The sequence below is a fragment of the Xanthomonas sp. SI genome, from assembly GCF_014236855.1.
Lineage (GTDB): Bacteria > Pseudomonadota > Gammaproteobacteria > Xanthomonadales > Xanthomonadaceae > Xanthomonas_A.
This window is the reverse complement of record NZ_CP051261.1, coordinates 3,950,542-4,004,845: the sequence shown is the minus strand read 5'-3', so window position 1 is coordinate 4,004,845 and position 54,304 is coordinate 3,950,542. Positions and strand designations below refer to the sequence as shown.

General features: G+C 66.5%; 60 protein-coding genes and 5 tRNA genes (2 of these 65 running past the window's edge). 52 read left to right on the top strand and 13 right to left on the bottom strand.

Going from position 1 to position 54,304, the window contains the following annotated elements; genetic code table 11:
• Positions 1-504: the 5' portion of an RNA polymerase sigma factor gene (locus tag HEP75_RS16925; RefSeq protein ID WP_255423809.1), read on the bottom strand. Its footprint begins 9 nt before the window's first position; the window shows 504 of its 513 coding nt (coding positions 1-504); the start codon lies at positions 502-504; the stop codon falls past the left edge of the window.
• A 238-nt stretch (positions 505-742) separates the two neighbouring features.
• Here HEP75_RS16925 and HEP75_RS16920 point away from each other — a divergent pair, with 238 nt between their 5' ends.
• Together HEP75_RS16920 and HEP75_RS16915 are read left to right on the top strand one after the other, a co-directional pair.
• Entirely contained in the window at positions 743-1,042 is a 300-nt protein-coding gene (locus HEP75_RS16920) for an NAD(P) transhydrogenase subunit alpha (RefSeq protein ID WP_185813769.1), read from the top strand.
• Entirely contained in the window at positions 1,039-2,493 is a 1,455-nt protein-coding gene (locus HEP75_RS16915; protein WP_185824273.1) for an NAD(P)(+) transhydrogenase (Re/Si-specific) subunit beta, read from the top strand. The genes HEP75_RS16920 and HEP75_RS16915 overlap by 4 nt, the downstream gene beginning before the upstream one ends.
• Positions 2,494-2,597: 104 nt before the next feature.
• Here HEP75_RS16915 and HEP75_RS16910 read toward each other — a convergent pair whose 3' ends face one another.
• Positions 2,598-3,017 carry a hypothetical protein gene (locus tag HEP75_RS16910; protein ID WP_185813767.1) on the bottom strand — a complete coding sequence of 140 codons (420 nt, stop codon included), beginning with the start codon at positions 3,015-3,017 and terminating at the stop codon, positions 2,598-2,600.
• Between the two features lie 106 nt (positions 3,018-3,123).
• On the opposite strand from HEP75_RS16910, the gene sufT reads away from it, so the two are divergent.
• From sufT to HEP75_RS16895, 3 genes are all read left to right on the top strand, one after another.
• On the top strand, positions 3,124-3,675 hold the full coding sequence (sufT, locus tag HEP75_RS16905; protein ID WP_185820882.1) for a putative Fe-S cluster assembly protein SufT: 552 nt from the start codon (positions 3,124-3,126) through the stop codon (positions 3,673-3,675).
• A gap of 99 nt (positions 3,676-3,774) precedes the next feature.
• A complete protein-coding gene (locus HEP75_RS16900; protein ID WP_185824272.1) occupies positions 3,775-4,875 on the top strand; it encodes a branched-chain amino acid aminotransferase in 1,101 nt (366 codons plus the stop codon).
• Positions 4,876-5,458: 583 nt separating this feature from the next.
• Positions 5,459-7,222: a S8 family peptidase gene (locus HEP75_RS16895; RefSeq protein ID WP_185824271.1), complete on the top strand. Its 1,764-nt coding sequence runs from the start codon at positions 5,459-5,461 to the stop codon at positions 7,220-7,222.
• Between the two features lie 318 nt (positions 7,223-7,540).
• On the opposite strand, the gene ybaK is transcribed toward HEP75_RS16895, so the two are convergent.
• The 4 genes from ybaK to wrbA all read right to left on the bottom strand — a co-directional run bounded on the left by ybaK (position 7,541) and on the right by wrbA (position 9,547).
• Positions 7,541-8,014: a Cys-tRNA(Pro) deacylase gene (gene ybaK, locus HEP75_RS16890; protein ID WP_185824270.1), complete on the bottom strand. Its 474-nt coding sequence runs from the start codon at positions 8,012-8,014 to the stop codon at positions 7,541-7,543.
• 6 nt (positions 8,015-8,020) lie between these two features.
• A complete protein-coding gene (locus HEP75_RS16885; RefSeq protein ID WP_185813762.1) occupies positions 8,021-8,506 on the bottom strand; it encodes an asparaginase domain-containing protein in 486 nt (161 codons plus the stop codon).
• A gap of 79 nt (positions 8,507-8,585) precedes the next feature.
• Complete coding sequence (locus HEP75_RS16880) at positions 8,586-8,954, bottom strand: DUF2069 domain-containing protein (protein ID WP_064539501.1); 369 nt, start codon at positions 8,952-8,954, stop codon at positions 8,586-8,588.
• Positions 8,951-9,547 carry an NAD(P)H:quinone oxidoreductase gene (wrbA, locus tag HEP75_RS16875; RefSeq protein WP_003472251.1) on the bottom strand — a complete coding sequence of 199 codons (597 nt, stop codon included), beginning with the start codon at positions 9,545-9,547 and terminating at the stop codon, positions 8,951-8,953. The genes HEP75_RS16880 and wrbA overlap by 4 nt, the downstream gene beginning before the upstream one ends.
• 80 nt (positions 9,548-9,627) lie before the next feature.
• Here wrbA and HEP75_RS16870 point away from each other — a divergent pair, with 80 nt between their 5' ends.
• The 3 genes from HEP75_RS16870 to HEP75_RS16860 are packed head-to-tail and all read left to right on the top strand — an operon-like array spanning position 9,628 to position 11,800.
• Positions 9,628-10,902, top strand: coding sequence for a YihY family inner membrane protein (locus tag HEP75_RS16870; protein ID WP_185824269.1), 1,275 nt, complete (start codon positions 9,628-9,630; stop codon positions 10,900-10,902).
• A gap of 38 nt (positions 10,903-10,940) precedes the next feature.
• Positions 10,941-11,534 (top strand): TlpA disulfide reductase family protein, encoded by a 594-nt coding sequence (locus HEP75_RS16865; RefSeq protein WP_255424110.1) that lies wholly within the window; start codon positions 10,941-10,943, stop codon positions 11,532-11,534.
• Positions 11,534-11,800 (top strand): acylphosphatase, encoded by a 267-nt coding sequence (locus HEP75_RS16860; RefSeq protein ID WP_185824268.1) that lies wholly within the window; start codon positions 11,534-11,536, stop codon positions 11,798-11,800. The genes HEP75_RS16865 and HEP75_RS16860 overlap by 1 nt, the downstream gene beginning before the upstream one ends.
• A gap of 255 nt (positions 11,801-12,055) precedes the next feature.
• Here HEP75_RS16860 and ppk2 read toward each other — a convergent pair whose 3' ends face one another.
• The 7 genes from ppk2 to hemA all read right to left on the bottom strand — a co-directional run bounded on the left by ppk2 (position 12,056) and on the right by hemA (position 18,779).
• A complete protein-coding gene (gene ppk2 / locus HEP75_RS16855) occupies positions 12,056-12,826 on the bottom strand; it encodes a polyphosphate kinase 2 (protein ID WP_185813758.1) in 771 nt (256 codons plus the stop codon).
• Entirely contained in the window at positions 12,823-13,161 is a 339-nt protein-coding gene (locus HEP75_RS16850) for a helix-turn-helix domain-containing protein (RefSeq protein WP_009607246.1), read from the bottom strand. The genes ppk2 and HEP75_RS16850 overlap by 4 nt, the downstream gene beginning before the upstream one ends.
• A gap of 13 nt (positions 13,162-13,174) precedes the next feature.
• Positions 13,175-13,693: a molybdenum cofactor biosynthesis protein B gene (gene moaB / locus HEP75_RS16845; RefSeq protein ID WP_053841088.1), complete on the bottom strand. Its 519-nt coding sequence runs from the start codon at positions 13,691-13,693 to the stop codon at positions 13,175-13,177.
• Positions 13,694-13,791: 98 nt separating this feature from the next.
• Positions 13,792-14,418, bottom strand: coding sequence for an antibiotic biosynthesis monooxygenase (locus tag HEP75_RS16840; protein WP_185824267.1), 627 nt, complete (start codon positions 14,416-14,418; stop codon positions 13,792-13,794).
• Positions 14,419-14,673: 255 nt separating this feature from the next.
• Positions 14,674-16,383, bottom strand: coding sequence for a tetratricopeptide repeat protein (locus HEP75_RS16835; RefSeq protein WP_185824266.1), 1,710 nt, complete (start codon positions 16,381-16,383; stop codon positions 14,674-14,676).
• Positions 16,384-16,432: 49 nt separating this feature from the next.
• Complete coding sequence (gene prfA / locus HEP75_RS16830) at positions 16,433-17,518, bottom strand: peptide chain release factor 1 (RefSeq protein ID WP_185824265.1); 1,086 nt, start codon at positions 17,516-17,518, stop codon at positions 16,433-16,435.
• Entirely contained in the window at positions 17,496-18,779 is a 1,284-nt protein-coding gene (hemA, locus tag HEP75_RS16825; protein WP_185813754.1) for a glutamyl-tRNA reductase, read from the bottom strand. Before hemA ends, prfA begins: the two co-directional genes overlap by 23 nt.
• Before the next feature lie 66 nt (positions 18,780-18,845).
• Between hemA and HEP75_RS16820 the strand changes: the two genes are divergently transcribed.
• The 44 genes from HEP75_RS16820 to rpsE form a co-directional block, all read left to right on the top strand.
• The gene (locus tag HEP75_RS16820) at positions 18,846-20,543 is read left to right on the top strand and encodes a tetratricopeptide repeat protein (protein ID WP_185824264.1); all 1,698 of its coding nucleotides are present in this window, start codon (positions 18,846-18,848) and stop codon (positions 20,541-20,543) included.
• The gene (lolB, locus tag HEP75_RS16815) at positions 20,540-21,193 is read left to right on the top strand and encodes a lipoprotein insertase outer membrane protein LolB (protein WP_185824263.1); all 654 of its coding nucleotides are present in this window, start codon (positions 20,540-20,542) and stop codon (positions 21,191-21,193) included. Before HEP75_RS16820 ends, lolB begins: the two co-directional genes overlap by 4 nt.
• A complete protein-coding gene (ispE, locus tag HEP75_RS16810) occupies positions 21,190-22,053 on the top strand; it encodes a 4-(cytidine 5'-diphospho)-2-C-methyl-D-erythritol kinase (protein WP_185824262.1) in 864 nt (287 codons plus the stop codon). Before lolB ends, ispE begins: the two co-directional genes overlap by 4 nt.
• A gap of 14 nt (positions 22,054-22,067) precedes the next feature.
• Positions 22,068-22,144 (top strand) — tRNA-Gln (locus HEP75_RS16805).
• Positions 22,145-22,284: 140 nt separating this feature from the next.
• Entirely contained in the window at positions 22,285-23,244 is a 960-nt protein-coding gene (locus HEP75_RS16800; protein ID WP_185813750.1) for a ribose-phosphate diphosphokinase, read from the top strand.
• Positions 23,245-23,411: 167 nt separating this feature from the next.
• On the top strand, positions 23,412-24,059 hold the full coding sequence (locus tag HEP75_RS16795) for a 50S ribosomal protein L25/general stress protein Ctc (protein WP_185820870.1): 648 nt from the start codon (positions 23,412-23,414) through the stop codon (positions 24,057-24,059).
• A gap of 54 nt (positions 24,060-24,113) precedes the next feature.
• The gene (gene pth, locus HEP75_RS16790) at positions 24,114-24,698 is read left to right on the top strand and encodes an aminoacyl-tRNA hydrolase (protein ID WP_185824261.1); all 585 of its coding nucleotides are present in this window, start codon (positions 24,114-24,116) and stop codon (positions 24,696-24,698) included.
• A 74-nt stretch (positions 24,699-24,772) separates the two neighbouring features.
• Positions 24,773-25,864, top strand: coding sequence for a redox-regulated ATPase YchF (gene ychF / locus HEP75_RS16785; RefSeq protein ID WP_185824260.1), 1,092 nt, complete (start codon positions 24,773-24,775; stop codon positions 25,862-25,864).
• 168 nt (positions 25,865-26,032) lie between these two features.
• Positions 26,033-26,118: transfer RNA gene (locus HEP75_RS16780), tRNA-Tyr, on the top strand.
• Between the two features lie 32 nt (positions 26,119-26,150).
• Positions 26,151-26,224: transfer RNA gene (locus tag HEP75_RS16775), tRNA-Gly, on the top strand.
• A 30-nt stretch (positions 26,225-26,254) separates the two neighbouring features.
• Positions 26,255-26,330, top strand: a tRNA-Thr gene (locus tag HEP75_RS16770).
• A gap of 45 nt (positions 26,331-26,375) precedes the next feature.
• Complete coding sequence (gene tuf / locus HEP75_RS16765; RefSeq protein WP_060747701.1) at positions 26,376-27,566, top strand: elongation factor Tu; 1,191 nt, start codon at positions 26,376-26,378, stop codon at positions 27,564-27,566.
• 134 nt (positions 27,567-27,700) lie between these two features.
• A tRNA-Trp gene (locus HEP75_RS16760) sits at positions 27,701-27,776 on the top strand.
• Between the two features lie 50 nt (positions 27,777-27,826).
• Positions 27,827-28,240 (top strand): preprotein translocase subunit SecE, encoded by a 414-nt coding sequence (gene secE / locus HEP75_RS16755; protein WP_185813746.1) that lies wholly within the window; start codon positions 27,827-27,829, stop codon positions 28,238-28,240.
• Between the two features lie 13 nt (positions 28,241-28,253).
• Positions 28,254-28,811: a transcription termination/antitermination protein NusG gene (gene nusG, locus HEP75_RS16750; RefSeq protein ID WP_185813745.1), complete on the top strand. Its 558-nt coding sequence runs from the start codon at positions 28,254-28,256 to the stop codon at positions 28,809-28,811.
• 200 nt (positions 28,812-29,011) lie between these two features.
• Positions 29,012-29,440, top strand: coding sequence for a 50S ribosomal protein L11 (gene rplK, locus HEP75_RS16745; RefSeq protein WP_145699993.1), 429 nt, complete (start codon positions 29,012-29,014; stop codon positions 29,438-29,440).
• A 3-nt stretch (positions 29,441-29,443) separates the two neighbouring features.
• Positions 29,444-30,142, top strand: coding sequence for a 50S ribosomal protein L1 (gene rplA, locus HEP75_RS16740; RefSeq protein WP_185813744.1), 699 nt, complete (start codon positions 29,444-29,446; stop codon positions 30,140-30,142).
• 489 nt (positions 30,143-30,631) lie between these two features.
• Positions 30,632-31,171 (top strand): 50S ribosomal protein L10, encoded by a 540-nt coding sequence (gene rplJ / locus HEP75_RS16735; protein WP_185813743.1) that lies wholly within the window; start codon positions 30,632-30,634, stop codon positions 31,169-31,171.
• A 64-nt stretch (positions 31,172-31,235) separates the two neighbouring features.
• Positions 31,236-31,607, top strand: coding sequence for a 50S ribosomal protein L7/L12 (gene rplL, locus HEP75_RS16730; RefSeq protein WP_185813742.1), 372 nt, complete (start codon positions 31,236-31,238; stop codon positions 31,605-31,607).
• Positions 31,608-31,904: 297 nt separating this feature from the next.
• Positions 31,905-36,056, top strand: coding sequence for a DNA-directed RNA polymerase subunit beta (rpoB, locus tag HEP75_RS16725; protein ID WP_185813741.1), 4,152 nt, complete (start codon positions 31,905-31,907; stop codon positions 36,054-36,056).
• A gap of 89 nt (positions 36,057-36,145) precedes the next feature.
• Positions 36,146-40,363 carry a DNA-directed RNA polymerase subunit beta' gene (gene rpoC, locus HEP75_RS16720; protein ID WP_185813740.1) on the top strand — a complete coding sequence of 1,406 codons (4,218 nt, stop codon included), beginning with the start codon at positions 36,146-36,148 and terminating at the stop codon, positions 40,361-40,363.
• A 222-nt stretch (positions 40,364-40,585) separates the two neighbouring features.
• A complete protein-coding gene (rpsL, locus tag HEP75_RS16715) occupies positions 40,586-40,960 on the top strand; it encodes a 30S ribosomal protein S12 (protein ID WP_003469157.1) in 375 nt (124 codons plus the stop codon).
• A gap of 14 nt (positions 40,961-40,974) precedes the next feature.
• Positions 40,975-41,442, top strand: coding sequence for a 30S ribosomal protein S7 (gene rpsG / locus HEP75_RS16710; RefSeq protein WP_185813739.1), 468 nt, complete (start codon positions 40,975-40,977; stop codon positions 41,440-41,442).
• Positions 41,443-41,582: 140 nt separating this feature from the next.
• Positions 41,583-43,673, top strand: coding sequence for an elongation factor G (fusA, locus tag HEP75_RS16705; RefSeq protein ID WP_185813738.1), 2,091 nt, complete (start codon positions 41,583-41,585; stop codon positions 43,671-43,673).
• Positions 43,674-43,763: 90 nt separating this feature from the next.
• Positions 43,764-44,954, top strand: coding sequence for an elongation factor Tu (gene tuf, locus HEP75_RS16700; protein WP_060747701.1), 1,191 nt, complete (start codon positions 43,764-43,766; stop codon positions 44,952-44,954).
• Between the two features lie 486 nt (positions 44,955-45,440).
• A complete protein-coding gene (gene rpsJ, locus HEP75_RS16695) occupies positions 45,441-45,776 on the top strand; it encodes a 30S ribosomal protein S10 (RefSeq protein ID WP_003470680.1) in 336 nt (111 codons plus the stop codon).
• Positions 45,777-45,787: 11 nt separating this feature from the next.
• Positions 45,788-46,438: a 50S ribosomal protein L3 gene (rplC, locus tag HEP75_RS16690; protein WP_046979794.1), complete on the top strand. Its 651-nt coding sequence runs from the start codon at positions 45,788-45,790 to the stop codon at positions 46,436-46,438.
• 12 nt (positions 46,439-46,450) lie between these two features.
• Positions 46,451-47,056, top strand: coding sequence for a 50S ribosomal protein L4 (gene rplD / locus HEP75_RS16685; protein WP_185813737.1), 606 nt, complete (start codon positions 46,451-46,453; stop codon positions 47,054-47,056).
• The gene (gene rplW / locus HEP75_RS16680) at positions 47,053-47,352 is read left to right on the top strand and encodes a 50S ribosomal protein L23 (RefSeq protein ID WP_003470672.1); all 300 of its coding nucleotides are present in this window, start codon (positions 47,053-47,055) and stop codon (positions 47,350-47,352) included. The genes rplD and rplW overlap by 4 nt, the downstream gene beginning before the upstream one ends.
• Positions 47,353-47,362: 10 nt before the next feature.
• Complete coding sequence (gene rplB, locus HEP75_RS16675; RefSeq protein WP_046979791.1) at positions 47,363-48,190, top strand: 50S ribosomal protein L2; 828 nt, start codon at positions 47,363-47,365, stop codon at positions 48,188-48,190.
• Positions 48,191-48,196: 6 nt separating this feature from the next.
• Entirely contained in the window at positions 48,197-48,466 is a 270-nt protein-coding gene (rpsS, locus tag HEP75_RS16670) for a 30S ribosomal protein S19 (RefSeq protein WP_003470666.1), read from the top strand.
• A 12-nt stretch (positions 48,467-48,478) separates the two neighbouring features.
• A complete protein-coding gene (rplV, locus tag HEP75_RS16665) occupies positions 48,479-48,814 on the top strand; it encodes a 50S ribosomal protein L22 (RefSeq protein WP_003470663.1) in 336 nt (111 codons plus the stop codon).
• Positions 48,815-48,832: 18 nt separating this feature from the next.
• The gene (gene rpsC, locus HEP75_RS16660; RefSeq protein ID WP_003470660.1) at positions 48,833-49,567 is read left to right on the top strand and encodes a 30S ribosomal protein S3; all 735 of its coding nucleotides are present in this window, start codon (positions 48,833-48,835) and stop codon (positions 49,565-49,567) included.
• Positions 49,568-49,572: 5 nt separating this feature from the next.
• Entirely contained in the window at positions 49,573-49,986 is a 414-nt protein-coding gene (gene rplP, locus HEP75_RS16655) for a 50S ribosomal protein L16 (RefSeq protein WP_012915063.1), read from the top strand.
• Positions 49,986-50,171, top strand: a complete 186-nt coding sequence (gene rpmC, locus HEP75_RS16650) for a 50S ribosomal protein L29 (protein WP_185813736.1) — start codon at positions 49,986-49,988, stop codon at positions 50,169-50,171. Before rplP ends, rpmC begins: the two co-directional genes overlap by 1 nt.
• Positions 50,172-50,182: 11 nt before the next feature.
• Entirely contained in the window at positions 50,183-50,452 is a 270-nt protein-coding gene (gene rpsQ, locus HEP75_RS16645) for a 30S ribosomal protein S17 (protein ID WP_046979797.1), read from the top strand.
• 14 nt (positions 50,453-50,466) lie between these two features.
• A complete protein-coding gene (gene rplN / locus HEP75_RS16640; RefSeq protein ID WP_003486699.1) occupies positions 50,467-50,835 on the top strand; it encodes a 50S ribosomal protein L14 in 369 nt (122 codons plus the stop codon).
• 15 nt (positions 50,836-50,850) lie between these two features.
• Positions 50,851-51,168, top strand: coding sequence for a 50S ribosomal protein L24 (gene rplX, locus HEP75_RS16635; RefSeq protein WP_009607346.1), 318 nt, complete (start codon positions 50,851-50,853; stop codon positions 51,166-51,168).
• A gap of 11 nt (positions 51,169-51,179) precedes the next feature.
• The gene (gene rplE / locus HEP75_RS16630) at positions 51,180-51,722 is read left to right on the top strand and encodes a 50S ribosomal protein L5 (protein WP_145701692.1); all 543 of its coding nucleotides are present in this window, start codon (positions 51,180-51,182) and stop codon (positions 51,720-51,722) included.
• 110 nt (positions 51,723-51,832) lie between these two features.
• On the top strand, positions 51,833-52,138 hold the full coding sequence (rpsN, locus tag HEP75_RS16625; RefSeq protein ID WP_179570573.1) for a 30S ribosomal protein S14: 306 nt from the start codon (positions 51,833-51,835) through the stop codon (positions 52,136-52,138).
• Between the two features lie 259 nt (positions 52,139-52,397).
• Positions 52,398-52,796 carry a 30S ribosomal protein S8 gene (gene rpsH / locus HEP75_RS16620; protein WP_003470646.1) on the top strand — a complete coding sequence of 133 codons (399 nt, stop codon included), beginning with the start codon at positions 52,398-52,400 and terminating at the stop codon, positions 52,794-52,796.
• 16 nt (positions 52,797-52,812) lie between these two features.
• The gene (rplF, locus tag HEP75_RS16615) at positions 52,813-53,340 is read left to right on the top strand and encodes a 50S ribosomal protein L6 (RefSeq protein WP_185813735.1); all 528 of its coding nucleotides are present in this window, start codon (positions 52,813-52,815) and stop codon (positions 53,338-53,340) included.
• 88 nt (positions 53,341-53,428) lie between these two features.
• Complete coding sequence (gene rplR, locus HEP75_RS16610; protein WP_003470642.1) at positions 53,429-53,788, top strand: 50S ribosomal protein L18; 360 nt, start codon at positions 53,429-53,431, stop codon at positions 53,786-53,788.
• A 157-nt stretch (positions 53,789-53,945) separates the two neighbouring features.
• Positions 53,946-54,304, top strand: the 5' portion of a protein-coding gene (gene rpsE, locus HEP75_RS16605) for a 30S ribosomal protein S5 (RefSeq protein WP_104557639.1). It continues 187 nt past the right edge of the window; only the first 359 of its 546 coding nucleotides appear in the window; the start codon lies at positions 53,946-53,948; its stop codon lies beyond the right edge, outside the window.

Genomic DNA, 54,304 nt, shown 5'->3' with positions numbered 1-54,304 from the left:
GTCCTCCAGAAGTTTCTGCAACGCCTCGCGGGCGCGCGACAGATGGGTCTTGACCGAGCCTTCGGAGCAGCCCATCGCGCGTGCGGTGGTGGCCACGTCCAGCTCCTCGAGCACGCGCAGGGTGAAGGCCTCGCGCTGCCGCGCCGGCAGCGCGCGCAACGCCGTGACCAGCCGCGCATGCGTCTGCCGCTGCTCGTGGCGCTGCGCCGGCGTCGGGCCGTCGTCGGCCCAGTCCGGCTGGCTGTCCTCGCCGTGCTCGCTGGCCGGCGCCCAGAAACGCAGGCGGAAGCCGCGGCGGCGCTGCAGGTCGATGATGCGCCGGCGCAGGATGCTCCAGAACAGCGGGGTCCATTCCTGCGCCGGCCGCTCGCGGTAGGCGAGCAGCTTGATCATCGCGTCCTGCACCGCATCCAGCGCATCCTCGCGCTGGCGCAGGCCGGCCTCGGCGAAGCGGAACGCGCGCGGGCCGATCTCGGCCAGGAACGCGTCCAGCGACGCCGGCAGCGGACGTACGGGGTCGTCGCGGTCGAGATCGGTCGTCGGGGGTTCGAGGGCGGGCGTGCTCACCAGCACAGCTTAGCTTCCTGGCGCGGGGATACCGTGGAGAACGCATTGCCGCCGCCGCGGTTGACCTGGCGCCGGCCCGGTTCGCCGCCGCTTGCCGCCGCATACAGCCATCGCCCACCGATTCAGCACCCGGTTATGATTGCGGCGGTCGGGCGCGGCGCCCGGGAGAAGCGGAATGAGCGACGGTTTCGTGGCCTTGTACATCTTCATGCTGGCGGCCATCGCCGGGCATGTGATCATCTCGCGGGTGCCGGTGATCCTGCACACCCCGTTGATGTCCGGTTCCAACTTCATCCACGGCATCGTGCTGATCGGCGCGATGGTGGTGCTCGGCCATGCCGACACCACGCTGGAGAAGGCGGTGGGCTTCCTCGCGGTGCTGCTCGGTGCCGGCAACGCCGCCGGCGGCTACGTGGTCACCGAGCGCATGCTGGAGATGTTCAAGTCCAGCAAGAAGCCGGAGTCCAAGCCGTGACCCTGACCACTGCCGAGGCGCTGTCCTGGCTGGTGAAGGCCAGCTACCTGGTGGCCGCCACCCTGTTCCTGCTCGGTCTGCAGCGCATGGCCTCGCCCAAGACCGCGCGCAGCGGCATCCATTGGGCCGGGTTCGGCATGCTGCTGGCGACCGCGGCGACGTTTCTGCTGCCCGGCCTGCACAACCTGCCGCTGATCCTGCTGGCGATCGCGATCGGCACCGGCGCGGCCTGGATCTCGGCCAAGAAGGTCGCCATCACCGACATGCCGCAGATGGTCGCGCTGTACAACGGCATGGGCGGTGGTTCGGCCGCGGCGATCGGCGCGGTGGAATTGCTGCGCTTCTCGTTCCTGGCGCACCGCGACACCTCGCACTGGAGCGAGAGCGCGATCGCCGCGCTGGCCGCGCGCCAGCCCGACGCGACCACGCTGGCGCTGGCCATCGTCGGCTCGGCGATCGGCGCGATCTCGCTGTCCGGTTCGGTCATCGCCTGGGCCAAGCTCGACGGGCGGCTGGACAAGCGCGTCACCTTCCCCGGCCAACAGGCATTCAACCTGCTGGTGTTCGTGGCGATGCTGGGCCTGGGCGCCTGGGCCGCGATCGGACTCAGCCCGGTGGCGATCGTCGCCTTCTTCGCGGTGGCGCTGGCGCTTGGCGTGCTGATGACGCTGCCGATCGGCGGCGCCGACATGCCGGTGGTGATCTCGCTGTACAACGCCTTCACCGGCCTGGCGGTCGCATTCGAGGGTTACGTGCTGGGCAACGAGGCGCTGATCATCGCCGGCATGATGGTCGGCGCGGCCGGCATCCTGTTGACCCGACTGATGGCCAAGGCCATGAACCGGCCGATCAGCGGCGTGCTGTTCTCCAACTTCGGCGGCGGCGGCCAGGCGCAGGAGATCAGTGGCGCGCAAAAACCCATCGAGGCCGGCGACGTGGCGGCGATGATGGCCTATGCCGAGCGTGTGGTGATCGTGCCCGGCTACGGCATGGCGGTGGCGCAGGCGCAGCACAAGATCTGGGAGCTGGCGCAGCGGCTGATCGAGCGCGGGGTCAAGGTCAAGTTCGCGATCCACCCGGTGGCGGGGCGCATGCCCGGGCACATGAACGTGCTGCTGGCCGAAGCCGGCGTGCCCTACGACCTGATCGCCGACATGGACGACATCAATCCCGAGTTCCCCAGCACCGACGTGTCGCTGGTGATCGGCGCCAACGACGTGGTCAACCCGGTGGCCAAGACCGATCCGGCCAGCCCGATCTACGGCATGCCGATCCTGGACGTGGTCAATTCCAAGAACGTGGTGGTGATCAAGCGCGGCAAGGGCACCGGCTTTGCCGGGATCGAGAACGCGCTGTTCTACGCCGACAACACGCGCATGCTGTACGGCGACGGCGCCGAGGCGGCCGGCGCGCTGGTCAGCGAATTGAAGGCGCTCGACGGCGGGCATTGAACCGGCGCCGGCGATCGGTGCCCACGGATCGTGTCGCGGCTGAAGCCGCTCCTACAGGGCTTGCCGGCTCCCTGTAGGAGCGGCTTCAGCCGCGACCACTCCCCTCAACGCGCGCTGAAATAAGCCACGATCAGGCCGATCCCCAACCACAGCACGTCGCCGGGGCGGTTGGCCAGCACGGTCAGCGTCCACGCGTAGCGTGCGCCCAGTTTCAGCGACGAATCCCAGGTATCCAGGCCCAGCCCGGCGCCCACGTGCGCGGCGGCGATGCCCCAGTTGGCGGCGACGATCACCAGTGCGGTGGCCAGCACCGCCACGGCGATGCGCAGCTTGCCGCGCGGCAGCGTGCCCAGGCGCAGCATCCAGGAAACCTCCAGCGCCACCAGCACCGCCATCCAGCCGGATTGATGGCCCAGGCTCAGCGCGACCAGCATCCAGGCGATCAGGGCGGTGAAACAGCCCAGGCAGAGCAGCAAGGGCCATAGCCAGTGCGAAGTCCTGGCTGGCGTGGAAGAGGGCGGCATGCGATGTTCCCGGAGAATCCGCACAGGATACCCTTCGCCGCGTTCCCCGCGCACTCGGATAAACTGGACGACTTGCACCGGCGGGGCCAGCCCCCATATCGCCCCCATGTACTCACGCAGCAGCGAACCTGTCCAATTCGAACGCGATTGCGCGGCGGTGATGGTGCCGCAAGGCGACGCGGTGACCCTGCCGGCCGGCAGTTACGGCTACATCACCCAGGCGCTGGGCGGCAGCTACACCGTGTTCGTCGAAGGCAACCTGTTCCGCATCGCCGGCAAGGACGGCGACGCGATCGGCAAGGAGCCGCCGCCGGGCCTGGACCTGCCGGAGGGCGCCAGCGACGAGCAGGTCGAGGCGCTGATCTGGCAACAGCTGCGCACCTGCTTCGATCCGGAGATCCCGTTCAACATCGTCGACCTGGGCCTGGTCTACGAAGTCGACGTGCAGCCGCGCGAGGACGGCCAGCGCATGGTCGAGGTGAAGATGACGCTGACCGCGCCGGGCTGCGGCATGGGCGACATTCTGGTCGACGACGTGCGCAGCAAGCTGGAGCTGATCCCGACCATCGCCGAGGCCGATGTCGAACTGGTGTTCGATCCGCCGTGGGGCCGGCATATGATGTCCGAGGCCGCGCGCCTCGAAACCGGCATGCTCTGACCCGCGCGACTGCGCGACCTGGGGCCGGGACAAGGCGCCGCCGCTGCGCTCGGATGATGCAGCGGCACGGCCGTCCCTCGACTACCACAGGAAACCCCGGTGTCCGCTACCGAGCCGTCTTTGCAGTTCCGCCTGATCCCGTCCACCACCGCGCGCAGCGCCGATGCGCGCGCGCAGATCCTCGCCGCGCCGGGCTTCGGCAACTACTTCACCGACCACATGGTCGCCATCGAATGGGACCGCGAGCAGGGCTGGCATGACGCCCAGGTCCGCGCCTACGGCCCGCTGGCGCTGGATCCGGCCGCCTCGGTGCTGCACTACGGGCAGGAGATCTTCGAGGGCATCAAGGCCTACCGCCATGCCGACGGTTCGATCTGGACCTTCCGCCCGGACGCCAACGGCAGGCGCCTGCAGCGCTCGGCGCAGCGCCTGGCGCTGCCGGAGCTGCCGGTGGAGCTGTTCGTCGAATCGCTGCGCCAGCTGATCGCGGTCGATGCCGCGTGGGTGCCGTCGGCGCCGGAGACCAGCCTGTATTTCCGCCCCTTCATGATCGCCAACGAGGCGTTCCTGGGCGTGCGCGCGGCGCAGAAGGCCGGCTACTACGTCATCGCCAGCCCCGCTGGCGCCTACTTCGCCAAGGGCGTGGCGCCGGTGGCGATCTGGCTGTCCACCGACTACGCGCGCGCGGCCAAGGGCGGCACCGGCGCGGCCAAGTGCGGCGGCAACTACGCCGCCTCGCTGCTGCCGCAGCAGCAGGCGCAGGCGCAGGGCTGCTCGCAGGTGCTGTTCCTGGATCCGGTCGAGGGCAAGTATCTGGAAGAGCTGGGCGGCATGAACGTGTTCCTGGTGATGCGCGACGGCAGCCTGGTCACCCCGGTGCTGTCCGGCAGCATCCTCGAGGGCATCACCCGCGACAGCATCCTGCAGTTGGCGCGCGATCGCGGCATGAACGTGGTCGAGCGCCAGGTGACCATCGACGAGTGGCGCGACGGCGTGGCCTCCGGCGCTATCGCCGAGATCTTCGCCTGCGGCACTGCCGCGGTGGTGACCCCGATCGGGCAGCTGAAGGGTAAGGATTTCGCAGTCGGCGACCTGACCGCGCCGGCTGGCCCGGTGACCCTGTCGCTGCGCCAGGAACTGACCGACATCCAGTACGGCCGCGTGGCCGACCGCCACGGCTGGCTGCTGCGGCTGGGCTGAGCCCAGGCGTTCTTCTCGCCTGTCGGTACTACTGACGGGCGCCGAGCTGGGCGTGGCGCAGGCTGCGCCCAGCTTCCGATCCGCGGGGGCATCGTCCGTTCCCGGAGACGCCATGGGCGGCCTGTCAGGCCCGACCCGGCAGATCGTCCGGCTCGCGCGTTCGCGCATCGGCGCGGCTTCCCCAATGCGCGCCGCTACCCGGCGCTACCGCTTCGCAGGCATTCGCTGGCCCTGCCGCTGTCCTGCGGCCTGCTTCTGCGTACGGGAGGCTGTCCGCATTGGCGCGTGACCACGCCGCGCCGCGCAAAAATGTCCCAGGACTGTCTTCTCGAGCCATCGGCGTTGCCGTCGCGTCGCAAAAAACGTAAGCGAAGTCTGCCTTTATGTTGACCATCGTCACGCTTATGGGTTTTGGACGATAAGAATTTCGTCCATACGCGTCTGTATTGGGATAGCGTCGGATGAACGGCTGGCAACAGGGGGCCGGCCTGGGAGTCGCGCCGCATTCGGATTCAGTGCCTGTTTAGGCATCCGCAGCGCGAAAATCGCCGTCAGGTGGCAATCAACGAAAAGGAAGTTCCGAATGTCCGAAATTTCGCAACGTGGTTCGCGCCAGCGTCCTTGGCTGATCGTGCTGGGAGCGTCCGCATTGACTTCGCTGTTGCTGGCGACGCCGGCATTCGCCGGCGACGTCAACCTCTCCGGGCTGACCGCCGAGCCCACCGTGCAACGTTTCATCGTCAAGACCCGCGATGCCGCCCCCATCAGCATCGCCAGTACGTCCGCCGCCGCCACTTCGGCGTCGCTGCGCGCGACGCTGCAATCGGTGGCCGCGGCGATGCCGGCCAAGAACGGTCGCGCGCTGGGGCTGACCAGCCTGCGCCGCCTGGCGGTGGGCCCGGAAGTGATCAAGGCCGACCGGCCTTTGGACCGCACCGAAGCCGAGACGCTGATGCGCCAGCTGGCCGCCGATCCGAACGTGGAATACGTCGAAGTCGACCAGCGCATGACCATCGCGCTGACTCCGAACGATCCAAGCTTGTCCAACCAATGGGCCTTCGGCACCACCACCGCCGGCATCAACGTACGCCCGGCCTGGGACCAGGCAACCGGCACCGGCGTGGTCGTGGCGGTGATCGATACCGGCATCACCAGCCATCCGGACCTCAACGCCAACATCCTGCCCGGCTACGATTTCATCAGCGATGCGACCGGCGCGCGCGACGGTAACGGCCGCGACAGCAACCCGGCCGACGAAGGCGACTGGTCGGCGGCCAACGAGTGCTATTCCGGTTCGCCGGCGTCCAATTCCAGCTGGCATGGCACCCACGTGGCCGGCACCATCGCCGCGTTGACCAACAACAGCACCGGTGTGGCCGGTACCGCCTTCAATGCCAAGATCCTGCCGGTGCGCGTGCTCGGCAAGTGCGGCGGCTACACCTCCGACATCGCCGACGCGATCACCTGGGCCTCCGGTGGCACCGTCAGCGGCGTGCCGGCCAACACCACCCCGGCCGAAGTGATCAACATGTCGCTGGGCGGCAGCGGTACCTGCTCGACCACCTATCAGAACGCGATCAACGGCGCGGTCGGTCGCGGCACCACCGTGGTGGTGGCGGCCGGCAACAGCTCGGCCAACGTCTCCACCTCTGTGCCGGCCAACTGCGCCAACGTGATCGCGGTAGCCGCGACCACCTCATCGCGGGCCAAGGCCAGCTACTCGAACTACGGCACCGGCATCGACATCTCCGCGCCGGGCTCGAGCATCCAGTCCACGCTCAACTCCGGCACCACCACGCCCGGCAGCGCCAGTTACGCGTCCTACAACGGCACCTCGATGGCGGCGCCGCACGTGGCCGGCGTGGTCGCGCTGATGCAGTCGGTCGCCTCGACCCCGCTGACCCCGGCGCAGGTGGAGAGCACCATCAAGAGCACTGCGGCCAGCTTCTCCTGCTCGCAGGGCTGCGGCGCCGGCCTGCTCGACGCCAACGCCGCGGTGACCGCTGCGCTGGGCGGCGGTACCACCACGCCTCCCACCGGCAACACGCTGCAGGACGGCGTGCCGGTCGCCGGGCTCGGCGCCAGCAGCGGCTCGGAGCTGAACTACACCGTGACGGTGCCGTCCGGGGTCAGTTCGCTGACCGTCACCATCTCCGGCGGCAGCGGCGATGCGGACCTGTACGTGCGGCTGGGCAGCGCGCCGACCGACAGCACCTATGGATGCCGCCCGTATCTCAACGGCAACAACGAGACCTGCACCTTCAACGCGCCCAGCGCCGGTACCTATTACGTGCGGCTCAAGGCGTACAGCACGTTCTCGGGCGTCACCCTGACCGCGAACTACTGATCCGCCCGCTGCGTGGCGCGCGCCTGTATGGCCGCGCCGCGCAGGCATCGGCAACCGCACGCAGCGGCAGGGCAGGACGCCCTGGACGTTGCGGACACGACAGCCCCGCGCCTCGGCGCGGGGCTTTTTTGTTGTCGTGGGTTCCGATCCGCGCGCTGGTTGCGCAGTTGCCGGTGGTCGAAGTGGGGCGCAGGCATGGCGGCCCTTTTCGCTTGCGTTCGCTACCTGCCGCCATGCCGCTGCGGATGCGGTCGACGCAGCCGCTGCTGCATTCTTCGCGCGTGCCATGCGGCCCACGCCGTTGCCGCGGCTGACGCGTCACTCGCACAGGTCGCAGGCGCGCGCCTGCAGCACGTCCAGCACCTGCTCAGCGGCGATTTCGACCAGCAGTCCACGCTGCCCGGCGTTGAACCACACGCTGCCCGGGGCCAGCGCCGATTGCTCGACCAGCACCGGCGCCGGCCGCTGCTGGCCCAGCGGGCTGATGCCGCCGACCTTGTAGCCGCTGCGACGCTCGGCCTCGGCCACCTCCATCATCCGCGCCGCTTTGCCAGCGCCGGCCGCAGCGAGCTTCTTCAGCTGCACGCGGCGATCGGACGGCACCACCACGCACACGGCGTTGCTGTCGATCCAGGCCATCAGGCTCTTCAGCACCCGCGCCGGTGGCAGGCCGAGCGCCTGCGCGGCCTGCAGGCCCTTGGCGCCGGCTTCGGCTTCGTAGTCGTAGGGATGCAGGCGATAGGCGACGCCGGCCGCGTCCAATGCCCGGGTTGCGCGGGTGGCCTTGGACATCGCGGCTCAGACCGGCTCGAAGCGGTTCGCGGCCACGTTCTTGCGCACCTTCTGCGGGTCCCAGATCTGCCCGTTCATGGCGATGTAGACCCCGGCCGGCAGCGACTGCACCGCGCCGACCGCGCAGCCGATGTTGAATTCGGCATCGGAGCCGCGGAACCGTGCCGGGTTCAGCGCGCCGGTCATCACGATGGTCTTGTCCGGGATCGTCTGCAGCACCTTGCCGGTCTGCACCATCGAGTCGGTGCCGTGGGTGAGCAGCACGTGGCGCGCGGACTGCGCGGCGACGGTGGCGCGGATCAGCTCGCGGTCCTCGTCGGTGATGTGCAGCGAGTCCTTGCGGATGATCGGGATCACGCTGAAGCGGAAGGTCACGCCCAGTTCCTTGAGGATCTGGCCGATCTGCGGATCGCCGATCTGGTAGTCGGACTTGTCGTCGAAATAGATCTTGTCGATCGTGCCGCCGGTGGTGACGATCAGGAGTTCTTCCATTGCCGGTTCCTAGAGCATGACGGGGCGCGGCCGCGGTCGCGCAGGGCCGCCATGATACCGGCAGGCCGGCGGCGGCCGCTCAGGGCGTGCCGCCGCCGGACGCTTTGGCGCCGCGCTTGCGCGCGAAACGCGCGCGAATGCCGGGCGCGCTGGACAGGCCGATCGCCAGCAGCGCCAGCAGCAGTTCGGCCCAGGCGTAGGCGCGCTGCGGCGGGTGGCTCCAGGCGGCCATCACCCCGTGGCTGAACCAGAACAGCCCGAACACGCCGGCCCAGAAGCGCGCCACCGCCGAGCCGCGCAGCACGCCGATCGCCAGCAGCAACGGCGGCAGTGCGAACACCAGCAGCGCGGCGAGGCGGTGGCGGTCGTCGTGGAACCAGGCCGCGTACAACAGCGCCAACACCAGCAGCGTGGCTGCCAGCGCGTAACGCAGGCGGGCGGTGCTCATGGCGCCGCCAGGCGTTGCGCGATGCCGGCCAGGCGCCGGCCCAGCGCGCGCGCCAGCTGCGCTTCTTCCTCGCTGGGTTGCGGATCGTCGTCGGCGCCGGCGACGTGGCTGGCGCCGTACGGGGTGCCGCCGCTGCGCGTGCTGCTGAGCAGCGGTTCGGTATAGGGAATGCCGACGATCACGCAGCCGTGGTGCAGCAGCGGCAGGTGCATCGACAGCAGCGTGGCTTCCTGGCCGCCGTGCAGCGAGGCGGTGGAGGTGAACACCGCCGCCGGCTTGCCGGCCAGGGTGGCGCTGGCCCATTCGGCGCCGAGGCCGTCGATGAAGTGCTTGACCGGCGCGGCCATGTTGCCGAAGCGGGTCGGGCTGCCCAGGGCCAGGCCGACGCAGTCGCGCAGGTCGCTGGCATCCACGTACGGCGCGCCGCTGTCGGGCACCGGCGGCGCGCTGGCCTGGGTGACCGCGGCCACCGGCGGCACCGTGCGCAGGCGCGCGGCCATGCCGGGCACTTCGCCGACGCCGCGCGCGATCTGCCGCGCCAGGCGCGCCACCGAACCGCCACGGCTGTAGTACAGGACCAGGATCTCGGCCATGCGGCCCTCGCTTGCTTGCACCAGAACGGCCGCCAGTATCGGCGATGCCGGCATCCGTGCGCATCGGGTACCCTTGCCCGATGCAGCCTTTGGACACGGTCAATCTCTGGACGGAGCGGGTGCGCGACCGCGCGCGGATGCGCAGCTTCGCCGGGTTCCTGTGGCGGCGCTTCCTCGACGACCGCCTGTTCCAGGCCGCCGCCTCGCTGGCCTACACCACGATCTTCGCGCTGGTGCCGCTGGCGATGGTCGTGTTCGGCGTGCTCTCGGCGTTCCCGGTGTTCGACAAGTGGAGCGACCAGCTCAGCGACTACATCTTCTCCAACTTCGTGCCGGCCGCGGCGCGTTCGGTGGAAGCCTATCTGCGCCAGTTCTCGGCCAGCGCCGGGCAGCTGACCAGCGCCGGCACGATCGCGCTGATGGTGTCGCTGCTGATCACCTTGAACAGCGTCGAGCAGACCTTCAACCGGATCTGGCGGGTGGTCTCGGCGCGGCCGCGGCTGACCCGCTTCCTGGTGTACTGGACGGTGCTGACCCTGGGCGCGCTGCTGGCCGCGGCGTCGCTGGCGGCGTCGGCGCGGTTCTTCGCGCTGCCGCTGTTCCGCACCAGCGAAGGCCGGCTGCTGGCGCAGATGGCGCTGGGCCTGGCGCCGGTGCTGATCGAATTCGTCTGCATCACCCTGGTGTACCGGGTGGTGCCGCACCACACGGTCAAGCTGCGCCACGCGGTGCCCGGCGCGCTGCTGGCGGTGGCACTGCTGGAGCTGGTGAAGTGGGGGCTGAGCCTGTACCTGGGCAGCTTCCAGTCCTATCAGCGCATCTACGGCACGGTCGCGTTCGTGCCGATCTTCCTGCTGTGGACCTACCTGAGCTGGATCGGGATCCTGCTCGGGGCTTCGCTGGCGTCCTCGATCGCCGCCTTCCGCTACCAGCCGGCATCGATGCGGCTACCGGCCGGCTACGAGATCTACGGTTTGCTGCGCCTGCTCGGGCGCTTCGCGCAGGCGCGCAAGGACGGCCACGGCCTGCACGAGGATCAGATCCTGCAACTGGAGCCGATGCTGACCGATTCGCTGGTGCAGGAACTGCTGTGCGAACTGGAGCGCAGCCGCCTGCTCAGCCGCGCCGGGCATGGCGAATGGCTGCTGGCGCGCGACCTGGCCGACGTGCCGCTGACCGAACTCTACGAAAACTGCCAGCTGCGCATCCCGATCGCCGAAGCCTACCTGCCGTGCCGAGACGACGCGCTGGGGCAGGCGGCGTGGCGCGCGCTGGACGAATTGCGCATGCCGCTGCGCGACGTGCTGAAACGTCGCGTCGGCGATCTTTACACCGATATCGGAGACCTCGCATGACCCCGCGCATCCTGTTCCCGTTGTTCGCCGCTGCCGCGCTGCTGGCGGGCTGCGATCGGCATCCTTCGCCTGCCGATGGCGCCGCACCCGGCGCGCCTGCGCCCACGGCTCCCGCCGCCCCGGCGGCGCCTGCCGCGCCCGCTGCGCCGACCGCGCCCGCCGCTGGCGAAGGAGCGAACGTGGTGCAGGAAACCCGGCCGCAGCCGACGTTGAAGGTGAAGGCGGTGGACGGCAGCGACTACGACCTGGCCGCGCATCGCGGGCAGTGGGTGGTGGTGAACTTCTGGGCCACCTGGTGCGCGCCGTGCCTGAAGGAAATGCCGGAGCTGTCGGCGTTGCACGTGATGCGCGACAACATCGAAGTGGTGGGCCTGGCCTACGAGGACATCGAGCCGGCGGAGATGCAGGCGTTCCTGAAGGACCATCCGGTGGCCTACCCGGTGGCGATCCTCGACACCTACGCGCCGCCGGCCGATTTCGCCACGCCGCGCGGGTTGCCGATGACCTATCTGATCGCCCCGGACGGCAAGGTCGCCAAGCAGTTCCTGGGGCCGGTCAATGCGCACGACATCGAGGCGGCGATCGCCGCGGCCGGCGGCAAGGTCGCTGGCCAGGCGAAGGCCGCCGGCTGATGGCGGCGGCCCGCTTCCTGGTCGCCGGCCGGGTGCAGGGCGTGTATTTCCGCGCCTCCACCCGCGAACGCGCCTTGGCGTTGGGGCTGGATGGATACGCGCGGAACCTGGCCGATGGCCGCGTCGAGGTCGTGGCTTGCGGTGAGGCCGCGGCGCTGGAGGCGCTGGCCGAATGGCTGCGGCAGGGGCCGCCTGCGGCGCGGGTCGAGCAGGTGTTGCGCGAGTCTTGGCCGGAGCCGGTGGCGGCGGGCTTCGCGATCGGGTGACGTCGCGGAAATCATGGCAGCTCGCTGTGGGAGGGACTTCAGTCCCGATGAGGTCTTACCGGTAGCGTGTCGGGACTGAAGTCCCTTCTACATAACCGCGTGCCGCTGTGGAAGGAGTCAATCCGATCGCGTCTTTGCGGAGAGATCCGGTCGCGGCTGAAGCCGCTCCTACTGGAAGCCAGTGCACCGTCGGTCTCGGGTGCACCATCGAATCCCCAATCCCTAATCCCCAATCCCTAATCCCCAATCCCGACCTCAAACCGACGCGATCGGCTGCAACACGCCGAACTTTTCCTTGCGCGGTTTGTGCTTCAGCGGCGGCAGCTCCAGTTCCGGTTCCTGCAGCGGGGTGTCGGGCAACTGGTCGAGCAGATGCCGGATCAGGGTCAGGCGGCCGCGTTTCTGGTCGTTGAAATCGACCAGGGTCCACGGCGCCTGTTCGCGGTGGGTGGCGTCCAGCATCGCCTCGCGGGCGCGGGTGTATTCGGCGTACTGGGCGCGCGACTGCAGGTCCACCGGCGACAGCTTCCAGCCCTTCAGCGGATCGTGCAGGCGTTCGGCGAAGCGCTTCTCCTGCTGGTCCTGGTCCACGCACAGCCAGTATTTGAACAGGCGGATTCCGTCGTCGACCAGTAATTGCTCGAACAGCGGCGCCTGGCGCAGGAAGGCCTGGTATTGCGCGTCGCTGCAATAGCCCATGACCCGCTCCACCCCGGCGCGGTTGTACCAGCTGCGGTCCATCAGCACGATCTCGCCGGCGGCCGGCAGGTGCGCGACGTGACGCTGGAAATACCACTGCGTGCTTTCGCGGTCGGTCGGCTTGGGCAGCGCCACCACCCGGCACTGGCGCGGGTTCAGATGTTCGGCGATGGCCTGGATCGCGCCGCCCTTGCCGGCGGTGTCGCGGCCTTCGAACAGCACCAGCACGCGTTCGCCGCTGTGCTGCAGCGCCTGCGCCAGCGCCGCCAGTTCCAGTTGCAGCGGTTGCATCAATGCCTGGTACTGCTTGCGTTTGAGTTTGCTCATTTGCTGCGTCTCGTGCGGGTGCCGGCCATGCTGCGCGCCACTTCCAGCAGTGCGCCCTGCTGGCGGCTGTCGAGCGTGCGATAGGCCTGCAACAGGTCGTGTTCGCCGCGGGTGCGGGCCGGGTCGAGTTGGCTGGCCAGTTCGCCGAGCAGTGCGCCGGCGGGAACGCCGAACGCGCGCGCCAGCGCATTGAGCTGGTCGCGCCCGGGCATCTTCTCGCCGGCCAGCCAGGCCTTGACCGTGGCGGCGCCGGCGCGCGGGATGGCGGCGGCGATGTCCGCCGCGGTCATGCCGCTGGCTTTGGCCAGCAGGCGCAGGGTGGTGTCCAGTGACATGCGCGGTTCCAGGTCATTCCTTCAGGCGTGGGCGCAGCGTGGCCAGGTTGCACGGCCGGGTGCGCGCGTCGAGCTGCGCGGCGACGATCCTTTCCCAGGCGGTGCGGCAGGCCGAGGTCGAGCCGGGCAGGCAGAACACGAAGGTGGCGTTGGCCAGGCCGGCGAAGGCGCGCGACTGCAGCGAGGAGGTGCCGATCTCCTCGAAGCTGATCGCGCGGAACAGTTCGCCGAAGCCGGGCATCTGCTTGTCCAATAGCGGCAGCAGCGCCTCGGGGGTGGAGTCGCGGCCGGTGAAGCCGGTGCCGCCGGTGACCAGGATGCCGTCGACCTGCGGGTCGGCGATCCACGCCGAGACCACCGCGCGCATCCGGTAACGGTCGTCGGGCAGCAGCTCGCGCGCGTACAGGCGGTGGCCGGCCTCGCCGAGCACCGATACCAGGTAATCGCCGGAACTGTCTTCGGCCAGGCTGCGCGTGTCCGAGACGGTCAATACGCACAGGTTCAACGCGATGAAATCGGCTTTGGCGCTCATGCCCGAAGCCTAGCGGCTCGCCCGGTCGGCGTATAGCCTGCCGGCACGCATCGGCAGCGCCCGTACAGGCGCCGTCGCAGAACAACCGCGATGCCGGTTCAGGCGGGTGCGTGCGCGGGCTGCGTCGGGGCGCCGGGCAGGCTCAGCGCGCGCGGCCGGTAACGGGTCACGCTGGCCGCGGGATGGGACGCCAGGGGCAGGCGCTCGGGTTCGCGCTGCAAGGCGCGACGCTGTGCGTCGGCGCTGCTCCATTCGGCATAGTCGAGCAGGCTGCGGCCATCGTCGGACAGGTGCAGGTGCGAGGCGATCAGCCCGCGCAGCGCGTGCGCGCCGTCTTGCAGCGCGGCGAACGCCGCGTTGGCGTGGAGCTGCGCCTGCGCGGCATCGCGGGTCGCCAGCCTGGTCACCACGACGCAGCCGGGCGCGCGCTGCGGATCGGATACTCCGCTGCGGATGCGCCGATAACGGTGCAGCGTCAGTCGCGGCGCCGGTGCGCGCGGGCGCCAGCTGCGGTCGAGCGTCGTGGTGTCGTCGCCGCCGCATTGCGCGTACAGCAGGTCTGGTGCGGCGCTCAGCGCTTCCAGCCAGGCCAGGGCATGCAGGCCGGCGCCGGGGTTGGCGTGCAAGCGTGCGAGCAGCGTCGCGCAGACCGTTGCCGAGGCATGGGCGACCAGCACGCTGCGTGCATGCGGGGAGGTGAGGTCGGGCGATAGGCGTGATGGCATCGGGGCGTGCGCGAACGGAAGGCGCGCAGTGTCGAACCTCAACCGTGCTTCAGGTCAAGCGTGTTTCTGCATGACGGGCGCTTCAACAGGTGCAACGATGTGCCGTCATCAGGTCGCGGTTGGCTGCCGCTCGCGCTGCGCTGAAGAATTGCGGCCGCCCACGCAGGCAATCTGTCGGGAGGTTTGGTCTGGATGCGAACGCATCCGTTCCGCTGCGCCAGGTGCAGGTGCCGCCGCGGCCGGGCGATTTACGAGCTACTGCGGACCGCCCCAGCCATGCCGGCGCGCGGTCTCTCGCAACAGGTCGGCGAAGTCCGCAGCGAAGCCTTGCATGTCGAACAGACCGGCGCTGGCGCGGCGCTGCTGCAGCGTGTCGCGCAGTGCGCGCAGCGCCGCCGGATCGCGACCCAGCTGCACCGCCTTGGCAATGAAGGCATCGTCGTCGTCGACGTTCATCGCGTCCATGCCCAGGTGATGGTTGAGACTGCCGGCCACGCGTGCGGCGAAGGTCGTGCCGGGGCAGGTCAGCAATGGGCAGCCGGCCCACAGCGCGTCGGAGGCGGTGGTGTGCGCGTTGTACGGATGCGTGTCCAGGAACAGGTCGGCATGCCGGTAGCGGGCCAGGTAGTCGGCATGCGCCAGCTTGGGCATGAAGCGCAGCCGCGCCGGATCCACTTCGGCACGGCGCGCGGCCTCCCGCAGCCGCGCATCGGCCTGGCCAGGCACGGACAGCAACCACAGCACGCTGTCCGGCACCTGGCGCAGCACCGCCAGCATCCGCGCCATGCTGCGCGGGGTCAGCTTGTAGCTGTTGTTGAAGCAGCAGAACACCGTGCCGTGTTCGGGCAGCCCGCAGTCGCGGCGCGATGGCGGCATGCCGACGCGGCGGCTGTCGTCCGATGGCTGGAACGCGCGCGGCAGGCGCAGCACGCGTTCGCTGTAATGCGCGGCCAGCGCATCCGGTAGCGCGAACGCATCGCCGATGACGTAGTCGATCCACGGCGCGCCGGACGTGCCCGGGTAGGCCAGCCAGTTGATCTGCAGCGGTGCCGGACGCAGCGCCAGCACTTCCGGCGCACCACCGCCGCCCCAGCCGCGCAGGTCGAACAGGATGTCGATGCCGGCATCGCGAATGCCTTGCGCGATCGACCGGTGCGGCTGGCCGGCGACGTCGTGCCAGGCGTGCGCCGCGGCCTGCAGGCGCGTGCGGATCGCGCTGCCGTCGTCGCGGTTCAATGCAAACAGCTGCACCTGCAGGTCGGCGTGCGCGCGCAGCCGTTCGAACAAGGCCACGGTCAGCAGCCCGGTGGGATGCGCGCCGAAGCCGTTGGACAGGAAACCGACCTGCAAGGGGCCGGCGCGGCGCAGCGTCGTCGCCGGCAAGGGCGCAAGGGTCTGCGCCAACGCAAGCGCACGGTTACGCGCGCAGTGCAGCTGTTCGGCGGCAGTGGCGTCCTCGTTGAGGAAGGCGAACGGTTCGATCGCCGGATGGCTCTGGCGCACCGCGTCGCGCACTTGTTGCGACAGCGCGTCCAGCGCGCGCCAATCGCACAGTTTGCGTCGCCAGTTCAGCAGGTGCGCGGCGATCGACGGCTCCTGCGGCAGCAGCGCATGCGCGTGCGCATAGGCCTGCGCGGCGGCTTCGGCCTCGCCGTTGTCCTCCAGCGCATGGCCCAGCCACAGGGCGATGCCCGGATGCTGCGGCGCATGCTGCAGCGCTTGGCGCAACGCGGCGGCGGCCTCGGCGTGGCGGCCCTGGGTCCAGCGCACGCGGCCCAGCCGCGCCAGCGCTTCCGGATGCGCCGGGCGCAGCTGCAACGCGCGCAAGGCGGCCTGTTCGCCGGCGGCGATCGCCCCGGCACCGAGTTCGGCGTCGGCCAGCATCACCCAGGCGATGAAATCCTGCGGGTCGCGGCGCACCGCGTCCTGCAGCTGGCGTAGTTCGTGCAGCGCGCTGCCGCTCACGCGCGCACGGTGGCCAGCGCGTGCGCAGTGGCGCGGCGCACGCGCACGCTCACGGGCTGTCGCTCAGTCGCGCCAGTTCGTCGACCTGGTGCTCGTGGCTCAGCCGCTCGATCAGCGCGTCGAGGTCGCCTTCGATCACGTTCGGCAGGTCGTACAGGGTCAGGCCTTCGACCCGGTGGTCGGTGATGCGACCCTGCGGGAAGCTGTAGGTGCGGATGCGCTGGCTGCGGTCGCCGCTGCCGACCTGCAGCTTGCGGTCCTGCGCCTCGGCCGCAGCCTGCTTGCTGCGCTCGGCGTCGAGCAACTGCGCCTTCAGCCGCTTCATCGCCTTGTCGCGGTTGGCGTGCTGGCTGCGCTCGGTCTGGCATTCGACCACCACCCCGCTGGGCACGTGGGTGATGCGGATCGCCGATTCGGTCTTGTTGACGTGCTGGCCGCCGGCACCGGAGGAACGGAACGTGTCCACCTTCAGGTCGGCCGGGCTGATCGCGATCTCTTCCACGTCGTCGGCTTCGGGAATGATCGCCACCGTCGCCGCCGAGGTGTGGATGCGGCCTTGCGACTCGGTCGCCGGCACCCGCTGCACGCGGTGCGTGCCGGATTCGAACTTGAGCTTGGAGTAGGCACCGCGGCCGACGATGCGCGCCACGATCTCCTTGTAGCCGCCGTGCTCGCCGGGGCTGTCCGATTCCACTTCCACCTTCCAGCCCTGGCGTTCGGCATAGCGCGCGTACATGCGGAACAGGTCGCCGGCGAAGATCGCCGCCTCGTCGCCGCCGGTGCCGGCGCGCACTTCCAGGAACAGGTTGCCGTCGTCGCGCGGATCGCGCGGCACCAGCAGCAGTGCCAACTGCTCGTCCAGCGCGAGCAGGCGCGCGTGCGCGGCGGCGATTTCCTCCTCGGCCAGTTCGCGCAGTTCCGGATCGCCGCGCATCGCCTCGGCCGCGGCCAGGTCGGCCTTGGCCGCGGCCTCGTCGGCCAGCGCGGCGGCGACCGGCTCCAGCTGCGCGAATTCGCGCGAGTAGTCGCGGAAGCGCGCGTTGTCGTTCACCACCTCGGGATCGGACAGCAGGCGTTCGAGTTCTTCGCGACGCTCGGCCAGCGCCTCCAGCTTACGGCGCAGGGTCGGTGTCATCGGTCTTCAGAATGGGATGGAAATAGCCCGGCTTTTCCGGGAACAGGCGCTCGGCGGCGCGGGCCAGCTCGGCATCGCCGCTCAGCGCCGCCTCGCGCAGCGCCGCGGTGGGCGGATGCAGCAGGCGGTTGGTCAGGGTGTTGGCGAGGAATTCCAGCACCTCGTCGGCCGGCTTGCCGTTGGCCAACTGCTGCCGCGCCTTGGCCAGCACGTCGTCGCGGGTGCTGTCGCCGTGCGCGCGCAGGCGCTTGAGCGGCGCCTGGCGGGTGCTGGCCTGCAGCGTCTCGATGTAGCGCAGCACCTGCAGGTCGATGATCGCCTCGGCCGCCTCGGCCGCTTCGCGGCGGCCGCGGCGATTGTCCTCGACCGCGCGTTCCAGGTCGTCCACGGTGTACAGATAGGCATCGGCCAGCTCGGCCACGCCGGCCTCGATGTCGCGCGGCACCGCCAGGTCGAACAGCAGCATCGGCTTGTGCTTGCGCGCGCGCAGCGCCTGCTCGACCTGCGCGCGGGTCACCACCGGCTCGCGTGCGGCGGTGGCCGAGAACACCACGTCGGCTTCCTGCAGATGCCGCTCCAGCTCGCTCAGCGGCAGCGCCACGCCGCCATGCCGGCTGGCCAGCTCCTGGGCGTGGGCGAGGGTGCGGTTGGCGATCAGCAGGCGCCGCACGCGGCCTTCGCTGAGGTGCTTGGCGGCCAGTTCGATGGTCTCGCCGGCGCCGACCAGCAGCACCGTCGATTCGCTGAGCCGGGCGAAGGAGTTCTGCGCCAGGCGCACCGCGGTAGAGGCCACCGAGACCGGATTGGCGCCGACCCGGGTGTCGGTGCGTGCGCGCTTGGCCACCGAGAAGGTCTGCTGGAACAGCCGGTCCAGGCGGTTGCCCATCGCCCCGTGCTCGCGCGCCAGCGCCCAGGCGTCCTTCACCTGGCCGAGGATCTGCGGCTCGCCAAGCACCATCGAGTCCAGTCCGGTGGCGACGCGGAACAGGTGCCGCACCGCATCGGCGTCCTGGTGCTGGTACAGGTAGCCGTGCAGCCCGGCCGCGTGCGAATCCAGCCAGTCGGCCAGGCTCTGCGCGTCGTCGGCGATCGCGTACAGCTCGGTGCGGTTGCAGGTGGACAGCAAGGCGGCCTCGGCGACGTTGGGCAATGCGCGCAGCGATTGCAGCGCGCGCGGCAGCGCATCGCCGGCGAACGCCACCCGTTCGCGCAGGTCGACCGGCGCGGTCTGGTGGTTCAATCCGAGCACCCACAACGTCATCTGTTCAGTTGCTTGCGATAAGCTGCTGGCCATTCAGGGCCCCATTTTACGGCCCGGTTGCCCCCGATGCCCGCATTGATTCGCATCCGTATCGTTCTATTGCTGTCGGCGCTCGCCGCGCTGCCGGCCACCGGTGCCGCCGCCGCCGCGCCGACGGCCACCGCCAAGCTGCCGCCGAGCGCCGCTGCGTCCTCGCTGACGCCGGTGCTGGCCGGCGAGTTCGCGCTGCAGGCCGGGCAGCTGGCCGATGCCTCGCACTGGTACCTGGAGGCGGCGAACGAGGCACCCGGCGATGCCGGCCTGGCCGAGCGCGCCACCCGCATCGCCATGCTGGCCAACGACAACGCGGCCGCGGCGCAGGCCCTGGCGCTGTGGCGCCAGCGCGCGCCGGAGTCGCTGCCGATGCGCAGTGCCGAGGCCTCGCTGGCGCTGCGCAACGGCAATCTGCGCCAGGCGCGCGGCCTGCTGGTGGCGCTGCTGCGCGACAAGGACGCGCGCGGCTGGCGCTATGCGCTGGTGGCGCTGGTCAGCGGCAACCGCGATCCGGAAGTGGCGGCGAAAGTGCTGGACCAACTGCTCGACGCCAATGCCATCCCCGATCAGCTCGAGGCCTGGCAGGAGTTCGGGCGCCTGGCGCTGCGCCTGGAGCAGCCGAAGCTGGCCGAGCGCATCGTCGATCAGCTGGTCAAGCGCTTCCCGGAAGAGCCGCGGGTGGCCCTGCTGCACGCCACCCAGCTGCAACAGGCCGGCAAGACCGAGCAGGCGCGGGCGCTGCTGCAGGGCGTGGAGCCCAAGGCGCCGGCCGACCCGGAATTGCGCGGCGCGCTGGCCTACGCCTATGACGCGATCGGCGACACCGCCGCGGCGGCGCGGGTGCTGGCGCTCGGTCCGCAGAACACCCAGAACTACGGCCTGCGCGCCTCGATGCTGGCCAAGCTGCAGGACAACGCGGCGCTGAGCGCGCTGTACGAGGAGTTGCGCAAGGGCGCGGCGCAGCCTGACCCGGAGCGGCGCCTGCTGCTCGGCAAGATCGCCGAGTTCCTGAAGCGCTATCAGGAAGCGGTGACTTGGTACCGCGGCGTGCCGGGCGGCCCGCTGCGCAACGAAGCGCGGTTGCGCACCGCCGGCGCGCTGTACGAACTCGGGCAGAAGGACGCCGCCTTCAGCGAGGCGCGCGCGCTGCAGGACGATGCCGAGGCCGATGATGCCGCGCGCCGCGATGCCTACGTGCTGGAGGCGGAACTGCGCCAGCGCAGCGGCGACGACGACGGCGAGCTGCAGGTGTTCGAGCGCGGCCTGGCCGCCTATCCAGACGACAACGCGCTGCTGTACGCGCGCGGCCTGGCCTGGGAGCGGCGCGACCGCATCGACCGTGCCGAAGCCGACCTGCGCAAGATCCTGGTCACCGAGCCGGAGAACGTGGCCGCGCTCAATGCGCTCGGCTACACCCTGGCCGACCGCACCCATCGCTACCGCGAGGCGCTGCAGTTGATCGATCGCGCGCGTACCGCCGATCCGGACAACGCCGCGATCATCGACAGCTATGGCTGGGTGCTGTACCGGCTGGGCAAGACCCAGGAAGCGCTGGTGCAGCTGCGCCGCGCCTGGACTCTGTTCAAGGATCCGGAGATCGCCGCGCACATCGGCCAGGTGCTGTGGGAGCAGGGCAAGCACGACGAGGCAAGCAAATACTTCGACGAGGCACGCAAGCTCGATCCGAAGAATCGCGCGCTGCAGCGGGCGATGGAAAAGGTCGCGCCGTGAGGGCGGCGTTGCGCGCGGCATGGGCGCTGACGGCGTTGCTGGCGCTGGCCGGCTGTACTTCGCTGGCGCCGCGGCAGGCGCCGCCGGCCGCAAGCGCGCCGCTCGGCGAGGCCGCGCGCCAGGCTGAAGCGGCCCGCGGCGCTTGGCTGCAGGCGCATCCGCAATGGTCGTTCCAGGGCCGGGTGGCGATCACCAAGGGCCGCAACGGTGGCAGCGGCCGCATCGACTGGGCGCAGCAGCAGCGCCAGTACCGGATCGAGCTCAGCGCGCCGGTGACCCGGCAGAGCTGGCGCCTGACCGGCGACAGCCAGCGCGGCGGCGGCCGTCTGGAAGGGCTGGAGGGCGGTCCGCGCGCAGGCGAGGACGCGCAGCAGCTGCTGCTCGAGGCCACAGGTTGGGAGATTCCGGTCAATCTGCTGCCGGATTGGGTGCGTGGGCAGGTTGCGGTGGACGCAGGCGCGCCGGAGCAGGTGAGCTACGACGCCGAAGGGCGTCCGCAGGCGCTGCGGCAGATGGGCTGGGAGATCCAGTTCCAGGAGTGGTACCCGCCCAGCGACGGCCGTCCGGCCTTGCCGCGGCGCATCGAGGCGCGCAACGGCGACGCCAAGGTGCGCCTGTTGCTGGACCAGTGGGACTTCGCCGCGCCATGAGCGCAGTGGGAGAGGGCGGCTGGTCGGCCTGGCCGGCCCCGGCGAAGCTGAACCTGTTTCTGCAGATCACCGGCCGCCGCGCCGACGGCTACCACGCGCTGCAGACCGTCTTCCGCCTGCTCGATTGGGGCGACACCGTGCATCTGCGCGTGCGCGCCGACGGCGTGGTGGCGCGGCTCGGCGACTCCGTGCCGGGCGTCGCCGAGGCCGACGACCTGCTGGTGCGGGCCGCGCGGCTGCTGCAAAAACACGCCAAGATCGCCCAAGGTGTCGATATCCGCGTCGAAAAACGCATTCCTGCCGGCGGTGGGTTTGGCGGTGGCTCGTCCGACGCGGCGACCGCGCTGGTCGCGCTGAATGCGCTGTGGGGCGCCGGACTGGACGAGGATGCGCTGGCCGGCCTGGGCGTGGCGCTGGGCGCGGACGTGCCGGTGTTCGTGCGCGGCCGCGACGCCTGGGCCGAGGGCGTAGGCGAACGGCTGACGCCATTGCGCCTGCCGCCGGCCTGGTACGTGCTGGCCGATCCGGGGGTTCATGTGCCCACCGCGGCGCTGTTCCAGGCCCCGGATTTGACGCGGGATGCCGCGCCCGCGAAAATGGCCGACTTCGTTTCAGGTTTCCTGCTCGGCAATGCGTTCGAGCCGGTGCTGCTCCGCCGCGAACCGGCCATCCAGGCCGTGTTCCAGGCGCTAGCGCAGATCGGCACGCCGCGCCTTACCGGGTCGGGGAGCGGGTGTTTCGTCGAGTTCGCCGATCGCGCTGCCGCCGTGCGTGCGCTGGCGGCCTTGCCGGACGGATTGCGCGCCTGGGTGGCTGGCGGCGTGACCCGTTCGCCGCTGCTCGATGCGCTGGAGGCATAGCAACAGTTTCATGCAGGGGCGTCGCCAAGAGGCCCAAGGCACCAGGTTTTGATCCTGGCATTCGTAGGTTCGAATCCTACCGCCCCTGCCAATTATGTATGCAGATCCCTCTGCAAAAGCCCGCACATCCATGTGCGGGGGTTCAACAGGTAGAAGCGTCGCTTCGCCTGGTTTTTCCCGCTTTCCATGCTGTTTCTTCGTTGCACATTCGCCGCCGCCCGAGACACTCTCATGCAAGATCAACGTAACCTGCTGGTGTTCTCCGGCAATGCCAACAAGCCGCTTGCCAAGAGCATCTGCAAGGAGCTGGGCGTGCGTCCGGGCAAGGCGATGGTGTCGCGCTTCTCCGATGGCGAAGTGCAGGTGGAGATCGAGGAGAACGTGCGCCGGCAGGAAGTGTTCGTGATCCAGCCGACCTGCGCGCCCAGCGCGGAGAACCTGATGGAGCTGCTGGTGCTGATCGACGCGCTCAAGCGCGCCAGCGCCGCCAGTGTCACCGCGGTGGTGCCGTACTTCGGCTACTCGCGGCAGGACCGGCGCATGCGTTCTTCGCGCGTGCCGATCACCGCCAAGGTCGCGGCGAAGATGTTCACCGCGGTCAACGCCGACCGCGTGCTGACCGTGGACCTGCATGCCGACCAGATCCAGGGCTTCTTCGACATCCCGGTCGACAACGTCTACGCCTCGCCGCTGCTGCTGGCCGACATCTGGCGCGCTTACGGCACCGACAACCTGATCGTGGTGTCGCCGGACGTGGGCGGCGTGGTCCGCGCCCGCGCCGTGGCCAAGCGCCTGGACGACGCCGACCTGGCGATCATCGACAAGCGCCGCCCGCGCGCCAACGTGTCCACGGTGATGAACATCATCGGCGACGTCGAAGGCAAGACCTGCGTGCTGGTCGACGACATCGTCGATACCGCCGGCACCCTGTGCGCCGCCGCGGCCGCGCTGAAGGCGCAGGGCGCGCTGAAGGTGGCCGCGTACTGCACCCATCCGGTGCTGTCCGGCCCGGCGGTCAGCAACATCAGCAATTCGCAGCTCGACGAACTGGTCGTCACCGACACGATTCCGTTGTCGGACGCCGCGCGCGGCTGCAACAAGATCCGCCAGCTCAGCGTCGCCGAGCTGCTGGCCGAAACCATCCGCCGCATCGCCTTCGGCGAGTCGGTGAGTTCGCTGTACGTCGATTGATTAAAGGCCGGGATTGGGGATTCGGGATTGGGGATTCGCAGAGCAGGCGCTGTTGCGAATCCCCAATCCCGAATGCCGAATCCCGGCTTTCCAACGACTCTTCTGGTCGCGGAAGAGTCCTCAAAACCGCCGCGAGGCGGTTCATTCAACCAAGGTAGTAAACGCAAATGGCAACCACACATGAAATCAAGGTTCAGCGCCGCGAGGTCGAGGGTAAGGGTGCGAGCCGCCGCCTCCGTCGCGACGGCCTGATCCCCGCCATCGTCTACGGTGGCGAACTGAAGCCGGTCAACATCGAGCTCAACCACAACGAAGTCTGGCTCGCCAGCCAGAACGACTGGTTCTATTCGTCGATCCTGAGCCTGAGCCTGAACGGCGACATCCAGAAGGTGCTGCTGCGCGATATGCAGCGCCATCCGTTCAAGCAGCTGATCCTGCACATCGACTTCCAGCGCGTGAACGACAACGAGGTGCTGCATGCCTCGGTGCCGCTGCACTTCCTCAACGAGGACACCTCGCCGGCCGGCAAGTCGGCCGAAGTGGTCGTCACCCACGAGCTGAACGAGATCCAGGTCGTGTGCCTGCCGAAGGACCTGCCGGAGTTCGTCGAAGTCGACCTGTCCGCGCTGTCCGTCGGCGACGTGATCCACCTGTCCGATCTGAAGCTGCCGGCCGGCGTCGAGCTGCCGGAGCTGAAGCTGGGCAAGGAGCACGACGTGGCGGTGGTCATCGCCAAGCACGGCCGTGTCGAAGCCGAGCCGGAAGCGACCGAGGCCCCGGCCGCGGCCGAGCCGGCGAAGAAGGACGGCAAGTAATCGCCTGCGCGGCGCCCGGACCGTCTGGTCCGGGCGCCGCGGCGATGCTGCGGCATGACTGGTCTGCGTCTGATCGTCGGTCTGGGTAATCCCGGAGCCGAACACGCGAACACCCGGCACAACGCCGGGTTTCGTTTTGTCGAACATCTGGCCGAGCGGGCCGGCGCGCGCTGGAGCGTGGACGCCAAGCTGTTCGGCGAAACCGCCAAGGTCGATGTGGCCGGGCAGGCGGTATGGCTGTTGAAACCGGCCACCTTCATGAATCTCAGCGGCAAGTCGGTGACCGCCGCATTGCGCTACTGGAAGATCGAACCGGCGCAGGCGCTGCTGGCGCACGACGAGCTGGATCTGGCGCCGGGTATGGCGCGGCTCAAGTTTGACGGCGGCCATGGCGGGCAGAACGGGCTGCGCGACACCATTCGCCTGCTCGGGCATGCCGGTTTCCATCGGCTGCGCATCGGCATCGGCCATCCCGGGCACAAGGACAAGGTCGTACCCTGGGTGCTGGGGCGTGCAAGCAAGGACGACCAGATCCTGATCGACCGCGCCATCGACGACGCCATCGCCGTACTGCCGCTGGCGGTGCAGGGCGATTTCAACGAGGCGATGAAGCGGCTGCATACGAGCAGGGATTCGTGATTGGGGATTGGGGATTCGTGGCCTTGCGGCGTGGCGAATCTCCAATCCCGAATCCCAAATCCCGGAAGTGAACCATGGGCATCAAATGCGGCATCGTCGGCCTGCCCAATGTCGGCAAGTCGACTCTGTTCAATGCGCTGACCAAGGCGGGCATCGCTGCGGCCAACTTCCCGTTCTGCACCATCGAGCCCAACATCGGCGTGGTGCCGGTGCCGGATCCGCGGCTGGGCGAGCTGTCCAAGATCATCAATCCGCAGAAGGTCGTGCCGACCGCGGTCGAGTTCGTCGACATCGCCGGCCTGGTCGCCGGCGCGGCCAGCGGCGAGGGCCTGGGCAACAAGTTCCTGGCGCACATCCGCGAGGTCGATGCGATCACCCACGTGGTGCGTTGCTTCGAGAACGCCGACGTCATCCACGTCAACAACAAGGTCGATCCGATCTCGGACATCGAGACCATCGACACCGAGCTGGCCCTGGCCGACCTGGACAGCGTCGAGAAGGCGCTGAACCGCGCCGAGCGCAGCGCCAAGGGTGGCGACAAGGATGCGGCCGCGCGCAAGCCGGTGCTGGCCAAGCTGCAGGCCGCGCTGGCCGACGGCAAGGCCGGGCGCACTGCGGGCCTGGACGAGGAAGAGAAGGCGCTGGTGCGCGATCTGTTCCTGCTCACGCTCAAGCCGGTGATGTACATCGCCAACGTGCTCGAGGACGGTTTCGAGAACAATCCGCACCTGGATGCGGTGCGCGCGCGTGCCGCCACCGAGGGCGCCGAAGTGGTGCCGGTGTCGGCGGCGATCGAGGAAGAGCTGTCGCAGCTGGACGACGCCGACCGCGACACCTTCCTGGCCGACCTGGGCCTGGCCGAGCCGGGCTTGAACCGGGTGATCCGCGCGGCGTATTCGCTGCTCGGGCTGCAGACCTATTTCACCGCCGGGGTCAAGGAAGTGCGCGCGTGGACGGTGAAGGCCGGATCGACCGCGCCGCAGGCCGCCGCGGTGATCCACACCGATTTCGAGAAGGGCTTCATCCGCGCCGAAACCATCGCCTACGACGACTTCATCAAGTACAAGGGCGAAGCCGGCGCGCGCGAGGCCGGGCGGCTGCGCCTGGAGGGCAAGGAATACCGCGTGCAGGAAGGCGACGTGCTGCATTTCCGCTTCAACGTCTGACCCGCATGCGCGCGTTCGCGCCGTGCCGCGGGCGTGGCGCACGCGGTGCGCGTTTCCTGCGACATCGCGTCAAAATACTGTTGACAAGGCAGGGATGTCAGGGAAGAATAGCGGGCTGTTTCACCCCGTACTGATTTCGGCCTTGCGGCCTGGTCGGGACGGGTAGCTGGAGGGATACCCAAGCGGCCAACGGGGGCAGACTGTAAATCTGCTGGCTTACGCCTTCGGTGGTTCGAATCCACCTCCCTCCACCAGTTTTTATGTTGTGGCAGTGCGGCATCCCGTAGCGGGAGTAGTTCAACGGTAGAACCTCAGCCTTCCAAGCTGATGGTGCGGGTTCGATTCCCGTCTCCCGCTCCATTGAACGCGCTTGTGTCACAATAGAACTACGCTCACGTAGCTCAGTCGGTAGAGCACCTCCTTGGTAAGGAGGAGGTCGAAGGTTCGATTCCTTTCGTGAGCACCATCTTCAGTCTTCAAATCTTTCTACGATCACCGAGAAGAAGCAGCCATGGCCAAGGGTAAGTTCGAGCGCACCAAGCCGCACGTCAACGTCGGCACCATCGGTCACGTCGACCACGGCAAGACCACGCTGACCGCGGCGCTGACCAAGATCGGCGCAGAGCGCTTCGGCGGCGAGTTCAAGGCATACGACGCGATCGACGCGGCGCCGGAAGAGAAGGCGCGCGGCATCACGATCTCGACCGCGCACGTGGAGTACGAATCCCCGAACCGTCACTACGCGCACGTCGATTGCCCGGGTCACGCGGACTACGTCAAGAACATGATCACCGGTGCGGCGCAGATGGACGGCGCGATCCTGGTGTGCTCGGCCGCTGACGGCCCGATGCCGCAGACCCGCGAGCACATCCTGCTGTCGCGCCAGGTCGGCGTGCCGCACATCGTGGTGTTCCTGAACAAGGCCGACATGGTCGACGACGCCGAGCTGCTCGAGCTGGTCGAGATGGAAGTGCGCGAGCTGCTGAGCAAGTACGACTTCCCGGGCGACGACACCCCGATCATCCACGGTTCGGCGCGTCTGGCGCTGGAAGGCGACCAGAGCGAGATCGGCGTGCCGTCGATCCTGAAGCTGGTGGAAGCGCTGGATACGTTCATCCCGGAGCCGCAGCGCGACGTGGACAAGCCGTTCCTGATGCCGGTGGAAGACGTGTTCTCGATCTCCGGCCGCGGCACCGTGGTGACCGGTCGTATCGAGCGCGGCATCATCAAGGTGGGCGACGAAATCGAAATCGTCGGCATCCGCGCCACGCAGAAGACCACGGTCACCGGCGTGGAAATGTTCCGCAAGCTGCTGGACCAGGGCCAGGCGGGCGACAACGCCGGTCTGCTGCTGCGCGGCACCAAGCGTGACGACGTGGAGCGCGGCCAGGTGCTGTGCAAGCCGGGTTCGATCAAGCCGCACACCGAGTTCGAAGCCGAAGTCTACGTGCTGTCGAAGGACGAAGGCGGCCGTCACACCCCGTTCTTCAAGGGCTACCGTCCGCAGTTCTACTTCCGCACCACGGACATCACCGGCGCTTGCGAGCTGCCGGAAGGTGTGGAGATGGTGATGCCGGGCGACAACGTGAAGATGGTGGTCACGCTGATCAACCCGGTGGCGATGGACGAAGGCCTGCGTTTTGCGATCCGCGAAGGTGGCCGTACCGTCGGCGCCGGCGTGGTAGCCAAGATCATCAAGTAATGCCCGCTGCGGCGACTTCGGTCGCCGCAGTTTGACGATGTGCAGGCGGCTTCGGCCGCCGGGTTCAGCGAAGGGCGGGCCGGAACCTTCGGTCCGCCTTCGCCGTCTAAGGGAAGTGCAATCGTTCTTACTACACGCCAGTAGCTCAATTGGCAGAGCAGCGGTCTCCAAAACCGCAGGTTGGGGGTTCGAGTCCCTCCTGGCGTGCCAATTTGCCGCACCCTATCCAGTGACCTTGGTCGCATAGCCGCAAGAGTCGGATGAACAGCAAGATCGAGCATTCCAAAGGCAACGCCGCATCCACTGGTGGCGATATCGTCAAGTACGTCATCGCTGCCTTGCTGGTGGTTGCGGGCCTGTTTGTCTGGTTCTGGTTCGGCGAGCCGAGTCGTGCGACGCAGCTGGGTAGCTGGTCCGGGCCGCTGCGTGGCCTGGCGGTCATCGTCGGCCTGGTTGCGGCCGCCGCGGTGTTTCTGCTGACCGCCAAGGGGCGCGAGTCCCGCGAGTTCGTGTCCGAGTCCCGGTTCGAACTGCGCAAGGTGGTCTGGCCGACCCGTCAGGAAGCGATCCGCACCACCTGGGTCGTGATCGTGGTGGTGATCATTCTGAGTCTGCTGCTGGGTGGGTTCGATTTCCTGATCCAGAAGCTGATGCAGTGGTTCGTGAGTCGTTGAGGAGAGTGCAGCAGTGAAGCGTTGGTATGTCGTTCACGCCTATTCAGGCTTCGAGAAGTCCGTGGCCCAAGCGCTGCGCGACCGCATTGTGCGTGACGAGATGCAGGAGCGCTTCGGCGACGTGCTGGTGCCGACCGAGGAAGTGATCGAAATGCGCTCCGGCCAGAAGCGCCGTTCCGAGCGCAAGTTCTTTCCGGGCTACGTGCTGGTGCAGATCGAGACCCACGAAGAAGCCGGCATCCCGCGCATCGACAACGAAAGCTGGCACTTGGTCAAGGAAACCTCGAAGGTCATGGGGTTCATCGGCGGCACCGCCGATCGCCCGCTGCCGATCCGCGACGAAGAGGCCGATGCGATCCTGCAGCGCGTTCAGGATGGCGTGGAGAAGCCGCGTCCGAAGGTACTGTTCGAGCCGGGCCAAATGGTCCGCGTCACCGATGGCCCGTTCAACGACTTCAATGGCGTGGTCGAGGAAGTCAACTACGAGAAGAGCCGCCTGCGCGTCGCGGTGCTGATCTTCGGCCGCTCCACCCCGGTGGAGCTGGAATTCGGCCAGGTCGAGAAGGCCTGAGCCCGCGCCGGCGCAGCTGCGCCGGACGCCAAAATCTCTGCTATACTGCGCGGCTCGCTGTCCAGGCTCGCCGCCTGGCAGGGCCGGAAGCCGCCGCAAGGCGGCTTTCTGCGCACTTCAAACGTGATGGCGGGACACGTGATTTTCCCGTCGCGATGGGGAGCCTGCAAGTTGGGCGCTAGCACCCGGAGACCACTGAAATGGCAAAGAAAGTAGTCGGTTACATCAAGCTGCAGGTGAAGGCCGGTCAGGCCAATCCCTCGCCGCCGGTCGGTCCTGCGCTGGGTCAGCGCGGCCTGAACATCATGGAATTCTGCAAGGCGTTCAATGCCGCCACGCAGAAGCTGGAGCCGGGCCTGCCCACTCCGGTCATCATCACGGCCTATTCGGACCGTACCTTCACCTTCATCACCAAGAGCACCCCTGCGAGCGTGCTGTTGAAGAAGGCGGCAGGCGTCACCTCCGGTTCCAAGCGCCCGAACACCGAAAAGGTGGGCAAGGTCACCCGCAAGCAGCTCGAAGAGATCGCCAAGGCGAAGGAAGCCGACCTGACTGCAGCCGAGCTGGAAGCGGCGGTACGTACGATTGCGGGTTCCGCCCGCAGCATGGGCCTGACGGTGGAGGGTTAAGCGATGGCACAGACCAAGCGACAGAAAGCAATCCGTGCTGCCGTGCAGCCGGGCAAGGCGTATTCGATCGACGAAGCGCTGAAGATCCTCAAGTCCACCAGCAAGGCCAAGTTCGTCGAAGCCGTCGACGTGGCCGTGCGCCTGGGCGTGGATGCCAAGAAGTCCGACCAGCAGGTGCGCGGTTCCACCGTGCTGCCGGCCGGTACCGGCAAGAGCGTGCGCGTGGCGGTGTTCGCCCCGGCCGGCGCCAAGGCTGACGAAGCCCTGGCCGCTGGCGCCGAAGCCGTCGGTATGGACGACCTGGCCGAGAAGATGCAGGCCGGCGACCTGAACTACGACGTGGTCATCGCCACCCCGGACGCGATGCGCGTCGTCGGCAAGTTGGGCACGCTGCTGGGCCCGCGCGGCCTGATGCCGAACCCGAAGGTCGGCACCGTGTCGGCCAATCCGGCCGAAGCGGTGAAGAACGCCAAGTCGGGTCAGGTGCGCTACCGCACCGACAAGGCCGGCATCATCCATTGCACCATCGGCAAGGCCAGCTTCGAAGACGAAGCGCTGAAGAACAACCTGCAGGCGCTGCTGATGGACCTGGTCAAGGCCAAGCCGGCCACGTCCAAGGGTACCTACCTGCAGAAGATCTCGGTGAGCTCGACCATGGGTCCGGGCGTCACCGTCGATCAGGCTTCGCTGTCCCTGAAGTAATTCGCGATACGGCGGCGCTCCGCGAGGGGCGTCGCCGGTTCCACCCTTTTGAAGGCGTCGCCGAGGGGCAACCCGGAGCGAAGCCGTCAAAGACCGCAGGCGCGGTCGGCGCATACCGACGACGGGCACGGAAGCTCGATATGGCAAGGAGTCGCCGTCGGTACAGCGGGATCGCTTAATCCAGTCCCCTCGGGGACGCGCCGGCGTAGATGGTGCCGCCTTTCTGGAGTTTTTCTGGTTCAGGCCAGTTCGGGGTTTCCCGAGCGCGCTCACTCCAGGTCTGGAACGGCCACCAACTGGGATGCCATTCGGCGTCCCCGGCATCCAGGATGGAGGCCGCCCAGGACCGCAAGCGGCAGGAGCCGCAAGCGGAGTTTGTTTGAAGCGAGGATTCGCGATTCGCGATCGGGGATTGGCAAGGGCGGCGGTATCGCTCCTGACGAATCCCGAATCACCAATCCCGACTCTCTGCTTTAACGGAGGAGTGCAATGGCTCTCAATCTGTCCCAGAAGCAAGAAGTCGTCGCCGAACTGGCAGACGTTGCCGCGAAGGCTCACTCCTTGGTTGCTGCCGAGTACGCCGGCATCACGGTCGCCCAGCTGACCGCGATGCGCAAGAAGGCGCGCGAAACCGGTGTGTACTTGCGTGTTGTCAAGAACACCCTGGCCGCGCGTGCCGTTGCCGGTACCGAATACGAGTGCGTCCAGGACGCGCTGGTCGGTCCGCTGCTGTATGCGTTCTCGACGGAAGAACCCGGCGCTGCCGGTCGTCTGATCAAGGAATTCGCCAAGGGTAACGACAAGCTGCAAGCCAAGGTCGTGTCGATGGGTGGCCAGCTGTATCCGGCCGCTCACCTCGAGGTGTTGGCATCGCTGCCGACCCGCGAGCAGGCGCTGGCCATGCTGGCACGCGTCCTCGCCGAGCCGGCGAGCATGTTTGCACGCGCGGTCAAGGCAGTGGGCGACAAGCTCGGTGGTGGCGAAGAAGCCCCCGCCGCAGCGGAAGAAGCCCCGGCCGAAACGGCTTAAGTTCGCGACACCTGAAACGGTTCACTAGAACCTCATCCAGAAAAAAATTCCAAAGGTAATCACAATGTCCCTGTCTAACGAACAGATCGTCGACGCAATCGCCGAAAAGACCCTCATGGAAGTGATGGAGCTGGTCAAGGCCATCGAAGAGAAGTTTGGCGTCTCCGCCGCCGCCCCGGTCGCCGCTGCCGGCCCGGCCGCTGCTGCTGCCCCGGTCGAAGAGCAGACCGAGTTCAACGTCATCCTGAAGGCTATCGGCGAGAAGAAGGTCGAAGTCATTAAGGCCGTCCGCGCCATCACCGGCCTGGGCCTGAAGGAAGCGAAGGACCTCGTCGAAGGTGCTCCGCAGACCGTCAAGGAAGCCGTGTCGAAGGAAGATTCCGAGAAGTTCAAGAAGGATCTCGAGGCCGCCGGCGCGACCGTCGAAATCAAGTAATCGGCATCTTGCATCGCCAGCGTGTCAGGTGATGCATCGAAGGCTGGGGACGCAAGTCCCCGGCCTTTGGCCGTTTCAGGCGGGAACCGGGAATAGGGAATGGGGAATCGGAAAAGCCGCGTCGCGTGCTCTCCCGATTCCCGTGTCTCCATTCCCGATTCCCAGCCTCATCGAGTTGGTAGTTGGAAGTAGCAAGAGAAGGCGTGCTGGTGCCGGCAATACCAGCGACTTCCAACTGACAATTTATGTTCACTCAGGGCCGCGGACGCGCGGCCCGCACAGCCAAGGTGATACCTCATGACGTCTTATTCGTTCACCGAAAAGAAGCGTATCCGCAAGGATTTCGGCAAGCAGCGCTCGATCCTCGAAGTGCCGTTCCTGCTGGCGATCCAGGTGGATTCCTACCGCGAATTCCTGCAGGAAAACACCGATCCGAACAAGCGTTCGGACCACGGCCTGCACGCGGCCCTGAAATCGGTGTTCCCGATCTCCAGCTACAGCGGCAACGCGGCCCTGGAGTACGTCGGCTACAAGCTGGGCGACCCGGTGTTCGACGAGCGTGAATGCCGCCAGCGCGGCATGAGCTACGGCGCCCCGCTGCGCGTGACCGTGCGCCTGGTGATCTACGACCGCGAGTCCTCGACCAAGGCCATCAAGTACGTGAAGGAGCAGGAGGTCTATCTCGGCGAAATCCCGCTGATGACCGACAACGGCACCTTCATCGTCAACGGCACCGAGCGCGTCATCGTCTCGCAGCTGCACCGTTCGCCGGGCGTGTTCTTCGACCACGACCGCGGCAAGACCCACAGCTCGGGCAAGCTGCTGTACAGCGCCCGCATCATCCCGTACCGCGGTTCCTGGCTGGACTTCGAGTTCGACCCGAAGGACGCGCTGTTCACCCGTATCGACCGCCGCCGCAAGCTGCCGGTGTCGATCCTGCTGCGCGCGCTCGGTTACTCGAACGAAGAGATGCTGGCCGAGTTCTTCGAGATCAACACCTTCCACATCGACCCGAAGGAAGGCGTGCAGCTGGAGCTGGTGCCCGAGCGCCTGCGCGGCGAGACGCTGAACTTCGACCTGGCCGATGGCGACAAGGTCATCGTCGAGGCCGGCAAGCGCATCACCGCGCGCCACGTCAAGCAGCTGGAAGCCGCCGGCGTCGCCGCGCTGGCCGTGCCCGACGAGTACCTGGTCGGCCGCATCCTGTCGCACGACGTGGTCGATGCCTCGACCGGCGAACTGCTGGCCAGCGCCAACGACGAGATCAGCGAAGATCAGCTGACCGCGTTCCGCAAGGCCGGCGTAGACGCCGTGGGCACGCTGTGGGTCAACGATCTGGATCGTGGTCCGTACCTGTCCAACACCCTGCGCATCGATCCGACCAAGACCCAGCTGGAAGCGCTGGTCGAGATCTATCGCATGATGCGTCCCGGCGAGCCGCCGACCAAGGATGCCGCGCAGAACCTGTTCCACAACCTGTTCTTCACCTTCGAGCGCTACGACCTGTCCACGGTCGGCCGCATGAAGTTCAACCGCCGTGTCGGCCGCAAGGAAGTCACCGGCGAGTCGGTGCTGTACGACAAGAAGTACTTCGGCGAGCGCAACGACGAAGAGTCCAAGCGCCTGGTCGCCGAGCATGCCGACAGCTCCGACATCCTGGAAGTGATCAAGGTCCTGACCGAGATCCGCAACGGCCGCGGCGTGGTCGACGACATCGACCACCTCGGCAACCGTCGCGTGCGTTCGGTCGGCGAAATGGCCGAGAACGTGTTCCGCGTGGGCCTGGTCCGCGTCGAGCGCGCGGTCAAGGAGCGCCTGTCGATGGCCGAATCCGAAGGCCTGACCCCGCAGGAACTGATCAACGCCAAGCCGGTGGCCGCCGCGATCAAGGAGTTCTTCGGCTCCTCGCAGCTGTCGCAGTTCATGGATCAGAACAACCCGCTGTCGGAAGTGACGCACAAGCGCCGCGTCTCCGCGCTGGGCCCGGGCGGTCTGACCCGCGAACGCGCCGGCTTCGAAGTGCGCGACGTGCATCCGACCCACTACGGCCGCGTCTGCACCATCGAGACGCCGGAAGGCCCGAACATCGGCCTGATCAACTCGCTGGCGGTGTATGCCCGCACCAATCAGTACGGCTTCCTGGAGACGCCGTACCGGAAGGTCGTGGACGGCCAGATCACCGACGACGTCGAATACCTGTCGGCGATCGAAGAGAACGAGTACGTGATCGCGCAGGCCAACGCGCTGCACGATTCCAAGAGCCGCCTGACCGAGCAGTTCGTGCCGTGCCGCTACCAGGGCGAGTCGCTGCTGAAGCCGCCGGCCGAAGTGCACTTCATGGACGTGTCGCCGATGCAGACCGTGTCCATCGCGGCGGCGCTGGTGCCGTTCCTGGAGCACGATGACGCCAACCGCGCACTGATGGGCGCGAACATGCAGCGCCAGGCCGTGCCGACGCTGCGTGCGCAGAAGCCGCTGGTCGGTACCGGCATCGAGCGCGCCGTGGCGCGCGACTCGGGCGTGACCGTGAACGCGCGCCGTGGCGGCGTGATCGAACAGATCGACGCCGGCCGCATCGTGGTCAAGGTCAACGAGGAAGAGATCGGCGGCGGCACCGATGCCGGCGTCGACATCTACAACCTGATCAAGTACACGCGTTCCAACCAGAACACCTGCATCAACCAGCGTCCGCTGGTCAATGTGGGCGACGTGATCGCGCGCGGCGACGTGCTGGCCGACGGTCCCTCGACCGACATCGGCGAACTGGCCCTGGGCCAGAACATGCTGATCGCGTTCATGCCGTGGAACGGCTACAACTTCGAAGACTCCATCCTGCTCTCCGAGCGCGTGGTGGAAGAGGATCGCTACACCACGATCCACATCGAAGAGCTGACCTGCGTGGCGCGCGACACCAAGCTGGGGCCGGAGGAAATCTCCGCCGACATCCCGAACGTGTCCGAGCAGGCGCTGAACCGCCTGGACGAGTCGGGCGTGGTGTACATCGGCGCCGAAGTGCGCGCCGGCGACATCATGGTCGGCAAGGTCACGCCGAAGGGCGAGAGCCAGCTGACCCCGGAAGAGAAGCTGCTGCGCGCGATCTTCGGCGAGAAGGCCTCCGATGTGAAGGACAGCTCGCTGCGCGTGCCGCCGGGCATGGACGGCACCGTCATCGACGTGCAGGTGTTCACCCGCGACGGCATCGAGAAGGACAAGCGCGCCCGCCAGATCGAGGAAAACGAGATCAAGCGGGTCAAGAAGGACTTCGACGACCAGTTCCGCATCCTGGAAAGCGCGATCTATGCGCGTCTGCGCACCCAGCTGATCGGCAAGGTCGCCAACGGCGGTCCGAACCTGAAGAAGGGCGACACCGTCACCGACGCGTACCTGGACGGGCTGAAGAAGTCCGACTGGTTCGCGCTGCGTATGAAGGACGAGGAGCCGTCCGACGCGATCGAGCGCGCGCAGAAGCAGATCCAGGCGCACGAGAAGGAATTCGAGCGTCGCTTCGCCGACAAGCGCGGCAAGATCACCGCCGGCGACGACCTCGCCCCGGGCGTGCTGAAGATGGTCAAGGTGTTCCTGGCGGTGAAGCGCCGCATTCAGCCCGGCGACAAGATGGCCGGTCGCCACGGCAACAAGGGTGTCGTGTCGATGATCCAGCCGATCGAGGACATGCCGTACATGGCCAACGGCGAGACCGTTGACATCGTGCTGAACCCGCTCGGCGTGCCGTCGCGCATGAACATCGGCCAGGTGCTGGAAGTGCATCTGGGCTGGGCCGCCAAGGGCCTGGGTCGCAAGATCCAGAACATGCTCGAGGCGCAGACCAAGGTCGCCGACCTGCGCAAGTTCCTGACCCAGATCTACAACCACGACCAGAAGCTGGGCGAGGACCGTGTGGACCTGGATCAGTTCAGCGACGCGGAGCTGCTGCGCCTGGCCGGCAACCTGACCGACGGCGTGCCGATGGCCACCCCGGTGTTCGACGGTGCGACGGAAGCGGAGATCAAGCACATGCTCGAGCTCGCCGACCTGCCGATCAGCGGCCAGACCCAGCTGTACGACGGCCGCACCGGCGAGGCGTTCGATCGCCACACCACGGTCGGCTACATGCACATGCTGAAGCTGAACCACTTGGTCGACGACAAGATGCACGCGCGCTCCACCGGTCCGTACTCGCTCGTCACCCAGCAGCCGCTGGGCGGCAAGGCGCAGTTCGGTGGCCAGCGCTTCGGCGAAATGGAAGTCTGGGCGCTGGAAGCCTACGGCGCGGCCTACACCCTGCAGGAAATGCTGACGGTGAAGTCCGACGACGTGCAGGGCCGCAACCAGATGTACAAGAACATCGTCGACGGCGAGCACGAGATGGTCGCGGGCATGCCGGAATCCTTCAACGTCCTGGTGAAGGAAATCCGCTCGCTGGCCATCAACATGGAACTGGAAGACTGATCGCGCAGGCGCGGGTGCCGCAGGGCACCCGCGCCGCCGCAGCGCTCTGACAGCCCATCGACACGTATTCCTCCTTTCGGAGAAACACCATGAAAGACCTGCTCAACCTCTTCAACCAGCAGCGCCAGACGCTGGACTTCGACGCGATCAAGATCGCGTTGGCCTCGCCGGACCTGATCCGTTCGTGGTCCTTCGGCGAAGTGAAGAAGCCGGAAACGATCAACTACCGTACCTTCAAGCCCGAGCGCGACGGCCTGTTCTGCGCCGCGATCTTCGGTCCGATCAAGGACTACGAGTGCCTGTGCGGCAAGTACAAGCGCATGAAGCACCGTGGCGTGGTCTGCGAGAAGTGCGGCACCGAAGTGACCCTGGCCAAGGTGCGCCGCGAGCGCATGGGCCACATCGACCTGGCCTCGCCGGTCGCGCACATCTGGTTCCTGAAGTCGCTGCCGTCGCGCATCGGCCTGATGCTGGACATGACCCTGCGCGACATCGAGCGCGTGCTGTACTTCGAAGCCTATGTGGTGACCGAGCCGGGCCTGACCGCCCTGGAGCGCCGCCAGCTGCTGACCGAAGAGCAGTTCCTGACCGCGCGCCAGGAGCACGGCGACGACTTCGACGCCGCGATGGGCGCCGAGGCGGTGTACGAGCTGCTGCGCACGATCGACCTGCAGTCGGAAATGACCCGCCTGCGCGAAGAGATCGCCGGCACCGGGTCGGAAACCAAGCTCAAGCGTCTGACCAAGCGCATCAAGCTGGTCGAAGCCTTCCTCGAGTCGGGCAACCGTCCGGAGTGGATGGTGATGACCGTGCTGCCGGTGCTGCCGCCGGATCTGCGCCCGCTGGTGCCGCTGGACGGCGGCCGCTTCGCGACCTCCGATCTGAACGACCTGTACCGCCGCGTCATCAACCGCAACAACCGACTGCGTCGCCTGCTCGAGCTCAATGCGCCGGACATCATCGTGCGCAACGAAAAGCGCATGCTGCAGGAATCGGTGGATGCGCTGCTGGACAACGGCCGTCGCGGCCGTGCCATCACCGGCACGAACAAGAGGCCTTTGAAGTCGCTGGCCGACATGATCAAGGGCAAGCAGGGCCGGTTCCGCCAGAACCTGCTCGGCAAGCGCGTGGACTACTCCGGCCGTTCGGTCATCGTGGTCGGCCCGACCCTGCGCCTGCACGAGTGCGGCCTGCCGAAGAAGATGGCGCTGGAGCTGTTCAAGCCGTTCGTGTTCGCCAAGCTGCAGCGTCGCGGCCTGGCCACCACCATCAAGGCCGCCAAGAAGCTGGTCGAGCGCGAAGAAGCCGAAGTCTGGGACATCCTGGAAGAGGTCATCCGCGAGCACCCGGTGCTGCTGAACCGTGCGCCGACCCTGCACCGCCTGGGTATCCAGGCGTTCGAGCCGGTGCTGATCGAAGGCAAGGCGATCCAGCTGCATCCGCTGGTGTGTACCGCGTTCAACGCCGACTTCGACGGCGACCAGATGGCCGTGCACGTGCCGCTGTCGCTGGAAGCGCAGCTGGAAGCGCGCGCGCTGATGATGTCCACCAACAACATCCTGTCGCCGGCCAACGGCGAGCCGATCATCGTGCCGTCGCAGGACGTGGTGCTGGGCCTGTACTACATGAGCCGCGCCCTGGAGAACAAGAAGGGCGAGGGCATGGTGTTCGCCAACATCGCCGAAGTGAAGCGCGCCTACGACAACCGCGTCGTCGAACTGCACGCCAAGGTCAAGGTTCGCATCACCGAGACGGTGATCGACGAGGACGGCAGCCGCAGCAAGAAGACCTCGATCGTGGACACCACGATCGGGCGCGCGCTGCTGGCCGAAATCCTGCCGGACGGCCTGCCGTTCGCGCTGGCCAACACCGAGCTGACCAAGAAGAACATCAGCCGCCTGATCAACTCCAGCTACCGCCAGCTGGGTCTGAAGGACAGCGTCGTGTTCGCCGACAAGCTGATGTACACCGGCTTCGCCTACGCGACCCGCGCCGGCGTGTCGATCGGCATCGACGACATGCTGATCCCGTCGGAGAAGAAGGGCATCCTCGGCGAAGCCGAGCAGGAAGTGCTGGAAATCCAGGAGCAGTACCAGTCCGGTCTGGTCACCGCCGGCGAGCGCTACAACAAGGTCGTGGACATCTGGTCGCGCACCAACGAGCGCATCGCCAAGGCGATGATGGACACCATCGGTACCGAGAAGGTCACCAATGCCAAGGGCGAGATCATCGACCAGAAGTCGATGAACTCCCTTTACATCATGGCCGACTCCGGTGCGCGTGGTAGCCAGGCGCAGATCCGTCAGCTGGCCGGTATGCGCGGCCTGATGGCGCGTCCGGACGGCTCGATCATCGAGACCCCGATCAAGGCCAACTTCCGCGAAGGCCTGAACGTGCAGGAGTACTTCAACTCCACCCACGGCGCGCGTAAGGGTCTGGCCGATACCGCGCTGAAGACCGCCAACTCGGGTTACCTGACCCGGCGTCTGGTCGACGTGGCGCAGGACGTGGTCATCACCGAACCGGATTGCGGCACCAGCGACGGCCTGACCATGACCCCGATCGTGGAAGGCGGCGACGTGGTCGAGCCGTTGAAGGATCGCGTGCTCGGTCGCGTGGTGGCCGAGGACGTGTTCCTGCCGGGCAACGACGAGGATCCGATCGTCACCCGCAACACGCTGCTCGACGAGCAGTGGGTGGCCAAGCTGGAAGAGGCCGGCGTGCAGACGCTGAAGGTGCGCTCCACGATCACCTGCGAATCCTCGTTCGGCGTGTGCGCCCGCTGCTACGGCCGCGACCTGGCGCGCGGTCACCTGGTCAACATCGGCGAAGCGGTCGGCGTCATCGCCGCGCAGTCGATCGGCGAGCCGGGTACCCAGCTGACCATGCGTACCTTCCACATCGGCGGCGCAGCTTCGCGTGCGGCGGCGGTGGACAACATCACGGTCAAGACCACCGGTTCGATCAAGTTCAACAACCTCAAGTCGGTCGAGCACGCCAACGGTTCGCTGGTGGCGGTGTCGCGTTCGGGCGAACTGTCCGTGCTCGACGGCCACGGCCGCGAGCGCGAGCGCTACAAGCTGGCCTACGGCGCCACGATCACCGCGAAGGACGGCGACGCGGTCAAGGCCGGCCAGTCGGTCGCCAACTGGGATCCGCATAACCACCCGATCGTGTCGGAAGTGGCCGGTTTCATCCGCTTCATCGACTTCATCGACGGCGTCACCGTCATCGAGAAGACCGACGATCTGACCGGCCTGGCCTCGCGCGAGATCACCGATCCGAAGCGTCGCGGCGCCCAGGCCAAGGACCTGCGCCCGATCGTGCGCATCGTCGACGGCAAGGGCAACGACCTGACCATCCCGGGCACCGATCTGCCGGCGCAGTACCTGCTGCCGCCGCGCTCGATCGTCAACCTGCAGGACGGTGCGGCGGTGGGCGTGGGCGACGTGGTCGCCAAGATCCCGCAGGAAGCGTCCAAGACCCGCGACATCACCGGTGGTCTGCCGCGCGTGGCCGATCTGTTCGAAGCGCGCAAGCCGAAGGATCCCGCGATCCTGGCCGAGCGCTCGGGCATCATCAGCTTCGGCAAGGACACCAAGGGCAAGCAGCGCCTGATCATCAAGGACACCGATGGTTCGGAACACGAAGAGCTGATCCCGAAGTATCGCCAGATCATTGTGTTCGAAGGCGAGCACGTGGCCAAGGGCGAGACCGTGGTCGACGGCGAGCCGAGCCCGCAGGACATCCTGCGCCTGCTCGGCGTGGAGCCGCTGGCCGCCTACCTGGTCAAGGAAATCCAGGACGTGTATCGCCTGCAGGGCGTGAAGATCAACGACAAGCACATCGAGGTCATCACCCGGCAGATGCTGCGCAAGGTCGAGATCACCGACCAGGGCAACAGCAAGTTCCTCAACGGCGAGCAGGCCGAGCGCCAGCGCGTCATCGAGGAAAATGCCCGCCTGGTGCCTCGCAACGAACTGCCGGCCAAGTACGACCCGGTGCTGCTGGGCATCACCAAGGCCTCGCTGGCCACCGAGTCGTTCATCTCGGCGGCGTCGTTCCAGGAAACCACCCGCGTCCTCACCGAGGCGGCGGTCCGCGGCACCAGCGACACGCTGCGCGGCCTGAAGGAAAACGTGATCGTCGGCCGTCTGATCCCGGCCGGCACCGGCCTGGCCTACCACGCCCAGCGTCGCCGTGGCGCGTCCGGCCTGACCGAGTCGGAGATGCAGACCCTGTCCGGCGGCAACGCCGAGGCGGCGGTCGAAACGCCCGCACCGGCGGCTGCCAGCAGCGAAGAGTGAGCCTGATCGGCCCCGTGCGCGGGGCTGGTCGTACCAAGCGAAAAGGGGCGCAGCGGACGCGCCCCGTGTTCCGGTCCGGGAGGGACCAGCAAGTTAAGTTTCCGTTGAGTTGACGGAGCTTTTACTTGCCCGCTATACTTTCCTGTCTCGGCAGGCCGTCCTTCGGCCTGCCTTCGTTTTCACGCATCCAGGCCCCACGGCCTCAATCAGAAGAATCCACTGATGGCGACGATCAACCAGCTGGTCCGCAAGCCGCGGCAGGCGACCACCTACAAGAGCGCCTCCCCGGCGCTTGACAAGTGCCCGCAGCGCCGTGGCGTCTGCACGCGCGTGTACACCACCACCCCGAAGAAGCCGAACTCGGCCCTGCGTAAGGTCGCCAAGGTGCGCCTGACGAACCAGGAAGAGGTCATCAGCTACATCGGTGGCGAAGGCCACAACCTGCAGGAGCACTCCGTGGTCCTGATCCGCGGCGGTCGCGTCAAGGATCTGCCGGGCGTGCGCTACCACACCGTGCGCGGTTCGCTCGATGCCGCCGGCGTCGCCAAGCGTCGCCAGGGTCGTTCCAAGTACGGCGCCAAGCGTCCGAAGAGCTAAGGGAAAGCACACAAATGTCTCGTAAAGGTTCTACTCCGCAGCGCACCGTCCTGCCGGATCCCAAGCACGGCAGCGAAACCATCGCCCGTTTCATCAACATGGTGATGCTGAGCGGCAAGAAGTCGGTCGCCGAAAAGATCGTCTATGGCGCAATGGACGTCATCGGCGAGAAAAACCCGAACGCGGTCGAGCTGGTGCAGAAGGCACTGGACAACGTCGCTCCGGCGGTCGAAGTCAAGTCGCGTCGCGTCGGCGGTGCCACGTACCAGGTGCCGGTCGAGGTGCGTACCTCCCGTCGCATGGCGCTGGCCATGCGCTGGCTGATCGACTCGGCGCGCAAGCGCGGCGAGAACTCGATGCCGCGCAAGCTCGCGGCCGAGCTGGTCGACGCCTCGGAAAACCGTGGTGGCGCCATCAAGAAGCGTGAAGAAACCCACCGCATGGCGGAAGCGAACAAGGCGTTCGCGCATTACCGCTGGTGACCTTCCGGGCCTTGGAAACAGGGCCCGTCAGCACAATCTATATGTGCTGCTAGCGGCGCCGCTGAGCGCTGCACAAATCCGAAGGCCGCCGCAAGGCGGCGTTCGGCCATCCGCAATCCAAGAATTCTGAGAGGCTCCCTGTGGCCCGCAACACTCCCATCGAGCGTTACCGTAACTTCGGCATCATGGCTCACATCGATGCCGGCAAGACCACCACCTCCGAACGCATCCTGTTCTACACCGGCGTCAGCCACAAGATCGGCGAGGTGCATGACGGTGCCGCGACGATGGACTGGATGGAGCAGGAGCAGGAGCGTGGCATCACCATCACCTCCGCCGCGACCACCGCGTTCTGGAGCGGCATGGACAAGTCGCTGCCGCAGCACCGCTTCAACATCATCGACACCCCCGGGCACGTCGACTTCACCATCGAAGTCGAGCGTTCGCTGCGCGTGCTCGACGGCGCGGTGTTCGTGCTGTGCGCGGTCGGCGGCGTGCAGCCGCAGTCCGAGACCGTGTGGCGCCAGGCCAACAAGTACTCGGTGCCGCGTCTTGCCTTCGTCAACAAGATGGACCGTACCGGCGCCAACTTCGACAAGGTGGTCGAGCAGCTGAAGTCGCGCCTGGGTGCCTACCCGGTGCCGATGCAGGTGCCGATCGGCGCCGAAGACGGCTTCGAGGGCGTGGTCGACCTGCTCAAGATGAAGGCGGTCCATTGGGATACCGCCTCGCAGGGCACCGTGTTCGAGTACCGCGAGATCCCCGCCAACCTGGCCGACAAGGCCGTCGAGGCGCGCGCGTTCATGGTCGAGGCCGCGGCCGAAGCCAACGAAGAGCTGATGGACAAGTACCTCAACGAGGGCGAGCTGTCCGAAGAGGAAATCGTCAGCGGCCTGCGCGAGCGCACCCTGAAGGTGGAAGTGGTGCCGGTGTACTGCGGCACCGCGTTCAAGAACAAGGGCGTGCAGGCGATGCTCGACGGCGTGATCCAGCTGCTGCCGTCGCCCAGCGACCGTCCGCCGGTCAAGGGCATCGACGAGGACGACAAGGAAGACAGCCGTCCGGCCACCGACACCGCGCCGTTCTCGGCGCTGGCGTTCAAGATCATGACCGACCCGTTCGTGGGTTCGCTGACCTTCTTCCGCGTCTACTCCGGCACGCTGAACTCCGGCGACCAGGTGTACAACCCGGTCAAGTCGAAGAAGGAGCGCGTGGGCCGCATCCTGCAGATGCACTCCAACAATCGCGAAGAGATCAAGGAAGTGCGCGCGGGCGACATCGCCGCGGCGGTGGGCCTGAAGGATGTCACCACCGGCGACACGCTGTGCGCGCAGGACCACATCATCATCCTGGAGCGCATGGTGTTCCCGGAGCCGGTGATCTCGATGGCGGTGGAGCCGAAGACCAAGTCGGACCAGGAAAAGATGGGTATCGCGCTGAGCCGTCTGGCCCAGGAAGATCCCTCGTTCCGCGTCAACACCGACGAAGAATCCGGCCAGACCATCATTCGCGGCATGGGCGAGTTGCACCTGGAAATCATGGTCGACCGCATGAAGCGCGAGTTCAACGTCGAAGCCAACGTCGGCAAGCCGCAGGTAGCTTACCGCGAGACCATCCGCAAGGCGGTCAAGCAGGAAGGCAAGTTCGTGCGCCAGTCCGGCGGTAAGGGTCAGTACGGTCATGTCGTGCTCGAGATCGAGCCGCAGGAACGTGGCCTGGGCTACACCTTCGAGAACGCGATCGTCGGCGGCGTGGTGCCCAAGGAATACATCCCGGCAGTCGACAAGGGCATCCAGGAAGCGGTGGCCAACGGCGTGATGGCCGGCTACCCGATCGTGGACATCAAGGTGCGCCTGATCGACGGCTCGTACCATGACGTCGACTCCTCGGAAATGGCGTTCAAGATCGCCGGCTCGATGGGCTTCAAGGAAGGCTTCAACAAGGCCAGCCCGGTCCTGCTGGAGCCGATCATGAAGGTCGAAGTGGTGACCCCGGAAGACTATCTGGGCGACGTGATGGGCGACGTCAGCCGTCGTCGCGGCATCCTGCAGGGCCAGGACGACAGTCCGTCCGGCAAGGTGATCAACGCGATGGTGCCGCTGGGCGAAATGTTCGGCTACGCCACCACGCTGCGCTCCATGTCGCAGGGTCGCGCCACGTTCTCGATGGAATTCGACCATTACGCCGAAGCGCCGGCCAACATCGCCGAATCGGTCATCAAGAAAAGCTGACTTTAGCGAGACGGGATCCGGGATGCGGGCATAGCCACTCCCGCATCCCGCTCCCTTGTCCCCAATTACGAATTACAAGGTAAATACATCATGGCAAAGGGTAAGTTCGAGCGCACCAAGCCGCACGTCAACGTCGGCACCATCGGTCACGTCGACCACGGCAAGACCACGCTGACCGCGGCGCTGACCAAGATCGGCGCAGAGCGCTTCGGCGGCGAGTTCAAGGCATACGACGCGATCGACGCGGCGCCGGAAGAGAAGGCGCGCGGCATCACGATCTCGACCGCGCACGTGGAGTACGAATCCCCGAACCGTCACTACGCGCACGTCGATTGCCCGGGTCACGCGGACTACGTCAAGAACATGATCACCGGTGCGGCGCAGATGGACGGCGCGATCCTGGTGTGCTCGGCCGCTGACGGCCCGATGCCGCAGACCCGCGAGCACATCCTGCTGTCGCGCCAGGTCGGCGTGCCGCACATCGTGGTGTTCCTGAACAAGGCCGACATGGTCGACGACGCCGAGCTGCTCGAGCTGGTCGAGATGGAAGTGCGCGAGCTGCTGAGCAAGTACGACTTCCCGGGCGACGACACCCCGATCATCCACGGTTCGGCGCGTCTGGCGCTGGAAGGCGACCAGAGCGAGATCGGCGTGCCGTCGATCCTGAAGCTGGTGGAAGCGCTGGATACGTTCATCCCGGAGCCGCAGCGCGACGTGGACAAGCCGTTCCTGATGCCGGTGGAAGACGTGTTCTCGATCTCGGGCCGCGGCACCGTGGTGACCGGCCGTATCGAGCGCGGCATCATCAAGGTAGGCGACGAAATCGAAATCGTCGGCATCCGCGCCACGCAGAAGACCACGGTCACCGGCGTGGAAATGTTCCGCAAGCTGCTGGACCAGGGCCAGGCGGGCGACAACGCCGGTCTGCTGCTGCGCGGCACCAAGCGTGACGACGTGGAGCGCGGCCAGGTGCTGTGCAAGCCGGGTTCGATCAAGCCGCACACCGAGTTCGAAGCCGAAGTGTACGTGCTGTCGAAGGACGAGGGCGGCCGTCACACCCCGTTCTTCAAGGGCTACCGTCCGCAGTTCTACTTCCGCACCACCGACATCACCGGCGCTTGCGAGCTGCCGGAAGGTGTGGAGATGGTGATGCCGGGCGACAACGTGAAGATGGTGGTCACGCTGATCAACCCGGTGGCGATGGACGAAGGCCTGCGTTTCGCGATCCGCGAAGGCGGCCGCACCGTCGGCGCCGGCGTGGTGGCCAAGATCATCAAGTAATGCCCGCATGTGTCGGCGGCCCTTCCGGGCCGTCCGGCCGGTGGCGACCGCGGCTTCGGCTGGCGGTTCAACGAAGGGTCGGCGCAAGCCGGCCCTTCGTCGTTTTGCGCAAGGGCAGGGCGGTATGAAATTCTTGCCGCGACATGTTGCGGGCAGGTGAAACAGTCGCTATAATGCGCGGCTCGGCATTCCTGGGTAGGGTGCCGGATACACCGCGAAAAGAGAGGCAGGACGCCCCTCGTGTTCGCCAGACCGGGAAGGTCGCGCTGCATCAAGCAATCAACGGCCTTGCGCTGTTGACGTTGTTTTATCTGCGCATTATACTTTTCCGTCTGGGCAGGCCGGGTAACTGGTCTGCCTCAGTTTTTGGGCGGAGGAATGGCCCTCGCCAGCTGGATGCTCGGCGGTATACGACGTCAGGAAATAATCGGGGCAGGTATCCCAGAGGCCTTGCCCGTCGCTCTTTTAACGAAGGAACCCACCGCCATGGCGGAGCAAAAGACCGGTCAGAAAGCGGATCAGAAGATCCGGATTCGGCTGAAGGCGTTCGATCATCGTCTGATCGACCGTTCGGCCAGCGAGATCGTTGAGACGGCTAAGCGGACCGGCGCGCAAGTGCGCGGCCCGATCCCGCTGCCGACCAAGATCGAACGCTACACCATTCTCGTTTCTCCGCACGTCGACAAGGACGCGCGCGACCAGTACGAGACCCGCACGCACAAGCGCGTGCTCGACATCATCGGCCCTAACGACAAGACCGTGGACGCGCTGATGAAGCTCGAGCTCGCGGCGGGCGTCGATGTCCAGATCAAGTTGACCTGAGGACTACGACCATGACGAAGAAATATTCGTTGGGCTTCGTGGGCCGCAAGGCCGGCATGAGCCGCGTCTTCACCGAAGACGGCCGCTCCATCCCGGTGACCCTGATCGAAGCGACCCCGAACCGCATCACCCAGCTCAAGACCGTCGAAAGCGACGGCTACAGCGCCGTGCAGATCACCGTGGGCGCCCGTCGCGCCGCGCTGGTCAATAAGCCTGCCTCCGGCCACTACGCCAAGGCGAAGGTCGAAGCCGGTCGCGGCCTGTGGGAGTTCCGCGTTGAAGACGCGCAGCTGGGCGATTACGCCATCGGCGGCGAGATCAAGGCGGACATCTTCGAGGTCGGCCAGAAGGTCGACGTCCAGGGCGTCACCAAGGGTAAGGGTTTCCAGGGTACCATCAAGCGGTACAACTTCCGCATGGGCGATGCCACCCACGGTAACTCGCTGTCGCATCGCGCGCCGGGTTCGCTGGGTCAGCGCCAGACCCCGGGTCGCGTTTTCCCGGGCAAGAAGATGTCCGGCCACATGGGCGCGGTGCAGCAGAGCACGCAGAATCTGGAAGTGGTCAAGGTCGACGTCGAGCGTGGCCTCATCGCCATTCGCGGCGCTGTGCCTGGCGCTGCCGGTGGCGACGTGATCGTGCGTCCGGCTAGCAAGGCATAAGGAGAGATGACGATGGAACTCGTTATCACGGGTAGCAACAACAAGGTCTCGGTCTCCGACGCCGTGTTCGGTCGCGATTTCAGCGAGGATCTGGTCCACCAGGTCGTCGTCGCTTATCGCAACGCCGGCCGCGCCGGCACCAAGGCGCAGAAGACGCGTTCGGAAGTCAACGGCACCACCAAGAAGTCGAAGAAGCAGAAGGGCGGTGGCGCACGCCACGGCGCGCTGACCGCTCCGATCTTCGTCGGCGGCGGCGTGACCTTCGCGGCCAAGCCGCGCAGCTTCGAGCAGAAGGTGAACCGCAAGATGTATCGCGCCGCGATCTGCGCGATCCTTTCGGAGCTCAACCGCCAGGGTCGCCTGATGGTCGTCGAGGCGTTCGACGTCGAGGCCAGCAAGACCAAGGATCTGATCGAGAAGCTGAAGGGTCTGGAAGTGGGCAAGCGCCCGCTGATCGTGACCGAAGAAGCGTCCGAGCATCTGTACCTGTCGGCGCGCAACCTTCCCTACGTGGAAGTGCGTGACGTGCAGGGCCTGGATCCGGTGTCGCTGGTCGGGGCCGATACGGTCGTGATCACCGCCGATGCGGTCAAGAAGGTCGAGGAGTGGCTGGCATGAGCAGCAACGAAAAAATCTTCAGCGTGCTGCGTGCCCCGCGTGTCTCCGAAAAGACCGCGCGCCTGCAGGAACTCTCCAATCAGTACGTCTTCGAGATCTCGAGCGAAGCCACCAAGGCCGATGTCAAGGCCGCGGTCGAGCAGCTGTTCGACGTCAAGGTCGAGTCGGTCAACGTGTTGAACGTCAAGGGCAAGAACAAGTCCTTCCGTTCGCGCAGCGGTCGTCGCGGCGATTGGCGCAAGGCGTACGTGCGTCTGGCCGAAGGCCAGTCCATCGACGTAACGGCCAAGGCCTGAGGTCCATCCCATGCCATTGATGAAATTCAAACCCACTTCTCCCGGCCGTCGTTCGGCCGTGCGCGTGGTCACGCCCGATCTGCACAAGGGCGCTCCGCATGCAGCGCTGCTGGAGCCGCAGAGCAAGTCCGGTGGTCGTAACCACCATGGCCGCATCACCACCCGTCACGTCGGCGGTGGCCACAAGCAGCATTACCGCCTGATCGACTTCAAGCGCAACAAGGAAGGCATTCCGGCGCGCGTGGAGCGGATCGAATACGATCCGAACCGCACCGCCCATATCGCCCTGCTGTGCTACGCCGACGGCGAGCGCCGCTACATCATCGCGCCGAAGGGCCTGAAGGCCGGCGACCAGGTGATCGCGGGTTCGGATGCGCCGATCAAGACCGGCAACACCCTGCCGCTGCGCAACATCCCGGTCGGTACGACGGTGCACGGCATCGAGCTGAAGCCGGGCAAGGGCGCGCAGATCGCGCGCGCTGCCGGCGCCGCGGTGCAGCTGGTCGCGCGTGAAGGCATCTACGCCACCCTGCGTCTTCGCTCCGGCGAAATGCGCAAGGTGCCGGTCGAGTGCCGCGCCACCATCGGCGAAGTCGGCAACGACGAGCACAACCTCGAGAAGCTGGGCAAGGCAGGCGCCAAGCGCTGGCGCGGCGTGCGTCCGACCGTTCGCGGTGCGGCCATGAACCCCGTCGATCACCCGCACGGTGGTGGTGAGGCGAAGGCCGGTCAGGGTAATCCGCATCCGGTCACCCCCTGGGGTGTGCCGACCAAGGGTTACAAGACGCGCCATAACAAGCGCACCGAACAATTCATCGTCCGCGATCGTAGGGGCTAATCGACCATGGCACGTTCACTCAAGAAAGGCCCGTTCGTCGATCACCACCTCGTCAAGAAGGTGGAGGCCGCGGCCGGCAGCAAGCGTCCGATCAAGACCTGGTCGCGTCGCTCGATGATCCTGCCGGAGATGGTGGGTTTCACCATCGCCGTGCACAACGGCAAGAACCACGTTCCGGTGCTCGTCAACGAGAACATGGTCGGCCACAAGCTCGGCGAATTTGCCGTCACCCGGACCTTCAAGGGTCACGGTGGCGACAAGAAGTCGAGCCGGTAAGGAGAGATGACGATGGAAGCGAAAGCAATCCTGCGCACTGCGCGCATCTCCCCGCAGAAGGCCCGCCTGGTCGCCGACCAGGTGCGCGGTCTTTCCGCCGAGCGGGCGGTCAACCTGCTGAAGTTCTCGGATAAGAAGGCTGCCCACCTGATCAAGAAGGTGGTGGAGTCGGCGATCGCCAATGCCGAGAACAACCAGGGCGCGGATGTCGACGAGCTGAAGGTCAAGACCATCATGGTTGATGAAGGTCCGACCCTGAAGCGTTTCATGGCGCGGGCGAAAGGCCGCGGTACCCGCATCCTCAAGCGCACCAGCCACATCACTGTGGTTGTGGGCGCCGCCAAGTAAAGCGGAAAGGAAAAGACGATGGGTCATAAAGTTCATCCGATTGGAATCCGCTTGGGTGTCTCCAAGGACTGGAATTCCAAGTGGTACGCCAACAAGGGCGAGTTTGCCGGTTACCTGGCAGCCGACCTCAAGGTTCGCGAAATGCTGCGCAAGAAATTGGCGCAGGCGGGCATCAGCAAGATCCTGATCGAGCGTCCGGCCAAGACCGCGCGTGTGACGATCCACACCGCCCGTCCGGGCGTGGTGATCGGCAAGCGCGGTGAGGACATCGAGAAGCTGCGCAAGGAAGTGAGCGAGATGATGGGCGTCCCCGCCCACATCAACGTCACCGAAGTGCGCAAGCCGGAGCTGGATGCGCAGCTGGTCGCCGAGTCGATCGCGCAGCAGCTGGAGCGTCGCATCATGTTCCGCCGCGCGATGAAGCGCTCGGTCGGCAACGCGATGCGCCTGGGTGCCCTGGGCATCAAGGTCAACGTCGCTGGCCGCTTGAACGGTGCGGAAATCGCCCGTTCCGAGTGGTACCGCGAGGGCCGCGTGCCGCTGCATACGCTGCGTGCCGACATCGACTATGGCTTCGCTGAAGCCAAGACGACCTACGGCATCATCGGCATCAAGGTGTGGATCTACAAGGGCGAGATCTTCGATTTCTCCCAGGTTGGCCAGGAAAAGCAGGACGATTCCCCGCGCAACGATCGTAACGATCGCGGCGACCGTGGTGACCGTCCGTCGCGTCCGGCTCGTGAAGCGAGGTAACGGCAATGTTGCAACCCAAGCGAACCAAATACCGCAAGATGCACAAGGGCCGTAACGACGGCCTGGCGTGGAGCGGCAACGCCGTCAGCTTCGGCGAGTACGGGCTGAAGGCCACCGCGCACGGTCAGCTGACCGCGCGCCAGATCGAAGCGGCGCGCCGCTCGATCAGCCGCTACGTCAAGCGCGGCGGCAAGATGTGGATCCGCGTGTTCCCGGACAAGCCGATCACCAAGAAGCCGATCGAAGTGCGAATGGGCTCCGGTAAGGGCAACGTCGAGTACTGGGTCGCCCAGATCCAGCCCGGTCGCATGATCTATGAAATCGAAGGTGTCGGCGAAGATATCGCGCGCGAGGCGTTCCGCCTGGCCGCCGCCAAGCTTTCGGTGACCACCACCTTCGTGACTCGGACGGTACGCTGATGGACATCAAACAACTCCGCGAGAAGTCGGCTGACGATCTGAAGGTGCACCTGACCGATCTGCGCAAGGAGCAGTTCGCCCTACGCATGCAGCAGGTCACCGGGCAGCTGCCGAAGACCCACGAAACCCGCCGGGTGCGCCGCGAGATTGCTCGCGTGAAGTACCTGATCGGCAGCACGAAGTAAGGATGGCCGCCATGAGCGACACTAACGAAAGCAAGACGCTGCGCACGGTCGAAGGCCGCGTCGTCAGCAACAAGATGGACAAGACCGTCACCGTGCTGGTGGAGCGTCAGGTCAAGCATGCGCTGTACGGCAAGTACATCAAGCGCTCGACCAAGCTCCACGCCCACGACGCCGACAACGCCTGCAACGAAGGCGATGTCGTGCGCGTGACCGAGATTGCGCCGCTGTCCAAGACCAAGAACTGGCGGGTGGTTGAAATCGTCACCCGTTCGGCCGAATAAGGGAGATCTGAATCATGATCCAGATGCAGAGCTACCTCGATGTCGCCGATAACTCCGGTGCCAAGGAAGTGATGTGCATCAAGGTGCTCGGCGGCTCCAAGCGCCGCTACGCGCACATTGGCGACATCATCAAGGTCACCGTCAAGGACGCGATCCCGCGCGGCAAGGTCAAGAAGGGCGAAGTCTACGACGCCGTCGTGGTGCGTACCCGCAAGGGTGTGCGTCGTCCCGACGGTTCGCTGATCCGCTTCGACGGCAACGCTGCGGTGTTGCTCAACAACAAGCAGGAGCCGATCGGCACGCGCATCTTCGGGCCTGTTACCCGCGAGCTGCGTTCCGAGAAGTTCATGAAGATCGTCTCGCTCGCTCCTGAAGTGCTGTGAGCGGAGGACATACACATGGCTAACCGTATCAAGAAGGGCGACCAGGTTGTCGTCACTACCGGCAAGGACAAGGGCAAGCAGGGCGAAATCGTCCGCGTCGACGGCGATCGGGTGATCGTCTCCAACGCGAACATCGTCAAGCGCCATACCAAGCCGAACCCGCAGGCAGGCGTTGCCGGCGGCGTGGTCGAGCGTGAAGCGTCGATCCATATTTCCAACGTGGCGATCGTCAACCCGGCAACGGGCAAGGGCGAGCGCGTTGGCTTCAAGGTGCTGGAGGATGGACGCAAACTGCGTGTGTTCCGCTCCAGCGGTGAGGCGCTCGACGCCTGAGGAATGACACAATGAATTCCCGTCTCGAAAAGATCTACAAGGAAGAAGTGGTACCGGCTCTGATGAAGAAGTTCGGTTACACCAATCCGATGCAAGTGCCGAAGCTGGTCAAGGTCACCCTGAACATGGGCGTGGGCGAGGCGGCGACGAACAAGAAGATCCTGGAAAACGCCGTGGCCGACATGGCCAAGGTCTCCGGCCAGAAGCCGGTCGTCACCAAGTCGCGTATCTCGGTGGCGTCGTTCAAGATCCGCGATGGCTGGCCGATCGGCTGCAAGACCACGCTGCGTCGCGCCAAGATGTACGAGTTCCTGGATCGCCTGATCAACATCTCGCTGCCGCGCGTGCGCGACTTCCGTGGTGTGTCCGGTCGCTCCTTCGACGGTCGCGGCAACTTCAACATGGGTGTGAAGGAACAGATCATCTTCCCGGAAATCGACTTCGACGCCGTCGATGCGATCCGCGGCATGGATATCGCCATCACCACCACCGCCAAGACCGACGCCGAAGCGAAGGCGTTGCTCGAAGCGTTCAAGTTCCCGTTCCGTAACTGATTGACAGCCGGGATTCGGGGTTCGGGATCCGGGATTGGAAGGGCGCTGCCCACCACGTCCCGGCTCCTGTGACTCTCCAATCCCCAATCTCGAATCCCGAGGATTTACAGATGGCAAAGACCTCCATGGTCAACCGCGACATCAAGCGGAAGAAGCTGGCGAAGAAGTTCGCCGACAAGCGCGACGCGCTGAAGAAGATCATCGCCGCCGACAGCTCGTCCTACGACGAGAAGGCTGACGCGGTGGTCAAGCTGCAGAAGCTGCCGCGCGATTCGTCGCCGAGCCGCCAGCGCACCCGTTGCGAGCTGTCCGGTCGTCCGCGCGCCGTGTACCGCAAGTTCGGCCTCGGCCGCAACATGCTGCGCAAGGCGACGATGAACGGCGACGTGCCGGGCCTGCGCAAGGCCAGCTGGTAACAACCGGCGGTCCCGGCTCCGTTCGCGGAGCCCGGGGCAGGGCGGTCGCCCGCCCGTTTGCTGTTCCGTCAACGAGTCCGACGCAAGTCGGACTTTTTGTCGTATAATCCCGCTCCTTGCCTGCGCCTAGCAGGGCGAGTCGCGGTAGGCCCTGGCCTTCTCCAGGACGCTTCACGCTGCATATCACCGCTTCATTCCACAGCTTCACATCACAAGATTTTCGCGAAAGCGGATATCGGTGCACTCAAAGGTAGACACCATGAGCATGACTGATCCCATCGCCGACCTGCTGGTCCGCATCAAGAATGCGGCCGCGGTTGGCAAGCCGACGGTGAAAATGCCGTCCTCCAAGATCAAGGTAGCGATCGCAGAAGTGCTGAAGGCCGAAGGCTATATCGGCGACCTGCGCGTCAACCCGATCGAGAACAACAAGTCCGAGCTGGAAATCGTGCTGAAGTATTTCGAGGGCCGTCCGGTCATCGATACGCTCAAGCGCGTGTCCCGTTCGGGTCTGCGTCAGTACCGCGGTAAGGCCGAACTGCCGAAGGTTCTCGGCGGCCTGGGCGTTGCCATCATTTCCACGTCCAAGGGCATCATGACCGATGCGCAGGCCCGTCAGGCCGGCGTCGGTGGCGAAGTCCTGTGCTTCGTGGCCTAAGGGAAGGAGTAAGTAAATGTCCCGCGTAGCCAAGAAGCCGATTTCCCTCCCGAAGGGCGTCGAACTGAATGTCCAGCCCGAGCTGGTGAGCGTCAAGGGCCCGAAGGGTACCCTGTCGCTGATCAAGCCGGCTGGCGTCGAAATCAACCAGGAAAACGGTGTCGCCACGCTGTCGGCGAACGACCCGTCGCAGATCGCCATCACCGGTACCGTCCGCGCGATCCTGGCGAACATGGTGCACGGCGTGTCCGAAGGCTTCGAACGCAAGCTCGAGCTGGTCGGCGTCGGTTACCGCGCCACGATGCAGGGCAAGGATCTGAGCCTGGCGCTCGGTTTCTCGCACCCGGTCGTGTTCAAGGCGCCGGAAGGCATCACCCTGACCGCCCCGACTCAGACCGAGATCGTGGTGCAGGGCGCCGACAAGCAGCGCGTCGGCGAAGTCGCCGCCAAGATCCGCGGTTTCCGTCCGCCGGAGCCCTACAAGGGCAAGGGTGTGAAGTACGCCGGTGAAGCCATCATTCGCAAGGAAGCCAAGAAGGCCTAAGTAGGCCCATCCGCTGGGAGTCCGGCCGTCCATCGCCGGGCTCCCAAACGAAAAGCCCCGCTTCCTTCAGCTTCCGTAGGACACAGACATGACCATCAACAAGAACATCGCCCGCCTGCGTCGCGCCAAGTCGACCCGTGCGCACATCCGCGAACTCGGCGTCGCGCGCCTGTCGGTGCTGCGCACCGGTCAGCACCTGTACGCGCAGGTCTTCACTGCCGACGGCTCCAAGGTGATCGCTGCGGCGAACACCCTGCAGGCCGACGTCAAGGACGGCCTGAAGAGCGGCAAGAACAGCGAGGCGGCCGTCAAGGTCGGCAAGCTGATCGCCGAGCGCGCCAAGGCCGCGGGCATCGAGAAGGTCGCTTTCGACCGCTCGGGCTACCGCTACCACGGCCGCATCAAGGCGCTGGCCGACGCCGCGCGCGAAGGCGGCCTGCAGTTCTGATCCTTGCGGGAGCGGCGTCCACGCCGCGCCCGACCTGCCGATGCGGGCTGCATCGGACCTTGGCGCGCCTTTTGCGCGCGTCCGGGGAACACGGTTCCAGTCAACAACTACAAGCGGCATGCAAGCCGTAAATCTTTCAACTACCAAGGAATACACAATGGCTGAAGAACAGCGTGCACCGCGGGGTCGTGATCGCGACCGCAACCGCGAAGAGAAAGTCGACGATGGCATGATCGAAAAGCTGGTCGCGGTCAACCGCGTCAGCAAGACGGTCAAGGGCGGTCGCCAGTTCACCTTCACCGCGCTGACCGTGGTCGGCGACGGCAACGGCAAGATCGGTTTCGGTTACGGCAAGGCGCGCGAAGTGCCGGTCGCGATCCAGAAGTCGATGGAATATGCGCGCAAGGGCATGCTCAACATCGATCTGAACAACGGCACCCTGTGGCACCCGGTGAAGTCCGGCCACGGTGCGGCGCGCGTGTTCATGATGCCCGCCTCGGAAGGTACCGGCGTCAT

Excerpts from the sequence above, each read along its gene's own strand:
- rplW (WP_003470672.1), top strand. The coding sequence starts at position 47,053 with ATGAGCAGCAACGAAAAAATCTTCAGCGTGCTGCGTGCCCCGCGTGTC.
- HEP75_RS16885 (WP_185813762.1), bottom strand. The coding sequence starts at position 8,506 with ATGGAAGAACTCCTGATCGTCACCACCGGCGGCACGATCGACAAGATC.
- HEP75_RS16870 (WP_185824269.1), top strand. The coding sequence starts at position 9,628 with ATGCAGCCTTTGGACACGGTCAATCTCTGGACGGAGCGGGTGCGCGAC.
- rplR (WP_003470642.1), top strand. The coding sequence starts at position 53,429 with ATGACCATCAACAAGAACATCGCCCGCCTGCGTCGCGCCAAGTCGACC.
- HEP75_RS16850 (WP_009607246.1), bottom strand. The coding sequence starts at position 13,161 with ATGTCACTGGACACCACCCTGCGCCTGCTGGCCAAAGCCAGCGGCATG.
- rplD (WP_185813737.1), top strand. The coding sequence starts at position 46,451 with ATGGAACTCGTTATCACGGGTAGCAACAACAAGGTCTCGGTCTCCGAC.
- rpsH (WP_003470646.1), top strand. The coding sequence starts at position 52,398 with ATGAGCATGACTGATCCCATCGCCGACCTGCTGGTCCGCATCAAGAAT.
- rplV (WP_003470663.1), top strand. The coding sequence starts at position 48,479 with ATGGAAGCGAAAGCAATCCTGCGCACTGCGCGCATCTCCCCGCAGAAG.
- rplA (WP_185813744.1), top strand. The coding sequence starts at position 29,444 with ATGGCACAGACCAAGCGACAGAAAGCAATCCGTGCTGCCGTGCAGCCG.
- moaB (WP_053841088.1), bottom strand. The coding sequence starts at position 13,693 with ATGAGCGCCAAAGCCGATTTCATCGCGTTGAACCTGTGCGTATTGACC.
- rpmC (WP_185813736.1), top strand. The coding sequence starts at position 49,986 with ATGGACATCAAACAACTCCGCGAGAAGTCGGCTGACGATCTGAAGGTG.
- HEP75_RS16910 (WP_185813767.1), bottom strand. The coding sequence starts at position 3,017 with ATGCCGCCCTCTTCCACGCCAGCCAGGACTTCGCACTGGCTATGGCCC.
- rpsC (WP_003470660.1), top strand. The coding sequence starts at position 48,833 with ATGGGTCATAAAGTTCATCCGATTGGAATCCGCTTGGGTGTCTCCAAG.
- ispE (WP_185824262.1), top strand. The coding sequence starts at position 21,190 with ATGAGCGCAGTGGGAGAGGGCGGCTGGTCGGCCTGGCCGGCCCCGGCG.
- rpoB (WP_185813741.1), top strand. The coding sequence starts at position 31,905 with ATGACGTCTTATTCGTTCACCGAAAAGAAGCGTATCCGCAAGGATTTC.
- HEP75_RS16800 (WP_185813750.1), top strand. The coding sequence starts at position 22,285 with ATGCAAGATCAACGTAACCTGCTGGTGTTCTCCGGCAATGCCAACAAG.
- HEP75_RS16860 (WP_185824268.1), top strand. The coding sequence starts at position 11,534 with ATGGCGGCGGCCCGCTTCCTGGTCGCCGGCCGGGTGCAGGGCGTGTAT.
- rplN (WP_003486699.1), top strand. The coding sequence starts at position 50,467 with ATGATCCAGATGCAGAGCTACCTCGATGTCGCCGATAACTCCGGTGCC.
- rplB (WP_046979791.1), top strand. The coding sequence starts at position 47,363 with ATGCCATTGATGAAATTCAAACCCACTTCTCCCGGCCGTCGTTCGGCC.
- HEP75_RS16880 (WP_064539501.1), bottom strand. The coding sequence starts at position 8,954 with ATGAGCACCGCCCGCCTGCGTTACGCGCTGGCAGCCACGCTGCTGGTG.
- ybaK (WP_185824270.1), bottom strand. The coding sequence starts at position 8,014 with ATGTCCAAGGCCACCCGCGCAACCCGGGCATTGGACGCGGCCGGCGTC.
- HEP75_RS16920 (WP_185813769.1), top strand. The coding sequence starts at position 743 with ATGAGCGACGGTTTCGTGGCCTTGTACATCTTCATGCTGGCGGCCATC.
- ppk2 (WP_185813758.1), bottom strand. The coding sequence starts at position 12,826 with ATGAGCAAACTCAAACGCAAGCAGTACCAGGCATTGATGCAACCGCTG.
- rpsS (WP_003470666.1), top strand. The coding sequence starts at position 48,197 with ATGGCACGTTCACTCAAGAAAGGCCCGTTCGTCGATCACCACCTCGTC.
- HEP75_RS16895 (WP_185824271.1), top strand. The coding sequence starts at position 5,459 with ATGTCCGAAATTTCGCAACGTGGTTCGCGCCAGCGTCCTTGGCTGATC.
- HEP75_RS16840 (WP_185824267.1), bottom strand. The coding sequence starts at position 14,418 with ATGCCATCACGCCTATCGCCCGACCTCACCTCCCCGCATGCACGCAGC.
- rpsN (WP_179570573.1), top strand. The coding sequence starts at position 51,833 with ATGGCAAAGACCTCCATGGTCAACCGCGACATCAAGCGGAAGAAGCTG.
- secE (WP_185813746.1), top strand. The coding sequence starts at position 27,827 with ATGAACAGCAAGATCGAGCATTCCAAAGGCAACGCCGCATCCACTGGT.
- rpsL (WP_003469157.1), top strand. The coding sequence starts at position 40,586 with ATGGCGACGATCAACCAGCTGGTCCGCAAGCCGCGGCAGGCGACCACC.
- ychF (WP_185824260.1), top strand. The coding sequence starts at position 24,773 with ATGGGCATCAAATGCGGCATCGTCGGCCTGCCCAATGTCGGCAAGTCG.
- tuf (WP_060747701.1), top strand. The coding sequence starts at position 26,376 with ATGGCCAAGGGTAAGTTCGAGCGCACCAAGCCGCACGTCAACGTCGGC.
- sufT (WP_185820882.1), top strand. The coding sequence starts at position 3,124 with ATGTACTCACGCAGCAGCGAACCTGTCCAATTCGAACGCGATTGCGCG.
- HEP75_RS16795 (WP_185820870.1), top strand. The coding sequence starts at position 23,412 with ATGGCAACCACACATGAAATCAAGGTTCAGCGCCGCGAGGTCGAGGGT.
- HEP75_RS16820 (WP_185824264.1), top strand. The coding sequence starts at position 18,846 with ATGCCCGCATTGATTCGCATCCGTATCGTTCTATTGCTGTCGGCGCTC.
- pth (WP_185824261.1), top strand. The coding sequence starts at position 24,114 with ATGACTGGTCTGCGTCTGATCGTCGGTCTGGGTAATCCCGGAGCCGAA.
- tuf (WP_060747701.1), top strand. The coding sequence starts at position 43,764 with ATGGCAAAGGGTAAGTTCGAGCGCACCAAGCCGCACGTCAACGTCGGC.
- hemA (WP_185813754.1), bottom strand. The coding sequence starts at position 18,779 with ATGACGTTGTGGGTGCTCGGATTGAACCACCAGACCGCGCCGGTCGAC.
- wrbA (WP_003472251.1), bottom strand. The coding sequence starts at position 9,547 with ATGGCCGAGATCCTGGTCCTGTACTACAGCCGTGGCGGTTCGGTGGCG.
- rplF (WP_185813735.1), top strand. The coding sequence starts at position 52,813 with ATGTCCCGCGTAGCCAAGAAGCCGATTTCCCTCCCGAAGGGCGTCGAA.
- rpsJ (WP_003470680.1), top strand. The coding sequence starts at position 45,441 with ATGGCGGAGCAAAAGACCGGTCAGAAAGCGGATCAGAAGATCCGGATT.
- rplJ (WP_185813743.1), top strand. The coding sequence starts at position 30,632 with ATGGCTCTCAATCTGTCCCAGAAGCAAGAAGTCGTCGCCGAACTGGCA.
- rplX (WP_009607346.1), top strand. The coding sequence starts at position 50,851 with ATGGCTAACCGTATCAAGAAGGGCGACCAGGTTGTCGTCACTACCGGC.
- rplE (WP_145701692.1), top strand. The coding sequence starts at position 51,180 with ATGAATTCCCGTCTCGAAAAGATCTACAAGGAAGAAGTGGTACCGGCT.
- rplK (WP_145699993.1), top strand. The coding sequence starts at position 29,012 with ATGGCAAAGAAAGTAGTCGGTTACATCAAGCTGCAGGTGAAGGCCGGT.
- rpoC (WP_185813740.1), top strand. The coding sequence starts at position 36,146 with ATGAAAGACCTGCTCAACCTCTTCAACCAGCAGCGCCAGACGCTGGAC.
- rplP (WP_012915063.1), top strand. The coding sequence starts at position 49,573 with ATGTTGCAACCCAAGCGAACCAAATACCGCAAGATGCACAAGGGCCGT.
- rpsQ (WP_046979797.1), top strand. The coding sequence starts at position 50,183 with ATGAGCGACACTAACGAAAGCAAGACGCTGCGCACGGTCGAAGGCCGC.
- rpsG (WP_185813739.1), top strand. The coding sequence starts at position 40,975 with ATGTCTCGTAAAGGTTCTACTCCGCAGCGCACCGTCCTGCCGGATCCC.
- rplC (WP_046979794.1), top strand. The coding sequence starts at position 45,788 with ATGACGAAGAAATATTCGTTGGGCTTCGTGGGCCGCAAGGCCGGCATG.
- rplL (WP_185813742.1), top strand. The coding sequence starts at position 31,236 with ATGTCCCTGTCTAACGAACAGATCGTCGACGCAATCGCCGAAAAGACC.
- prfA (WP_185824265.1), bottom strand. The coding sequence starts at position 17,518 with ATGACACCGACCCTGCGCCGTAAGCTGGAGGCGCTGGCCGAGCGTCGC.